This window comes from Agrobacterium sp. MCAB5, assembly GCF_052114365.1.
Taxonomy (GTDB): domain Bacteria; phylum Pseudomonadota; class Alphaproteobacteria; order Rhizobiales; family Rhizobiaceae; genus Agrobacterium; species Agrobacterium tumefaciens.
Genome location: NZ_JBFREP010000018.1, coordinates 1 through 57,671 on the forward strand (window position 1 = coordinate 1; position 57,671 = coordinate 57,671).

43 protein-coding genes and 3 pseudogenes (1 of these 46 running past the window's edge) are annotated in these 57,671 nt (G+C 57.0%); 17 read left to right on the top strand and 29 right to left on the bottom strand.

Annotated elements, in window-relative coordinates; translation table 11 throughout:
* Positions 1-339: 339 nt before the first annotated feature.
* A complete protein-coding gene (locus AB4Z23_RS25780; RefSeq protein ID WP_013637035.1) occupies positions 340-516 on the top strand; it encodes a hypothetical protein in 177 nt (58 codons plus the stop codon).
* Positions 517-554: 38 nt separating this feature from the next.
* Here AB4Z23_RS25780 and AB4Z23_RS25785 read toward each other — a convergent pair whose 3' ends face one another.
* The 5 genes from AB4Z23_RS25785 to AB4Z23_RS25805 form a co-directional block, all read right to left on the bottom strand.
* On the bottom strand, positions 555-1,661 hold the full coding sequence (locus AB4Z23_RS25785; protein ID WP_333711655.1) for a Fic family protein: 1,107 nt from the start codon (positions 1,659-1,661) through the stop codon (positions 555-557).
* Positions 1,662-2,254: 593 nt separating this feature from the next.
* Positions 2,255-2,395, bottom strand: coding sequence for a hypothetical protein (locus tag AB4Z23_RS25790; protein WP_003518781.1), 141 nt, complete (start codon positions 2,393-2,395; stop codon positions 2,255-2,257).
* A gap of 370 nt (positions 2,396-2,765) precedes the next feature.
* The gene (gene hpaI, locus AB4Z23_RS25795; protein ID WP_013637039.1) at positions 2,766-3,536 is read right to left on the bottom strand and encodes a 4-hydroxy-2-oxoheptanedioate aldolase; all 771 of its coding nucleotides are present in this window, start codon (positions 3,534-3,536) and stop codon (positions 2,766-2,768) included.
* A gap of 7 nt (positions 3,537-3,543) precedes the next feature.
* Entirely contained in the window at positions 3,544-4,326 is a 783-nt protein-coding gene (hpaH, locus tag AB4Z23_RS25800) for a 2-oxo-hept-4-ene-1,7-dioate hydratase (RefSeq protein ID WP_441360999.1), read from the bottom strand.
* Positions 4,327-4,345: 19 nt separating this feature from the next.
* The gene (locus tag AB4Z23_RS25805; protein ID WP_013637041.1) at positions 4,346-5,239 is read right to left on the bottom strand and encodes an intradiol ring-cleavage dioxygenase; all 894 of its coding nucleotides are present in this window, start codon (positions 5,237-5,239) and stop codon (positions 4,346-4,348) included.
* Positions 5,240-5,484: 245 nt separating this feature from the next.
* On the opposite strand from AB4Z23_RS25805, the gene AB4Z23_RS25810 reads away from it, so the two are divergent.
* Positions 5,485-6,219, top strand: a complete 735-nt coding sequence (locus AB4Z23_RS25810; protein WP_013637042.1) for a GntR family transcriptional regulator — start codon at positions 5,485-5,487, stop codon at positions 6,217-6,219.
* On the top strand, positions 6,216-7,034 hold the full coding sequence (locus AB4Z23_RS25815; RefSeq protein ID WP_333711656.1) for a sugar phosphate isomerase/epimerase family protein: 819 nt from the start codon (positions 6,216-6,218) through the stop codon (positions 7,032-7,034). Before AB4Z23_RS25810 ends, AB4Z23_RS25815 begins: the two co-directional genes overlap by 4 nt.
* Before the next feature lie 2,293 nt (positions 7,035-9,327).
* On the opposite strand, the pseudogene AB4Z23_RS25820 reads toward AB4Z23_RS25815, so the two are convergent.
* The 3 genes and pseudogenes from AB4Z23_RS25820 to AB4Z23_RS25830 all read right to left on the bottom strand — a co-directional run.
* A pseudogene (locus AB4Z23_RS25820) lies at positions 9,328-9,731 on the bottom strand (VapC toxin family PIN domain ribonuclease); the annotation flags it as partial.
* Positions 9,728-9,962, bottom strand: a pseudogene (locus tag AB4Z23_RS25825) (type II toxin-antitoxin system prevent-host-death family antitoxin). The pseudogenes AB4Z23_RS25825 and AB4Z23_RS25820, both read right to left, overlap by 4 nt.
* Before the next feature lie 145 nt (positions 9,963-10,107).
* Positions 10,108-11,256 carry a site-specific integrase gene (locus AB4Z23_RS25830; RefSeq protein WP_441361000.1) on the bottom strand — a complete coding sequence of 383 codons (1,149 nt, stop codon included), beginning with the start codon at positions 11,254-11,256 and terminating at the stop codon, positions 10,108-10,110.
* A gap of 190 nt (positions 11,257-11,446) precedes the next feature.
* On the opposite strand from AB4Z23_RS25830, the gene AB4Z23_RS25835 reads away from it, so the two are divergent.
* Positions 11,447-12,586 (top strand): RHE_PE00001 family protein, encoded by a 1,140-nt coding sequence (locus AB4Z23_RS25835; RefSeq protein WP_441361001.1) that lies wholly within the window; start codon positions 11,447-11,449, stop codon positions 12,584-12,586.
* Between the two features lie 344 nt (positions 12,587-12,930).
* Positions 12,931-17,637, top strand: coding sequence for a hypothetical protein (locus AB4Z23_RS25840; protein WP_441361002.1), 4,707 nt, complete (start codon positions 12,931-12,933; stop codon positions 17,635-17,637).
* A gap of 88 nt (positions 17,638-17,725) precedes the next feature.
* Here AB4Z23_RS25840 and AB4Z23_RS25845 read toward each other — a convergent pair whose 3' ends face one another.
* The 9 genes from AB4Z23_RS25845 to AB4Z23_RS25885 all read right to left on the bottom strand — a co-directional run bounded on the left by AB4Z23_RS25845 (position 17,726) and on the right by AB4Z23_RS25885 (position 34,807).
* Positions 17,726-18,799 carry a hypothetical protein gene (locus AB4Z23_RS25845; RefSeq protein WP_441361003.1) on the bottom strand — a complete coding sequence of 358 codons (1,074 nt, stop codon included), beginning with the start codon at positions 18,797-18,799 and terminating at the stop codon, positions 17,726-17,728.
* Between the two features lie 97 nt (positions 18,800-18,896).
* Entirely contained in the window at positions 18,897-23,948 is a 5,052-nt protein-coding gene (locus AB4Z23_RS25850; protein ID WP_441361004.1) for a hypothetical protein, read from the bottom strand.
* A 457-nt stretch (positions 23,949-24,405) separates the two neighbouring features.
* Entirely contained in the window at positions 24,406-25,326 is a 921-nt protein-coding gene (locus AB4Z23_RS25855) for a hypothetical protein (RefSeq protein WP_441361005.1), read from the bottom strand.
* Positions 25,327-25,464: 138 nt separating this feature from the next.
* Positions 25,465-28,632, bottom strand: coding sequence for a UvrD-helicase domain-containing protein (locus AB4Z23_RS25860; protein WP_441361006.1), 3,168 nt, complete (start codon positions 28,630-28,632; stop codon positions 25,465-25,467).
* Positions 28,629-31,214, bottom strand: a complete 2,586-nt coding sequence (locus tag AB4Z23_RS25865; protein ID WP_441361007.1) for a RecB family exonuclease — start codon at positions 31,212-31,214, stop codon at positions 28,629-28,631. Before AB4Z23_RS25865 ends, AB4Z23_RS25860 begins: the two co-directional genes overlap by 4 nt.
* A gap of 422 nt (positions 31,215-31,636) precedes the next feature.
* A complete protein-coding gene (locus tag AB4Z23_RS25870) occupies positions 31,637-32,371 on the bottom strand; it encodes a DUF6602 domain-containing protein (protein ID WP_441361008.1) in 735 nt (244 codons plus the stop codon).
* Positions 32,368-33,321 (bottom strand): AAA family ATPase, encoded by a 954-nt coding sequence (locus tag AB4Z23_RS25875; RefSeq protein ID WP_441361009.1) that lies wholly within the window; start codon positions 33,319-33,321, stop codon positions 32,368-32,370. Before AB4Z23_RS25875 ends, AB4Z23_RS25870 begins: the two co-directional genes overlap by 4 nt.
* The gene (locus AB4Z23_RS25880) at positions 33,321-33,833 is read right to left on the bottom strand and encodes an HORMA-1 domain-containing protein (RefSeq protein ID WP_210349139.1); all 513 of its coding nucleotides are present in this window, start codon (positions 33,831-33,833) and stop codon (positions 33,321-33,323) included. Before AB4Z23_RS25880 ends, AB4Z23_RS25875 begins: the two co-directional genes overlap by 1 nt.
* Positions 33,834-33,841: 8 nt before the next feature.
* A complete protein-coding gene (locus tag AB4Z23_RS25885; protein ID WP_441361010.1) occupies positions 33,842-34,807 on the bottom strand; it encodes a CBASS oligonucleotide cyclase in 966 nt (321 codons plus the stop codon).
* 116 nt (positions 34,808-34,923) lie between these two features.
* Here AB4Z23_RS25885 and AB4Z23_RS25890 point away from each other — a divergent pair, with 116 nt between their 5' ends.
* A complete protein-coding gene (locus AB4Z23_RS25890; RefSeq protein WP_441361011.1) occupies positions 34,924-35,817 on the top strand; it encodes a helix-turn-helix transcriptional regulator in 894 nt (297 codons plus the stop codon).
* 111 nt (positions 35,818-35,928) lie between these two features.
* Here the strand turns inward: AB4Z23_RS25890 and AB4Z23_RS25895 are convergent, their stop codons facing one another.
* Both AB4Z23_RS25895 and AB4Z23_RS25900 read right to left on the bottom strand, forming a co-directional pair.
* Positions 35,929-36,816: a hypothetical protein gene (locus AB4Z23_RS25895; protein ID WP_441361012.1), complete on the bottom strand. Its 888-nt coding sequence runs from the start codon at positions 36,814-36,816 to the stop codon at positions 35,929-35,931.
* Positions 36,813-38,084: an AAA family ATPase gene (locus AB4Z23_RS25900; protein WP_441361013.1), complete on the bottom strand. Its 1,272-nt coding sequence runs from the start codon at positions 38,082-38,084 to the stop codon at positions 36,813-36,815. Before AB4Z23_RS25900 ends, AB4Z23_RS25895 begins: the two co-directional genes overlap by 4 nt.
* A gap of 116 nt (positions 38,085-38,200) precedes the next feature.
* Between AB4Z23_RS25900 and AB4Z23_RS25905 the strand changes: the two genes are divergently transcribed.
* Positions 38,201-39,304, top strand: coding sequence for a DUF2235 domain-containing protein (locus tag AB4Z23_RS25905; RefSeq protein ID WP_441361014.1), 1,104 nt, complete (start codon positions 38,201-38,203; stop codon positions 39,302-39,304).
* A 259-nt stretch (positions 39,305-39,563) separates the two neighbouring features.
* On the opposite strand, the gene AB4Z23_RS25910 is transcribed toward AB4Z23_RS25905, so the two are convergent.
* The 5 genes from AB4Z23_RS25910 to AB4Z23_RS25930 all read right to left on the bottom strand — a co-directional run bounded on the left by AB4Z23_RS25910 (position 39,564) and on the right by AB4Z23_RS25930 (position 45,936).
* Positions 39,564-39,887 (bottom strand): DCL family protein, encoded by a 324-nt coding sequence (locus AB4Z23_RS25910; RefSeq protein ID WP_441361015.1) that lies wholly within the window; start codon positions 39,885-39,887, stop codon positions 39,564-39,566.
* An 84-nt stretch (positions 39,888-39,971) separates the two neighbouring features.
* A complete protein-coding gene (locus AB4Z23_RS25915) occupies positions 39,972-42,608 on the bottom strand; it encodes a DEAD/DEAH box helicase (protein ID WP_441361016.1) in 2,637 nt (878 codons plus the stop codon).
* Positions 42,605-43,570, bottom strand: coding sequence for a HamA C-terminal domain-containing protein (locus tag AB4Z23_RS25920; RefSeq protein WP_441361017.1), 966 nt, complete (start codon positions 43,568-43,570; stop codon positions 42,605-42,607). The genes AB4Z23_RS25915 and AB4Z23_RS25920 overlap by 4 nt, the downstream gene beginning before the upstream one ends.
* Positions 43,571-44,086: 516 nt before the next feature.
* On the bottom strand, positions 44,087-44,491 hold the full coding sequence (locus AB4Z23_RS25925) for a RidA family protein (protein WP_441361018.1): 405 nt from the start codon (positions 44,489-44,491) through the stop codon (positions 44,087-44,089).
* An 11-nt stretch (positions 44,492-44,502) separates the two neighbouring features.
* Positions 44,503-45,936, bottom strand: coding sequence for an FAD-dependent oxidoreductase (locus AB4Z23_RS25930; protein WP_441361019.1), 1,434 nt, complete (start codon positions 45,934-45,936; stop codon positions 44,503-44,505).
* A gap of 75 nt (positions 45,937-46,011) precedes the next feature.
* On the opposite strand from AB4Z23_RS25930, the gene AB4Z23_RS25935 reads away from it, so the two are divergent.
* Positions 46,012-46,626, top strand: coding sequence for a TetR/AcrR family transcriptional regulator C-terminal domain-containing protein (locus AB4Z23_RS25935; protein WP_441361020.1), 615 nt, complete (start codon positions 46,012-46,014; stop codon positions 46,624-46,626).
* 39 nt (positions 46,627-46,665) lie between these two features.
* On the opposite strand, the gene AB4Z23_RS25940 is transcribed toward AB4Z23_RS25935, so the two are convergent.
* Complete coding sequence (locus AB4Z23_RS25940) at positions 46,666-47,523, bottom strand: LysR substrate-binding domain-containing protein (RefSeq protein WP_441361021.1); 858 nt, start codon at positions 47,521-47,523, stop codon at positions 46,666-46,668.
* 88 nt (positions 47,524-47,611) lie between these two features.
* On the opposite strand from AB4Z23_RS25940, the gene AB4Z23_RS25945 reads away from it, so the two are divergent.
* A complete protein-coding gene (locus AB4Z23_RS25945; RefSeq protein ID WP_441361022.1) occupies positions 47,612-48,313 on the top strand; it encodes a haloacid dehalogenase type II in 702 nt (233 codons plus the stop codon).
* Between the two features lie 13 nt (positions 48,314-48,326).
* The gene (locus tag AB4Z23_RS25950; RefSeq protein WP_441361023.1) at positions 48,327-49,118 is read left to right on the top strand and encodes an aldolase; all 792 of its coding nucleotides are present in this window, start codon (positions 48,327-48,329) and stop codon (positions 49,116-49,118) included.
* 53 nt (positions 49,119-49,171) lie between these two features.
* Here AB4Z23_RS25950 and AB4Z23_RS25955 read toward each other — a convergent pair whose 3' ends face one another.
* Positions 49,172-50,092 carry a LysR substrate-binding domain-containing protein gene (locus tag AB4Z23_RS25955; RefSeq protein ID WP_441361024.1) on the bottom strand — a complete coding sequence of 307 codons (921 nt, stop codon included), beginning with the start codon at positions 50,090-50,092 and terminating at the stop codon, positions 49,172-49,174.
* A gap of 97 nt (positions 50,093-50,189) precedes the next feature.
* On the opposite strand from AB4Z23_RS25955, the gene AB4Z23_RS25960 reads away from it, so the two are divergent.
* From AB4Z23_RS25960 to AB4Z23_RS25975, 4 genes and pseudogenes are all read left to right on the top strand, one after another.
* A complete protein-coding gene (locus tag AB4Z23_RS25960; RefSeq protein WP_441361025.1) occupies positions 50,190-50,981 on the top strand; it encodes an SDR family NAD(P)-dependent oxidoreductase in 792 nt (263 codons plus the stop codon).
* 13 nt (positions 50,982-50,994) lie between these two features.
* Entirely contained in the window at positions 50,995-51,297 is a 303-nt protein-coding gene (locus AB4Z23_RS25965; protein ID WP_441361026.1) for a putative quinol monooxygenase, read from the top strand.
* A gap of 56 nt (positions 51,298-51,353) precedes the next feature.
* A complete protein-coding gene (locus AB4Z23_RS25970) occupies positions 51,354-52,196 on the top strand; it encodes a type 1 glutamine amidotransferase domain-containing protein (protein WP_441361027.1) in 843 nt (280 codons plus the stop codon).
* A gap of 134 nt (positions 52,197-52,330) precedes the next feature.
* A pseudogene (locus AB4Z23_RS25975) lies at positions 52,331-52,459 on the top strand (TetR/AcrR family transcriptional regulator); the annotation flags it as partial.
* A gap of 12 nt (positions 52,460-52,471) precedes the next feature.
* Here the strand turns inward: AB4Z23_RS25975 and AB4Z23_RS25980 are convergent.
* The gene (locus tag AB4Z23_RS25980; protein WP_441361028.1) at positions 52,472-53,662 is read right to left on the bottom strand and encodes a M20 aminoacylase family protein; all 1,191 of its coding nucleotides are present in this window, start codon (positions 53,660-53,662) and stop codon (positions 52,472-52,474) included.
* On the bottom strand, positions 53,659-54,867 hold the full coding sequence (locus AB4Z23_RS25985) for a diaminopropionate ammonia-lyase (RefSeq protein WP_441361029.1): 1,209 nt from the start codon (positions 54,865-54,867) through the stop codon (positions 53,659-53,661). The genes AB4Z23_RS25980 and AB4Z23_RS25985 overlap by 4 nt, the downstream gene beginning before the upstream one ends.
* Before the next feature lie 117 nt (positions 54,868-54,984).
* On the opposite strand from AB4Z23_RS25985, the gene AB4Z23_RS25990 reads away from it, so the two are divergent.
* Entirely contained in the window at positions 54,985-55,455 is a 471-nt protein-coding gene (locus tag AB4Z23_RS25990) for an Lrp/AsnC family transcriptional regulator (RefSeq protein WP_441361030.1), read from the top strand.
* A gap of 16 nt (positions 55,456-55,471) precedes the next feature.
* Here AB4Z23_RS25990 and AB4Z23_RS25995 read toward each other — a convergent pair whose 3' ends face one another.
* Positions 55,472-55,975, bottom strand: coding sequence for a MarR family winged helix-turn-helix transcriptional regulator (locus AB4Z23_RS25995; RefSeq protein ID WP_441361031.1), 504 nt, complete (start codon positions 55,973-55,975; stop codon positions 55,472-55,474).
* Positions 55,976-55,989: 14 nt separating this feature from the next.
* On the opposite strand from AB4Z23_RS25995, the gene AB4Z23_RS26000 reads away from it, so the two are divergent.
* Together AB4Z23_RS26000 and AB4Z23_RS26005 are read left to right on the top strand one after the other, a co-directional pair.
* Complete coding sequence (locus AB4Z23_RS26000; protein ID WP_441361032.1) at positions 55,990-56,904, top strand: SDR family NAD(P)-dependent oxidoreductase; 915 nt, start codon at positions 55,990-55,992, stop codon at positions 56,902-56,904.
* A gap of 226 nt (positions 56,905-57,130) precedes the next feature.
* Positions 57,131-57,671: the 5' portion of an NADP-dependent oxidoreductase gene (locus AB4Z23_RS26005; protein WP_441361033.1), read on the top strand. The gene runs 473 nt beyond the window's last position; 541 of the gene's 1,014 nt are visible here — the first part of the coding sequence; its start codon is at positions 57,131-57,133; the stop codon falls past the right edge of the window.

The following is a 57,671-nucleotide window of genomic DNA, read 5'->3' on the forward strand; positions in this document are numbered from 1 at the left end:
TGCAGCCGCGTGAGAGCGGCGACCGGATGTGAGGTTGTATAGGCCCGAGAACCGGGCCGGTAATTGCTATGGGCTCAGACCGTGGATCCGCCTACGAAGGAGAAATTCGATGCCACTCGAATGAACAATTGACAAAAATCCTGATGTGAGGGGATACGAACTGACGACCCCAATATTCTAATCAAACTAGCTCTCTAGCTGCGCCAATATCATTCCTCCTGACGACTGGTCGAAACCTCGATATCCAGCTTTATTACTGGAAATATCTGGAGGATCAGATGGCTAGCTCTCAGACACGCGCAATTCAGAAATATAGAAGCCGCCTGGGCGACCGCTACCGTGGTGCTAGACCTTGAGAAGGCGAAGGTGGTGGGCGGCACCTGTCGCGACAGCACCGCTCTTTTCGAGGCCGTTGAGAATGTGATCGCCCCGCGCATCTCCGGTGAGAAGGATATTACCGGCCGGCGTCCTTCCGAAAAACCTGATGAGAGCGGAATCGAACAATCGGTTACCTAGATAATGACTTTGGTTGAGTTCACTGGACTAGCGGCAATTTATTTCTGCAATGACAGCGAGTACCGGGTATGCCTGCGTTCACCCGTACGCGTCAGTGCGCCAATCTCCACGAGCTGCTGAAGGTCGCGTGTTGCTGTAGCGCGGGAGGTGTCTGTGATCGAAATGTAGTTTTCGGCACTTAGCCCCCCCTTGAAGCCTGCCGTGCCTTCCTTGAAGATGCGCGCGACTACTTTTTCCTGCCGATCGTTTAGCTGGCCGCGAAAACGATCATAGAACTTTGCTTTCTGAATGAAGAAATCTATGCGCTCAAGCGTCGCCCGTTGAGCATCCAGGATAGTTTCTGAAAAGAAAATGACCCAGTCGGTGATATCGAGCGTGCGCTGATGCCGCTCAAGCTCTGAGTAATAGGCCTTCCGGTGTTTCTCGATTGTGAAGGCGAGTGAAATGAGGCTTGGCTGCCCTATGTTTTGCGCTAGGGATTTCTCGGCGAGCGCGCGTCCAATTCGCCCGTTGCCATCCTCAAACGGATGTATGCTTTCAAAGTAAAGATGGCCTACTGCGGCACGCGTCAAAGCTTGAAGCGAGCATTGGCCATCTGGCCCTGATTGATTGAACCATGTGATGAAGGTCTCCATCTCAGCGGCAACCCGGCGCGACGGGGGAGCCTCGAAGTGGATGGTGGGCTTGTCCAATCGACCTGACACGATCTGCATGGCGTCTTCATGCGTGCGGTAAGCCCCAACCGTTTCAATATATTGGTTTCCCGCCATCAGCATTGAATGCCAGTGGAACAGTCCCTCATGACGCAGCGGCCCATGCCAATTTCGATAGACATCTGCCATCATCTCGGCGATCCCCCGCTCTTGGGGGCGGATCTGTCTATCATCAGTGTTTAGCCCGAACTGTCTGCGGAGTGACGACTGGACACTCACGCGGTCCAGAAATTCCCCCTCAATCTCTGAGGTCTTGACCGCTTCGTCGCTCAGCAACTCAATGCGAAGTTGGTTGCTGTCGTCCTCGTTGAAATGCCGGACAGCACCGATAACCTCTCCGGCTGATTGCAGGAATTTCTGCTCCAGCGGTACCAGGCTTGCGGTGTCGCACCTGAAGTTTGGCCAATCAGTGTTTCGCCAGTTCCATTCCATGAGTTATAGAATCCCTCTCTATAACTCATAATTATTGCCATAAATGAGCTATTGCAAGCCCGTCTATCGCTCAGCACCACAATCTGCAGCTCTCCGTTCAAGAGGCAGCGATCGACAGCTAACCACTTGCCCTAAACATATTTTGTTAACGGGCGCTCAAGCGAAGAGCTGCAAAAACGATCCGTTCGTCGACCATGATGGCAGCTGACGGATTATCCGATTCAATAAGTGCGAAGATGGCGTCTCGATCTTATCGCGCAAACGCTGAGCAAGTAAGCTTCACGACTTGCGTGCCACTGCTTTAAGCCGCGCTTACCTGCTACGTTTCTCAAACTGTGCCTCGACTTTACCGTCCGAGACGCCCGGTCGAGAGAAATTAGTTCAGCCCCAACCTTGTTACGGGCGGGGCTGGTCAAACAAATGCATTGATAAGGGCTTGCGGATAATCTATTGGGCCAGGTGCGTGAGGCGAGGTCTATGCTCGATCTCCTGCTACGCAAATCGCCCCCTACGTTTCGTCGAGGCGGGTTTGAAGAAGGTCCATTCTGCTTCCAAACCAATGTGGATTGAAGCAAGTTGACACCTGTCGGCGCTCAGTTTCCTTTGGCCTCGTTATCTTTCTTAGCCTGATCGTGATGCCACTTGATGGCGTAATACATGCCAATGCCCAGTACGATAATTTTGAACGGCAAGAAAACTATTGGGAAAAAGTCTACCCATTCCAGGTCAGCCATTTCGAGTACTTCCAGTCTGTTGCTTGGAATTGTCTATGCTTTTGCATAGGACACACCCGAAATGCTCCTTTAACAACTCAATTACAAGATCGACAGGCATGGTCTTTTTGACGCAGCCTCGCCTCCTTTGTGCCGGCTGCTAACGTGATACAGGGCTCCTCAATCAGGAGCGACACGCCGCCGCGCGCAGGTGCATGCTGGCTATCAGGCCGGATGGAAAGACTGTTGACACCGATACGGTCGGACCGGTCTCGGCCTCGAATGCGAGTTGGCACGCGTTTGGATCGGATGGCCGCATCGCTCTCACATGCCAATCGGTTCACGCCCATAGGCGCAAGTTCGGTGACGACGTGCCCGGAAGCTCGCATGTCTACAACTTTTTCGAGAACCTGGCCGCCAGTGCTTCTGATCCGCGCGCCAGCAATGCGACATCGACACCGACGGCAGTGAACAGCGTTCCCAATTCCATGCAACGTGCCGCGAATTTCTCGTCAGGCGTGAGTATTCCTGCCGGCTTTCCGAGCCGTTTGAGTAATGCGATCGTATTTTCAATTGCCTCGACCACTTCCGGGTGGCCTGGTTGTCCCGGATAGCCGAAACTGGCTGCGAGATCCGCCGGGCCGATAAATATCCCGTCCACCCCTTCGACCGATGCCATGGCCTCGATATGAGTAATAGCTTCCCGCGTTTCGACTTGAACGAGAACACAGATCTCCCCCTCCGCCTGCTGGGCATAATTCTTTACCCTGCCGAAACGTGTGGCACGCGTAAGGGCCGAAACGCCTCGAATTCCTTTCGGTGGATAGCGGGTTGCTTCCACCGCGGCTTTCGCTTCGTCTGCATTTTGAACAAAGGGGATTAGAAGAGATTGTACACCAATATCTAGGAATCGCTTGATCAGCACTGGATCGTTGACAGCTGGGCGCACCACCGGGGCGACATCGTAAGCGGCGATCGCCTGCAATTGTGGCAGCACGGTCAGCACGTCGCTGGGGGAATGTTCGGTATCAAACAACAGCCAATCGAACCCGGCTGGCGCCACGATTTCGGCAGCGTAGCTCCCTGGAAGCCCGCACCAAAGTCCTATCTGGCTTTGCCCGGCCTGCAGTTTTGCTTTAAATTTATTGACTGGAAGATCCATCTCAACCTCACGTAAAAGAGACGCCGATTGAGCCAACTGGCCCATAATCAGCCTGAATGACATCGCCCTTTATGATGTCGACCRGTCTCGTAAATGAGCCCGCAAGGACGATCTGACCTTTTTTCAAGCCGCCGCCGACGGCATGAAGTTTGTTGACCAGCCATGCAACGCCGGCGGCCGGATGACCCATGATCGCGGCTGAAACCCCGGACTCTTCGATAATGCCGTTTTTCGACAGAGTTGCTCCGACCCAGCGTATGTCGATATCAAACGGGCGGATCACCCGCCCACCCACGACGATTGCTCCGAAGGCTGCATTGTCGGCGATTGTGTCGGTAATCGCACGCGGAACTTCGGTTCTGTAATCGATGATCTCGAGCGCAGGCAGAATGAACTCCGTCGCGCGCATGACGTCATAGATACGGGTGCCCGCTCCTTCCAGGTCTTCACCCATTACGAACGCCAACTCGACTTCCAGGCGCGGCTTGATGAACAAATCCGCATTAATCTGCGCGCCATCATTGTAGAGCGCATCATCCAGGATCACCCCATAATCCGGCTCGGTCATCTTGGATGCCATTTGCATGGCGCGAGACGTCAGACCTATTTTGTGGCCGACAATCCGCGCGCCGCGCGACACACGCAACTCGGCCCAAAGCGCCTGAATGCGATACGCATCCTCAATTTCGAGCTCGGGATAAGTTTTGCTGGGTTGGACAATGGGAGTCCGCGTGGTTTCGGCCTCCAGGATGGCCCTGGCTGCTGACTGGCGTTGTTCCTCGGTAATCATTATCCGGCTCCAAATAACGTTACTTGATTGGCGGGCGCGGCAAAAGAGCCTCGCCTGCTTCCATGACATAAGTGTAGTCGAGCGAGAACCACGGCGCCTGAATGTCTCGGTTGGTTGGATGCGGTTCGTCGTGGCGAATGAAATCGCCGGTGAGTGCCGCAGTCACGCCAAACTGAACGTCGGATTCGATATTCGGATCGCTCGGATCGAAAACCTGCGAAATCAGCGTCTTGTAGCCCCGCTTGAAGATCAGCGCGTGCAAATGTGCTGGTCGATAAGGATGACGGCCCTGAGCCTTGAGCATGCGTCCGACGACTCCATCGACGGGGATGGGATAACCAACCATCTTGACTGTCTGGAACCAGAAACGTCCCTCCCCGTCCGTCGTGAATTTGCCGCGCAAGTTCATCTCCGCCTGATCTGGGTCCTGGTTCTCATAAAGACCGACAGGGGATGCGTGCCAGACGTCGACTTCGGCACCTGATATCGGATTGCCTTCGCGATCGATTACACGAGCATGGACGAAAAGCGGGGTACCAGGCGTGTAGGACCGGATGATCGTGCCGCCGTTTTCAACTCTCGGAGAATTCAGGCGCCAAAATGGTCCAAGAAGCGACTGTGAAGTCTCTGTTTGCCCCTTGTCACCGTTATTGAGCAGGCAGACAAGGGACGAAACGCCAAGTGAGCCGGACATGAGGACAAATTCGTTATGACTGTCGGTTTGCATTTGGCCGATCTCGTTGAGAATAGCAGTCGCTTCACGGAATTCCACCTCGGTCAGCCGCACTTCGCGAACGAAAGCATGGAGATGTTTCACAAGCGCCATCAGGATGTCCCGCATCCTCGGATCAGAGGTCTGGCCCATGGCCGCAATCACGGCGGGCGTTAAGTCTCTTTCAGATTTAATCACCATCGTTACCTCCCAACGCTCGAGTGATACGTAAATAATCGATTATCTGTCAAGCGCTCATCAACGCCTCCAGCGTCAGGATTGGTGAAATTACAAAATTGTGAGATAAACAGCCGATATCGGCGTTTTTTTCTCGATATTCTGAATTGTCCTGTCAAACGATGATGGAAAACTCCAAATTCGTTGACAAGAATAATCGTTTATAATATCGCCCATCAACCAAGCGCGACATTCGCGTGGGAGGTTTTATGAAGCGACAGAGTGCCTCACCCGACGCACCCAGCGAGCAAGCTGGAAATGGTGACTTTGCCGATGACGGCAAGAATACGATTGGAAGCCAATTGGCATTCCGGCTGCGCGAAGCAATTATTTCCGGAGGGCTGGAGGCTGGCAGCAAGATCAATCTCGACAAGGCGCGACAGTCATTCAATGTGAGCCTCAGCCCCTTGCGCGAAGGGCTTGCGCGCTTGATTTCCGACGGGCTGGTAGAGTTTGAAGACAATCGCGGCTACCGGGTCGCGCCAGTATCACTGGCAAATCTGGAAGAGATCACGAGTCTTCGCGAGGAGTTGGAGGTTTTCGCGTTGAAAGAGTCGATTAGGCTCGGTGACGCGGAGTGGGAAAGCAATGTCATGCGCGCGCTTCACAAGCTCAACCGTGCCGACCGCGATGCGAACAAGCCGGAAACTCTCGAATATTGGGAGATGGCGCATCGCGACTTCCATCTAACCCTTATTTCGGGCTGCGGAAAGCCGCTTCTCCTGCAGTTCTGCAAGACCCTACTCAATCTAAATGATCGATATCGCAGAAAATTCCTGACCCAGACTTCAGGCGATCGAAATGTCAGCCAGGAGCATAGTGAAATCGCTCAGGGCGCTGTGGCGAGAGACAGCGATTACGCGACTGACAAGCTTCGTCAGCACATCCATCGCACCGGCGCTAACCTGCTTGATCATTTGGCTCGTACCGGAGTTGTGCGATGACCGATGCGGTGAAGGAGTCGCTCGTCGGCATCGCCCATTTCTCTGCGATCCAACTGCCGCCCCAGCAGTTCGTCAGGCATGCTGCAGTCGCAGGCTTCAATTCCGTAGGGCTTCGGCTGCATCCCGCTTTCCCTGGGGCACCCTATTACAAGCTGCCGCAGGGCAGCAGGGATGCAATGGAGTTTCGAACTCTACTCGACAGCGAAGGCATCAACGTTTTTGATATCGAGTTTTTCATTATCGACCCGGATTTTAACGCTGCCCTCGTCGAACACATCGTTGCCGCCGCCGCCGATATTGGAGCCAAGCGCCTGTCCGCATGCGGCGACGATGGCGACTTGCAACGGCTAATCGGCAATTTGACGGAGTTCTGCCAGCTTGCCGCACGATATGGGCTGGCTGTCGACGTTGAGAACATGGGTTGGCGCACTATCAACACCTACAGCAAGGCTGGCGCGCTGGTCACGGCGTCCGGCCAAGACAATGCAGGTGTCTTGGTCGACGCCATTCACTTTTTTCGAAATGGCGGAAACATTGACGAGATCAAAACTGATATCGTACGGCACGTGCAACTCTGTGACGTAGTGGGGCCGGCACCCAAGCGTCCAGAAAAGATGATGACCGAGGCCCGGGCAGGACGGTTGGCGCCAGGTGATGGCATATTGGGGTTGAGCCAATTGCTAAACAAAGTTGCTGGCCATGCCACGATATCGGTAGAGGTTCCATTGGTTGGCGACATCGATCCGCTGGTTCATCTGACAACGCTCAATATGAAGTCCCGGAAAATTCTTCAGCGGGTAGCCGAACAGTTTTAAAGAAGCCTTTGTCGGGCTTCCCCTGCCCCGCTCAGGGGCGCCGTTAATGGGGCTGTGCGGCACGAAAGTTTCTGTAGCGAGCCACAGGGCCCTGTGGCTCGCCGTACGATTGCCACGACAGATCACCAGTATTTGTTTTGGTTCAGGGTTTGGGCAATCGAACTAAGCGGCCCTTGGGTGGGAAACTAAACGAACAACGGAACCAGGTTTGTGGCCTGAAGAATATGGTTGTCGCAGCCTGTTCGCCTTCTCGCCGTACTCATGTCGAGTTTGCCTCGGCGGTCAGATTTCATAGTTTCCGCCCCCCTCGCGCGCCGTTGGTGGCCTTGGGTCGACGGATCGAGCAGCAGAAGTTATCCTCACACTGAAGTGCACATTCTGTTACAGCATAGTTCAATCCGTCTGTTGCAGCAGCTTACGGGCTCGGATGTAAATGCATCAGGAATGCCGGTTGTCCACGTCCCTACCCTGCTCAAGTGGATATTGTCGCTTGGTGTAGGTCGTCGGGGTTACGGTGACGGTTTTGCATGAGATCAACCTGCCCCCTGCCCCTGCCCCCTGCCCCCTGCCCCGGCGTCGGTATGACTGTTGAGCGTTGAAGTTGATGCAGGACTGCAAACCTTGTCAGCTGACAAGGTTTTCGATAGCGAGCGTCGTAAACCGCTGACGCTGGTAGCTGGGCGAACTTTAGCGGTCGCGACAACTGATGATCTGGTATCTGGGCTTCCTCAAGAGATGAGCTGATCCGTAGCCAGAGCCGCGTCTCCAAAACCTTGTCAGCTGACAAGGTTTTCCGATTGGGCCTGGGACGTCAACTGTCGCAAAACCATCGATGATGCGCTCACGCCTTCGCTGCTTGTACCGTACGAATCAATTCTGCCCGTTCACAGATATCAGCGGAAAAAAGTCGCCTCTTGTCGGGTCAGTCCTTCGGGCTGCGGCTTCAAGCCGGCGGTGCGGTTCAGGGCGCGTGAAAGCCTTTGTCGCCCGTCACGGCCCCAGGGAACGAGCCTGGCAGGGTATTAAATCASTTTTGACCCGGGCAAAATTGTTAAAGGCCGGGCACCGGGGTCTAGCCGAGGAAAACGTCCGACGAAGTATAGCCTTTTCCGGAGCCGTCTACACCGCGTTGATTGCGTCCTGGCGCTTCTCTTGAAAAGGCTGCATTTTTCTCAGGTTGATGCGGCTTTTGCCGCCATGAAAGCGACCTGGGTTCGCTCAACAAYCAGCTTTCGCGCCAACTACACGACGGCGCAAAAGAACAGTCGAAAAAACACACTTGTCTAGCGAACGTATCGATCGGATTGCCGATGGACTGAAAATKGACACYGCCCTTCGACGGTCTGTGTCGTTTGAAAGACTTATCGGCCAGCCAAGGCAGCTCATCAGAATATTCCAAGCACATGGCAAGTGAGGAATTTGACTACCAGAGCCACYAGAACGATCGAATCCTCGCTGCGCCCGTTACGTGCTTTCGAAATATTCCAATTGGTAGCSGGGCATCTGCAGCGGAAATACCTACTAAAATTGGAATGGGGAGAACTTCAGAAAGCCTGCTTATCTGGAGGGACAGCAGAGAGATTTCTGCCTGTCGGCAGAGGAGGGCGGTCACGAGGGTAGAGATCGTTTGTAGGATCCCGCTCCTGATTTTTTCCAGGCGGCGAATTTTCCTGAAGATAGCAGGTTCTTTTCGCTGTTCTTAAATGGAAGTGGGTAGAAGCGGTCACAGATCTGATCGAAACTCGAAATGAGCAGCGCAAAGCCGGCCTTCCGTTGCCCTTTCGTCCACGAAGTAAATATCCCCTTGGGCGGTCGATCATCTCAAATACTGCAGGCTGTGCTGGACTAAGGTGCTGTCAGAGACCGATGATATACCTGCCTGCGCGCCAAAATCCTCGCGCAATGCATCGTCCATGACGGCCTCCAACGCATAAGTGATAGCTTAGCTCTATCGTCGAGAAACGCGAGAGATCGCTTCAACAGCCTATGCTGCAGCCAAAGGACAGGCCAGAGGATCCGAACGCCATATCGGACGCCGATTTCTTCAAAAATGTTTAGGCGGCTGAATAATTTGACGCTGCCGCTCATATGCTCGGCGCACATCGTGGGCCAACCCAAGGAACGAGGCGTCCTTGTCTTTCACAATCGGCGAGTCCTCAATCACGTGATGGATGACTTCATGCAGCCAGACCAAGGGCGTGCAGTGAGCAATAAGAAGATTACGGCGTGATTCCTGAGCATTTTGTAGGAGAGCGTTCAGTCCAGCCCTTTCAATCGAAAAGCAACGGCCAGATCAGTCCACCCACTGATCACTGATTTTTATTCCGAAGCCTTCTAAATCCTTGATGTTGCGCGTCGCAAGGGTCAATGGGTGAGTGACGGCTGTAGCAACCATCGAGCCGAGCCGGCGACCATTTCGCTTGGCAAGCGCCATCAGATAGGCCCAGGCGAAGGCGGCATGACCTGCCACCGGAATAATCCTGTTTTCTTAAGCGTTGAGGCAGATCATGCGTGAGCCGTTCCTCCAAGGCACCAGCCGCTATCCATCRGCGCGACACCGCGGCGAATTTCAGCAATAGAGACGATGCTGATTAAGGTTCRATCCACGTSCAGCCCTTGAAGGCACTTCAGRCACCCTTCATCAGGGCGAGRCTTTGTAGCTTCCGACTGAACATTCGTATCGAGTAGAAGTCTTACAAGGACAGGCCACGGCGCTCGTCGTGTTGCATCTCACTATCCAATTCGGCGCCGCGCCGACAGAAATTCCGCAARCGATCCSCTGCGAGTAATTTTCTTCAGCCACTCTTCTGCAGAAACAACAACCACGCTCGGTTTTCCWKTGCGGGTAATCGTCTGAGGCGMMAASTGGGCGCWCTCTCTTTGATCGTCTCTGGTGAAGCCTGCCTTGCTTCTGCACGTATCGATCATCGRCTTAGGCAGAGGRGRSCATGCCAGCYYGTGGAGAACGTCAGAGAAGCGGGMTTTCCGACCYTGCCTAGGTCGTCAGGGAGMCCGATTGACTGTGCAACCAGTTCCCACAAGCCGGGGCGTCTGATGCTACGCRTGAGCGCCATTACAGAATGCRTGCCGCACGCCCGCTTCGCCKTGTAGCGTTGTTATARTAGCTGGAAGCCTGCTGCATCGACCGRTGTCTGGACTGCTCCATCGCCTCGAGAAGGGGAATTCCGCGATTGGCGGCCTCCGTCAAATATCCCGATCGTAGCCCGTGCGCTGAAAACTCTCCACTGTCTAGCCCGGCCATCTGTGCCCGCTGCTTCAGGATCGCATTGACCGACTGCGGATCGAGCGCACGCCGCGAGACGGTGCCCCATCGCCCAATTCCCCGAAACATGCTGCCCTTTTCGATCTTTGCGGCCGCCAGCCAGGCGTTCAGCGCCTCGACAGGTCGGCCTGTGAGATAGACGACATCGTCCTGCTCGCCTGTCGTCGTTTTGGTTCGACCAAGATGGATGGCAAGTGAGGGGAGGGGAGGACCGTCGTTCACYTCGATCGGTGGCTCGACTGTCAGCTGCTCGACGCGTAGCCTGGCGATCTCGCTGCGTCGACGGCCGCCGGAAGCAAAGGCGACCATCAGGATTGCYTTGTCGCGTAGATCGCGCAGGCTGTCTGACTCGCACGTCGCCAGYAGCTTTGCCAGAACGTCGCCAGTGACGGCCTTTGCGCTCTTGCGCGCACGGGTTCGCGGAACKGCGCGCACGGCCAGACGAATGGCTGACTTAAGAGCAGGGGAGGCGAAGGCACCCGTAAGGCCGCGCCACTTACTCAATGTCGACCAGCTGGCCAGCCGGCGCCGTACCGTGTCAGGCGCGTGCGGGCCAACGGATTTCAGGAAACCCTGACGCCTTAGATTTTTGTCGACATCATCGGGCATGCCGTGGTTGGGGTCACTTGCGCGCTTTTCCGGATCCCACAGATGATGGGCTACGAATTTGAGCAGCAACGCCTCGGGCGCCGGCCAGGGCAGGGACTGTCCGGTGGCAGCGAGACCCCAGGCCTCCATGTAGGCAAGATCGGACGTCAGGGCCCTCAGCGTATTGTCGCCCATKCCCTGATTAACGAGATGCCGCAGCGTCTCGATGTCATCATCGGTCAACAGCTCGGCAAGCTCGTCGCGGCGTTCGAGCGGCAAAACGGACGCGATGGTATCGAGCTCCTCGGCGCGCCGCTCGACGGACGTGTGTGATGTCTTCGCTTTAGGCACGATAGGCTCCAGAATCGCGGGTTTCGGCGGCCGCTGGCACCGTGATTTGCCCCGATTTTCCTCGATTTGCGCCGCGAAATCAACTACCATCGATAATTGTTACTTATCGATGGTTAAAACGCCAACCCTCAATCATACCATGTGAGGAACCTTAATATTTAGATAGAGTTCTTTTAAGAAGTCATTTATCATGATTTCAATGACTTACGATCTCGCGAAAAACAGCATGACAGCGCTGATGCGGCCGGCTTTCGACGCCGGTGTCGCGTTCACGCGTCTTGATGAGCGGATCGCCCGCTCGCCGGTCGGTCAAGGCTGGATCGAGCGTCAAAATTTCGCCGACGCCTGCGCCTCGCTTTGGATCGATGGCGAACTCGTTCATCTTGAAGACCTCGTCCTCCACGACGCCTTTCGCGATACCCGCACGCCCACGCATGAACTCACCATTGCCCGCGACGTGTTGCGAACCCGCCGGCGCATTGCCGCGCAGTCGTCAGATTGGGCGTTGTCGTCAGAGGGTATCCGAACTTTGCGACAGACGTCGGAAATCACGTCGGCTGGGACCAACGAGACGGGCACGGCCGACGCCGTCCGACCCGCGGCCGCCCTCGATACGGAGGGGGAGGGGGACGATGGTGACGATGTCGAAATTCTGCCCGGCGTTGATTTTGCCGCCATTGATGCGGTGCTCGCGCGATCGGAGGCCGCAATCGAGCAGGCCAAGCGGCCCGGGCGCGCTGAGGTCGGCGAGAGAGATCCTCTCGTCTATGATCTCGACTGGGACGAGGATGCTCGGCTCGACGAGTGGCGTGGCGTACTGCGGCAAGCCGAACACCTGCCGGTCGTGCTGCAGGCCATTGTTGCGCTCGATGCCTGGAACGAACTGTCCGTGCTGCAACATGCCCCCTGGCTCGGCCGGCTGTTGGCCCCCGCGATCCTGCGTCAGTCCGGCATTACCACCGGGGCTCATCTGGCCGCCATCAACCTTGGCCTCAAAACCATTCCCGTCGGTCGGCGCCGGCATCGCGATCGCGAGACGAGGCTGCTCGCCATCGCTCATGGGATGTTGGCTGCCGCCGAGATCGGCATGAAGGAACATGACCGGTTGACGCTGGCGAAAGCGATGATGGATCGAAAGCTGGAAGGACGGCGCACCTCCTCGAGGTTGCCGGGACTGATTGAACTGGTGATGGCCAAGCCATTGGTGTCCGCTGGCATGGTGGCGAAGACGCTCGAGGTGACGCCGCAGGCGGCGCGGCGGATCGTGACGGAGCTGGGATTGCGGGAGATGACGGGACGGGGGAGGTTTCGGGCGTGGGGTGTGGCTTAGAATTCTGTATCTTCCCCATGGAGCTACCCGAACATCTCGCCCTTCGCCCTTCGCCCTTCGCCCCATTACTCATTGCCCGTTGCGCAGTTCGACGTCGCCGATGCGCCTATTCTGAGGGACAGGGGCTTGGCCCGGCTGCTCCGATCTTATCACCCTAGTTGGCACCACAGTCTCGTTGTTATGGCAGTCCACTACGTCGATATGTTAAGTCAGATCATCGGTTGGTATCAAATCGTTGGCTGGAGGCGTGTTGGTCTGGAAGGCTTCGGCCGTGAATGACATGCTCGTGCGAGGTGGTCACGTAGCCGGCGACGTTTGGGATGTATTGCGAGAAGGGTAGGCGGATGAGTCTGGTTTTGTCCGAGAGGGATATCGAGGCCAAGCTGAAGGCCATAATCCATGGTGAACCAGACGACAAGAAACTGGAACGTCTCTCTGCCGCATTGATTGGAAAATTGCTGGACGTCCGTATTTATGTCGCGAGTTCTGGTTTTCAGTTTGGGGCCGACAATGGCACCGCCGGCGAGCGCGGACGTGACCTTCGCATCGAGTGCAAAAAGTACAAGGACACCACGAATCTGCGCCCACGTGATGTGCTGGGCGCTTTCGATCAAGCTCGAATGTATGATGGCGCTCTGGAAGCCTGGATCTTTGTTGTTACGCGAGATGTGACGCAACAGATCGCAGACAGCTTGAAATCTGCGAGCGAGGAAAGCGGGGTACCCGTCGTCATCCTCGATTGGCCAGAAGACCAGCTAGGTCGTGTAGCGGCGCTCTGTGCGTTCAACCCAGATATCGTATCCGAATTTTTCGGTTCGGAAGCAGGGGCCTTAGCGCGTGATCTTCAGCCTTTCTGCGGCTCAGCCATAGAGGAACTGCGCAGGTCGCTTGAACCCTGGCACATTGGCTTCAAATCGTTGCGGGAAAAGTCTCATGCCAAGCTGGAAGACCTTTGGTACAAGCCAAAGGAGTGCAACTTTATTTTGGGCCAGGACGCAGCCGCAGGTGCACGCGAGAAGAAAATCAAGCGCGCCTCTGCCAGTGCGGCTTTCGATCGCTGGTGGAAAAATCCGTCGGCTATAGACTCGCCGTTGGCGATTGTCGGCTGGGAAGGTGTTGGAAAAACCTGGGCGGCACTCGACTGGCTGATGGACAGCCTTGATGATCAGCCGATCATCCTCACCGTCGGCTCTTCAACAGTTGCGGGATTGCGAGCCGTATCAGAGGTCGTCGTGAAGGATTTCCTTGCGGAGCGTCTTTACGAGCTTACCCAAACGGGTGACCACAGACGCTGGCGCCTTCGGCTTGACCGCCTTCTCCTCCGGCCATCGGCAGACGGCCCGGCTCTTACTCTTTTTCTAGATGGCTTGAACCAGGAGCAATCCGTACCATGGATATCCCTGCTGAAGGCGTTACAAGCCCCTGTCTTCGAGGGGCGTGTACGCGTGATGGTCAGTACGAGGAAGCATCATTTCAATGAAGGCCTTAGTCAGCTAAAATCGTTGATCAGCAAATCAACGCCGGTTGAGGTCGAGAAATACGATTCTAGGGTCGGTGGCGAGCTCGACCAGATGCTTGCCCTCGAAGGCCTGACACGCAACAAGTTGCAGGATGATCTCCTTGAACTTGCGCGCGTGCCGCGTCTTTTTGAGCTCGTAGTCCGCTTCCGTGACCGCGTCCGGGGGACTGGCGAAGTCACAATTCACCGTCTTTTGTGGGAATACGGCCGCGATACCTTGAACGTGCGTGCAGGCCATTCGTTTACTGAGATGGAATGGCGAGCATGGTTGCGAACGATCGCCCAGCGCTATCGCGATGGACATCGGAGCTACACCAAGAAAGAACTCGGAGAGACGACAAGCCGCCCCGACCTCAACGAGGATCATATCTTCAACAGGCTCAGCGATATCATCGATGGGCCTTTTGCGTCGAGCACGGCGACGGACCAGCTCGAGCTCACCGCGATGATGGTCTCGCATGCGTTGGGTGCTGCGCTCCTTTCAGTTCTCGACGATATAGATCCACCGGCCTTCGACAAATTGGAGACCGAACTGAACCATTGGCTCGATCCGATTGGGGGCTTGGACCAGCGCGCCGAAATCCTGCGCGCCGCGGTTTCAATTGTACTTGAACGTGATGGTGGCGATCGTCCGCCAACAGGTGGGGTGCTCGTGACAGCATGGCTCCAGACTCAGAACGTCAGTGATCAACATCGACATGAGCTTGCGGGCCTCGCAACCCGGATTCCTGGGCCATTGCTTGACGCCGTCGAACACTCGCCAGGCAGCGGGCACGCGTCCGCACGCCTTTGGGCACTTGATGCGCTGCGATCACTTCCCAAGAGTGACGGTAATGCCGCTGGCATTATCGTCGACCGTCTTGAGACATGGTTTTCGACCATCTCGCGCAATCTTTATTCAGGCCGCGCCAATGCCGACGATTTGCGGCGCGATCGCTTCATCGGGCGCCTAGGGGTTGATGCGGAAGGTGAGCTGACCGTTCTGGGTCGGAATTTGCTTTTCGTCGAATCGAAGGATGACGCGCTTTACAAGGAAGCGGCCGGGATACTGGAGGGTTTCCCTTTGGCGCCTGCGTCGAAGGCCCTCGGCGCCGCCGCGCTTTCAGCGGCCGTCACCGGCCAGCACGATGTCTTGGATCGCCTGAAATGGCTATGTCTGTTCAACGAAGTCGATGCGCTGGATACAGCTGCGATGCTGAGAAAGGTTGCAGCCGATATTGGCTCTCGGCATCCGGAGGAGGGAGTGAAAAAGGAACTGCCGGCGCGTGTTGCGGCCCTTGTATTGAGGTTGACGGGGTTCGAAGACGACGACGAGCGGGCAGAGCAAATTGATCCTCGTATCGATTATTGGGTTACGTACGAAGCTGATTACTTGCCGAATCCGGCCACGAGCAGGTTTTTCCCGCTCGAGCGACGACACGTGAACGAAGTACTCACGGACACAACCCTAGACGTCTTCCAGCGGCTACGACGGGCGAAGGAATGGCTGATCGATCCGTCGGTCGAATTCCCCGAAGAATTTGTGACTGCAGTTCTGGAAGAGACCTCTAAGGTCGATGCGCAAAAGCTCTCCGCCTCTCACTTTGGGACGACCTCGGAAAAGCTTGATTTTGAGGATCTCGCCCCAGCGCTCGCCCGCTGTGCGCCCGAATGCCTTGCCAAGATCGCTCGGGATGCCATTGGGCATCTTGGCTTACATACCGCCGAAAGCCGCTATTCGGCGGCCATGGGTTCAACGGACGCGTTTGTATTATCAGACGACAACGACGCAGTGGCGGCGAACACCTTGCGGCACAGCGCGAAAAATCACGACGCGAATGAGGAAACCTTCGCTGCTACGCAAATGCTGATGCTTGAGCTACGGAATCAAACGCCTCGCCAGAAATTCAAAACTGTCGTTGAGGCCGACCTCGAATTCATTCTCACTGACCTTTTTTATGTCCTCGAACAGCCGGGAGTCGAAGACACAGATGATCTCGTAGAGCGTTTCGAGCTCGGCACACCCATGCAAAAGCGGAATCTGCTTATTCTTTTCTCGATGTTTCCGACGCAGCTTGGTGGAAGAACATGGCATTGGATCGAATCCGTCGCCTTTGGCGGCGATTCGGAAGACCGTGGCGTTGCATTCAAGACGCTTGCAACCGCGGACGCAGTCCGGTTTGGCAAATCGCTGTTTGATCGAGATTGGTCTTGGAACGTTGCTGAGGCCAATCTATGGGTGAACCACTATGGATCGGCAGCCCTGATGACGGCATCACTCGGAGTTCCTTTTGAGCAGTTTGCACCGCGTGTTGCCCCTTGGCGGTTGATCGAAGCAGCCCGTCATCGAGGAGAGGAGCCATCGGATGTTCGACTAGCTGCTGAGATCTTCGGACATGCTCTGGAGACGACCGGCTTGGAGGAACCTGATCCCGGGACGCAGATTTTTGTCGATCGCGTAAAGCAGCAGGAAAACCCGTTGTCTTTCGAAATCGGTGAAACCGCGAGCAGCGGTAGCGCGGAAGACATAAAGCGAGGAATGCAATTCCTGATGGACCCGAAATTGCGAATGGACCTTCGCAAGAAAACCCGTGAGACGGCGGGGGCATGCATTGCAGAAGCAAGAAAGCTGGGTGCGAAACTCTATCTCGTGGAGGTCGCCGTGGAGGACATGAAATCAGCTCAGCGGCACGCTCCCGATCGCGTTGCGTCTTGGTTGGTTGGCATGGACGAGCTTTCTTCGGACTTTTCGAGGCGGGTCCGCTTGGCCGAAGGAGTCTATCTGTCGCTCTGCGAAGCACTTCTCTCCAGCGACCCGGACCAGGGTGCGGCACTGTGGCGGGCTCTTCGACGGACGATGTCAACACGCTATGTCGGGCTGGGAGGCATCGATGAGATGGTCCACGTAGCGTTCCGCTCACCGGATTCACCAGCTGTCTTTGCCATCAGGGAAGAGGCTCTTGATCTCGCTCACAGCAACACTGACCTAGACCTGCTTAATGTCGTGATGGCTGCGCAGTTTCAAGGCAAGATCGATTGGCTGGACCACCACATCTCACAAGAGTACAACTCGGCAATACCATGGCGGCGCAAACGGGCAATCGCTCTGTCGGGCTTTATTTCTTTGCCCTCCCAACCGACTCGTGGAGAGCCAGCGACTACTGGGAACACGCCCCCGCTTACCGGGCTTGAAGAGCGCACAGCTCATTTTCGCTATCTCGAATCTTGCGCGCACTATTGGTGGTCAGCATTTTGCGCCGCCGAGGATGCTGAGCGCGCATACGCGGCGTGGACGCTTTTCACGCATGCTGCTGACCGACGCGCGGCAGTCTGGATGAGGAAAGAGCTCGCTTCAACCAGAGACGACAGTGATCTGTTTCACCGCAAAATCGGGCAAATGGAATTGAACCGACACGAGCTCAAGCGGCGGATGGAGACAAGGCTCGGAAAGGTTGAAACGGAGTTCCTCGGCCGGAAAACGATCAAGGGCATTGGGCCGTGGAATAAGCCGCGTCAGGAGAGGATCCACGAGGCGGATTCGTTTCCCGGATGAAGCTATGACCGCACACGGTCCTGTCTCATTGGCGCGCGATCCTATCCGTCTTTTTTGGGCATAGTCTTCCTCCACCGATCACCGCCATCTAGGAATGTTTATTGGTGCCACTCGGGTCGAAGAAATTTGCTGCGAAGTAGTCGATCATTTGCGAAGATTGAGACCCCCGCCGAAAGCGCCGCTGCTCCTCAAAGTCTGTCGAAGGCAACATATGGGCTATCTGGCCATCGCCATAGAGGCTTAGGACATCGTCAGCATTTAGGCCGCCAACACGCAGACCATGCTTGTTATTCGCCATCTCCAGCGCCGCGCCAATCATAACGTCCGCCAACTGCACCGCTGGGCTTTTCTTTGAATCGACCTGGGCCGCCTCCGTAAGCTTCAGTGGAAATTTCATGGTCGTGATTTCCGTAGGATGGAACTCGATAGCCACGTCGTGGTCGATGAATCTCTGGATCAACGGGTGGTAGGTCAGAAGATTTTTTGATTGGTCATGCTCCACGCGATACGGTCCAGCGGCCATCACCTCCATGCGCGAGATCAATGATTGCAGCACGACCAATGCTGCGTCCGTTGTGACATCTGGGTTAGAAATCGCATCCCAACATTCCGGGGACGCATATTGCGCGAGAGGGCCAAGAATTTCGGGGACTTCGGTCCAGCGGACATTCCTTGCGGCCGAGGTCAGCCGGACTCTCGACAACGGACTTTTGTCTTTCACCGCAAGCTGGAATGCCGTCATAAGCTCGTTGAAACCGGCCTCTCCTAAAAGAGTCGGGCCGATGGTATAGAGCAGCGACGCCATGGCATAGTTCTGGCCATCCGCGTAGAGATCGAACCCTCGCTCGAAATAGTAAGGCTCGACGGCGTAGTCCACGAAAAAGAGGGTCAGCAGATAGCGCTTGTCGCAGACATAGGTGATGCACTTGTGAAGTGTGTGGACATCCTGCAGCAGCCCCAAAAGACGTGGGTGATTTGCCGGGCGCCGGGAAAGGGCGCGATACTTCAGCTCTGCGGCCTGGAGTTTGGGGAAATGCGTTCGGATAAGCCTTCCAGCCTCTTCATCTTCGATAGCGATCGCAGACGCACCTTGGAAACGCTGATCGGCATTGAGTAAGTCAAAGCCTGTGTACCCGCTTTCATCGATCCTGAAGCATTCCATTCCGATGTCCTGTTGCCGGCGCTATATACTTGCCATAGCAAGCTATGTTCATACTGCGCCGCTCTTCCTCTGGAGCAGGGGCAGCAAACTTGTCTGCCTATTGGCGGGTTTGCCGAAACAGTCGTTCGGCGGCCTCGTCCAGTCTGTCAATCTCACACTGATAGAAATGAACCCAGTTTTCCTCTCGCGATAGCCGGTTCTCGATCGTCACATAAGAGGCGGCATCGGTTTCGAGTACCCGCACAATGTCCTGTTTGTGAAACCAGCGCATCGTTGCCGATAAAACGTTCTCCAAGATCCTGCGCCATCCAGCAATATCGTGGAAGCGTGGGTGCTCCTTGAGTCTCGCAAAACCACGCCATAGCTCGATGTTTTCTGCCTGGCAGTCGGGCGATGTCAATTCAAATCGCGAAGCCCATCTGCTGAGCAGTCCGGACAGGAGCGGAATGGCCGCTTGCGGCGATACCCGCTGCACCAAGTTGCAGAGGCATTCGAAAAATGCATCGTCGCCGAGAGAGATACAGCGATTGATGATAGGAGCTAGCCGGTCATCGAGAAGGGGTTCCACCGCCGTAGTCCCGCCGAACTTTCCCAGGACGGGCAGCAGGATGTCAGGATCGGATTCGAGCGCTTGGTAGAGGCGGTCGGCGTCGGCCTGCGCGCCGAGGCTGGTAATGAAGTGACCGATATAAGTGCCGTTCCAAGATGATCGAAGGCGTTGTTCGTGCCAGGGCATGGGCAAGCCAAATCGATTGGCAGCAGCAATGGCGGAGCGAAGGCGTTCGGAAACGCTGGTGCCGCCAGTTGACGTCCAGCTTTCCTGGCCGACAACATGACCCTCGTCCGTGAAGGTCATTGCCGGCGTGAACCGTGTAACTCCAGTTGGGGGATCATTCGCCGGATCAGCCAGAGCGACAAGCCTTACCACTTCCTCCCGGTCCAGCGGCACAATCGCCACAGGCTGCCCATCGTCGAGACCCAAGTCTGAGGCGCCCCGCAGAGCGCGAACTGTCTCAGCGTAATCAAGGCTGCGAGGTCTCGGCTCCACAGGCACGATAGGTGGTGCTGGTTTGGCTCCCGCAGCCGACTTACCTAGACTGTCTTCGATGTCATCGACAACCCGGCTCAATAAAGATGTGTCGCTACAGGTCGAATTGGACAGGAGGCGGCGCAAGCGCTGGCCAAGGTCCGGATCGTTGTCCACGACCCTGCGCCGTTCTGCGAGGCATTTGACCGCCAACCAGATTGAAGACGTGGTTGCCAGGACGTCTTCGATTTCTTGAGCGCGCCCACATATGCGAAATGCCCGAACCACTGACGCGTGAAGGAGGGGTATGTGGAGTGCATTCAGCAAATCTTGAGCGCCGGCCGTCGACGGATTCTTCTTCAGGCTCGTATACAACCAGCGGGCGGCCTCCGACGGCTCAGGAAGAATGCCCCTTGGCATAAGGTCACTCCACTCGTGCTCCAAGATCGAACCAACGGTCTGGACGAATTTTGCCTCGCCCCAACTCACGAGATCCGCGACACCACTTTCCAGCATACTCCCGAGCGAGGAATGACAATGCAGGTTATCGTCATGATCGATCGTCAGAGGCGTGCTCTCCGCCAAAACGAGTGGCGCGATTTTCTGAAGAGCGCCGGCATAGTTGAGGCGGCCTGACGCCCAGATCGCCGCTCGCCGGACCACCCAATGAACGGATGGATCTGTTGCAAGCCTGATGAGTTCCGGCGCAAAACTCTCGTCGCGTGTCCGTGTCGCGACGATACATTGCCAGAGATTGCGTTCTCCTGTCGCGAGACCCGACGACAAATCACCGGCCGACGTGGGACCGGATGCGGCAAGGGCCTGCGCAAGCATCAAGCCTACCACCGGATCCAGCTCGATAACCATCCTGTGTCGAAGAGTATCGAACGCGCGGGCGGAACGGCGGCGGCCAAGTCCTACGGCGGAGGCGAGCCGGATAACCCTATCCTTATGTCCGACGCCCTCTAATAGAAGGTCAGTCACTTCGGCCCAAGCTGTCTCTGCCACTGTATCGAGACACGTAGCAAAGAAGGGGGGCGGCAACTGATCTCCGGACGGTGATACGAGCATGGTTTTTAGCGATGCGACACCGGCGGGGAAGGGCTGTTTTGCGAAAAGCAGCACAAAGAACCAGTCCCAAAGCGAAGAGAGTGGATCATGGGCCAAGGCAGAAAGCCGGCTGCGCAGCGATCCCAGATCTTCATTGAGGAATAGCAAGACCGCCAGAGCAGTCTGTCGATGGGTCATCGCTGCGGATGGATCGAGCAAAATCGTCGAATAACGATCGGCATCATATGCAGCGGGCGCGAAGGCCGGGCCGAGGAGAGTATAGTCTTCGAGACCTGTCCCCGGCGCCAGCGGGTCCAGCAGCGACTGAGGAGCTGGATATCCGATAAAGAGCAGAACCCGCCAGGCGTTGACTCTCACCTCGGGCTCGTTGCCATCGGCGCGGAGGATGTCAACGCAGAAGGGGCGTAGCGCCTGTCGTGCCGTCCAGATCAGCGATCCAAGGGTGCCAAATCCCAACGATCGCCTTGCGATCATCGCCGATGCGGAAACGGCCGGCAGGGCTGCTAGAATTTCTACCGCGTCGTCGCGTTTATCGATCGTCAGACCCACCGAATGCGGGTACGTGCGGCGGTGGAGCTCGTCGTGAACAGGGCGAGCAAAGATCTCGAACGCCAATCTCAGGGCGGCGCGCCGGCCGTCGTGCAGCAGGACTGGTAACAGCATTCGCTGAATATCGGCAGGTTGCGAACTCGCGAATGGAACAAGTTCGTCATTTGGGACATAGCGCCCTCCACGGGTGGCAATCAGTAGCCAAGTGAGGCCATGCTCGCGTTCCACGGCATTTGCTGCATGAATGACGGTAAACTCGAGTAAGTCCTGAAAACGGGAGGGACGGAGGACAAGAATTGTTTCGACGATCGGCCGCGCCCACTCATAGTCGGCGAAATATCGGGAACGCTGTTGGGCCAGTAAGCCCATGAGGGTCTCGTCGACTCCGTCCGAAGCCAGCTCTGACACCAGGTCGCGAAAAAGATAGAAGTCGGCGATGCGCCCGGGTCGCGCGGCAACGTCGATGACGTCTTGCGCGGTGACGAGTGCTCGGCGCTTCACATAGCCTTCGATGCTGCGCCACGCGTCACCACGAAGAAACGTGTCTTTGGCAAGACTGTCGGCTTCGCCAGACCGATTGGCCCTTTCGAGATGGAAAATTTGAGAGGCGATGTCTCCCTTCTGTTCGCACCATGCCGCCAATGCGCTGTGGGCACTCTGGCGGACTTTTGGCGCGATTCCGGATTCAAGCCCTGCGCGGACTGTTTCATGCATTTCAAGCAGACCCTCGGCTTCGTGGCGAAGCAGCCCGAGCGAAACTAGGGCGCCAATGGCAGCGCCAACATTTTCATCCGGGAACGCTGCCTCGGCATCCTGCCTTCGAAACGGCAGGGCAAAGCATACAAGACGTTCCGCCGCTGGCCTGACCGCCGGCGCAAGCTGATCGAAGCGCCTTTGCTCCGCAGCGGAAACCATATCCTCAGCCGGTCGCTGTGCGATATCGAGCATTGCCGCCAGCGAGGTTTGGCGGGCCAGGGCCTCGGCCAGCTGTGCGTAAAGCCCGGCCGGCCGACCTGCGGTGACGCGATTGAAGATTCCGAAAAGCACGCTCCTATCAGCGCCGGGATGGAAACGATCGACGAGGCTCACGAACTCCTCCCGGTGGAAACCGCGCATATCGATCGTTTGAACGCCAGAAGAGCGGGCCACAGCGCGACTTAGCGTGCCAAATGTGCTCTGGTGACCAAAGACGACAAGACGGCAGGCCCCCGGCGTCAGGGCGCGGGCAAATTGCCCAAGATCCCGGCCAAACTGGGTGCTGCAGGATCCGTCTGCCAAGTCTAGCAGCAACTGTACTGGCCTGGAGAGACCGCTGCAGATCTCCGCCAGGCGGTCGATGACCGTCTCGTCGGCAGGTTTGCTCTCGACGGCAAGTCCAAACAGGTCAGGCGTCCCGCGGCGCAACAAGTGGAAAGCAATTCCCGACATGACGTCGCGAAAGGCCGCATCCGCCCGCACGCGAACGTAGATGGGAAGGCGGGCAGGGTCATGGTCTCTCAACGCAGATGCTGCCTGGGCGGCGAGGGTCGTCTTGCCAGATCCCGAAATACCGATGACCTCGACGACCGTTGCGGCTGTGGGCGTGATGAGGGGATCAACCAGATCGCGCCGCGATATTGCTTCTGCTGGCGCGATCGGAGGTTCTGTCGCGCTGCTCATCTGCGGCCATGCGCTACGCAGCTGTATTTCGAAGCTTTGCCGGTCAATCATTTGTCCCGGCTGTTTGGCAACATCGTTGATGAACGATCTCAAATTGCCAAACAGACTGTCCGCGACCACTTCTGCCGGCAGGCGATATTCACGCCGCAATCGATCCTGGAACCGCTGACCCACTTCTGCTCCCGTTCCATAGTTTTCCAGGATTTTGACCCGAGCAATCACTCCAGCGAAACGCTGGTCGATCCAGGAGACGCGCTCCTGATAGAGGCGGACGACGTCGGAGCCGGCCTTTGCGTCGGTCAACAACTGACCGAACGTGGCAACGAGTTGATTTCGTGCGTCAGCGGCGACGCTCGTCGGGTTCCCAAATCGCCATTGCAACAAGGATTTGCGATGGTCCCCTGGGAGCTCGTCCATCACAGCGGCCCGAGCCATCAAATGCACCACAGACCAGTAGAGGCCAGCCTCAACGCTAGCCGCAGATGTGCCCGCAGCCACTAGGCGCCTCACATCGGGCTGCACCGCGTCACCTAGGATCCAGACCTGTTGGCTGTCCCCGGCGCTGAGTTGACGAAGAGTGTTCGGCAACAGCTCATCAGCGACTTCAGAGAGCCTCCAAGGCTGTTTCTTGAGGACGCCCTGATCTGATTCACGAGGCTTTTTCACCTGTATGTGGCGAAAGTGGTCGCGACCGCCCTCCTTCCAAACCAAATCCAGATCGTCGGTGCCTTCAGGCCGCGCCCAGGCGTTTCCCGGGTGCTCATCGAAATGATCGAACAGCTGGTCCAGAATCACGATCGTTTGGTAGTCGAAGCCACTCAGTGCGATCCGTCCGCCAGACATTCTCTTATCCCTAGTTGCAGGACGATCGTTTGCGGAAAATTTTCATAATGGCAACATCTATTGCGTTCGATGCCAGAGAGCGGAGGGCTCCGCCATCTTTAGATCGACGGACTTGGTAGTTAACGCAGGAGTTTCGGTAGATCATAATGAAGCTTGAGGGCGCCATGCCAGCCTATATCTGAGAACCCCGGCAGGTTTGGCATGGGCAGAGCGGCGGGTTGTAGTGCTTGCATGAAGCGTATCGAACTGAGAGTGCCGCGTGTAGCGTCGAGAGAAAAGAGGCAGGCAGGTCTCGGTTGAGGGCAGAGGGCCAGCCCATTCGGTGAGCTATTTCAGCGCTCTTGGACGTTCCAGCCTGAGACAAAGTATTTCTCAACGCGAAACGAGAAATCATGGTCAGATTTCAAGGTCGCTCCGTCTCGACGGCGAGTGTGCGGGCGATTGAAAGCCCTGCTGGTTAGAGTGGAGTAACGCCCGCGTCAGCGAGCAGTTCGTTGAGCTGCTCAATGCACGATTGCCGCCCGACCTCCAACCGCTGTTGCAACTGCGACTCTCTGATATACAGAAAGCCCTGATAGTGAAACGCTGCTTTTGAGCGTAGGGCCGCAGACAGGGCGGAGCGGAGCATACGGGTCTCCGTATCGAGTGAAACCAATGCCCGACTCCAGTCCTCGTTAGAGATTTCGCGCATCCCGCCGATAGCTTTGCGGATCACGTTGCGGCTTTGCCGATCGACAAGTTCGCCGGTTCTCAGAGCCTGCTGAGTGTCTTTCAAGGCCTGAAGAAAATCACCTGCTTGTTCATCCTGCATGGGATTTTCAAACGCCGGTCGGTGGAACGCCGCGGCAATCAGTTCCAGAAACAGCCGGTCCTGGTCGTCTACGCCACGAATATGTATGACGGTCTCATAGTACCACTCCTGAAGTTTAGGGAAGAGATTGAGATAAGAAACGAAATCGTCCCAAAACCAAACGATAATATGTTTTGGTGAACTGGCCCGGCCGCCTGCGTCGTTCAAAAGGCGTGCCGCGAGTTGTGCTTTCGCATCGCGCTTCGCCGTGGTCGCCAGTATGAAGGTTTTTAGATTTGGATGAAACCCGCTCGCTGCGCGTACCTCATCTTCTAGAATCTTTGAGGTAATCGGTCCTCCAGGTAACGGAAAGTTATTAGGATCCAGATCAGTTAATCTCTTGCACTGGATGCCAAGGTGTCCGTGCGATTTGGTTTTCGCGTAAACATCGACGCCATTCTGTGCTTGGCCCGGTCTGCCAACTCTGGTCGGCACCGAGCGAAACACCTCCGCAACAACGCTTTCCGTCAGTTCCTCGAACTGTTGCCAGTAAAGTGGCGGCTGAAAAAACTGATTTACTTGCGGCATATATTTTCCCGTCCCGTGGTTGCCATTTTTGGTCCGCACCAATTTGCAAAGCTGGTCAAGTCCTCACCGGAGCCAAACCGCGTTGGTCAATCGTTGAGGGGCAGGCCAACGCCTAAGCCTTTTTAACTATAGCTGTCGCTACGGTAGCTCTATTTTTGTCATCACCGCTGCGATCGGTTGATGAATCCAATATTCGAAGCGGCTTTTGCCAGTTATCCTCTGAATTGCGCGGGCGTAGAGGCGGACCTGACCTGCGAATTCCCGCAACCGTTTTTCGTCGATTGCAACGGAGCCCGGGAAGCTCTTGTGATCGATGATCGCAAATCCGTCGCCAAGGTCGATCAGAAGATCGAGGCGACCGCTGACGATTTGGAGGCCATCCTCGGCATGGATAGGCCATTCCTTCAATCGAGTGGCGCTACCGAACCGTCGTGTGATGAAACTCTGCAATCGGTCCGAGATCGCGACGACGTCAGCGGCATTTAATTGTGGAACGCCCCAACGGGCAAGAGTGGCGGCAGCGCACTGCGTACGCTTTGTCCCGTCCGCGTCTGGATCGTCTGCGGCGAGAAACCGATGAACTGCTTCGCCCAGCATCTGAAGATCCGGGCTTCCCACTAAGGGGATGCGCTCGCCAATGGTTTCTGTGTCTGCAATCGTGACCTGCGCGTCGACCACGATGGCGTCGCTGGGCCGGATCCTGAGCGGGGAGTATGCGATGGGTGCCGCAGCCAGTCTCACATATTCCTGAGGCGGCTTGCTGGGTGATTGCGGCGTTGGCAGGGCTTCGGGAGAGGGGCGGCTAGTAAACCTTTCTACCCCCACGCTGATGGTATCTCCGGCATCCTTTACGAGCGGCACGCCTTCATCGCTTTGCAGTTCATCAAGCCAAGGCTGGGCACCGCCGGTACTCGTCAAAACCAGATAGTCGCGGGCGCGAGTGAGTCCGACATAGAGAAGGCGTGTCCGCTCCCGGCGCTCTTCTGCGAGCGCCGATATACCTTCAGGGCTCACTGGCGCCCACACGTCCAGACCAACGTCCTTCTGTTGCTCCCCGTATGGCCAAGGCCAGAACCGCAAGACGCGCGTTGCAAGAGGGGAACTCCAGTCCGGCGCGCCTTCGTTCTCGGCAACCATGCCGAACGGAGAACCCTTGGCCAATGCATCGAGCTCGGTCAATAAGACGATCGGCCATTCAAGACCTTTGGCCGCATGATAGGTCATGATGTTCACGGCATCTGGATGCCGGCTTTGCGGCTGGCGAGCGTCGTCGCGCGACATGATCCACGCGCAGGCGCCAGTTAAGGTTGACGCCTGTCGCTCAGCACGCTGTTCGTCCTGATAGGCCTCGACCAAGCCGCGGAGAGCTTCCAAGTTCTGAAGCCGCTGCTCGGCACTACCCCAACTGAGGAGCGTGTCAATGATTGTCGGCGCATGGAGTAGTGCATCAAAAACCTCCACTGGCGTGAGCTGAAGCGCTCGGTCGCGGATCTCGATCAGCGCGTCGACAAACGGAACCCGCGCGATCAGCCCGGCTTTTGCGTCGTTATCAAAAATAGCGGCGAACCAATCATTGTTGTCAGTCGCAAGCCTGGCAAGTTCGGCGAGTGCGAGTGTATCGCTACCGTCGGCGATCCATCGGAACGCGGCGAGCGCGAGTTCGATCTCGGGCTGAGCAAGGAGTCCCGATCGCTCCACCGCGACCCGGACGCCATGTTCTGTTAAAGCCAAAGCGAGCTCGCCGACCTGTTGATTTCCGCGACACAGGACCGCGATGTCGCCACCACGGGCTTTTCGCGGCCAGCCATCTTTTCCCGAGACGGGCCACTCAGCGGGTTTGGCAAGTAGACCGGCGATCTGGGCCGCTAGCATTGCGGTGCGGTCATCCTTTTTCTTGCCCGTCATTGGCCAGAATGACAGGCCAGGTGGTGTGTCCGTATTCTCGGTCCGCTCGCATCCGTCGAACCTGATTTCTTCATCCTTCATGCCGACCCGCGCCATATTTGGCGTGATCGCCGCGTTGACGAAGTCGGCAAGCTGTGGGCGGGTGCGGTAGGAGCGACGTAGATAGCCCGTGATGCCGCCTGTGGCTTGGGTGATGGCAGCGGAGGCGGCAATAGTTAGCGCGGGGTCGGCGTCGCGGAAGCCGTAGATCGATTGCTTGGGATCGCCGACCCACAGATTGCGTTTGGCGATTTGCGATAAGGCGGTGAAGATTGCGATTTGGATCGGGCTCGAATCCTGAAACTCGTCAACAAAGACCGCGCCGATTAGTTCGCGAAGGCGCTCCTCGTTTGCCGGATTGGTGATGATGTCCAGCGTAAGCATTTCCTGATCGACGAAGTCGAGGAGACCACGTTCGCGTTTATAATTGGCATACGCGCTGATGCATTTGGCTGCGCAATCGAAGATCAACGCGATATAACGCTCGATATCAGCCCTCAGGCCCGGATGTTTTGGATGGGCGGATGCAGCCGCGATCACATCCGCAAAGAGCGATGCATCCGTTTTGGTCGCTCCGAGTTTGGCGAGTTTCGCCCATTCAGGCCAAGATATCCGCTCTCCGCCATGCAGGGTGCGGACAGCCTTCTCAACAGTCGGGACATCCTTTGTTAGTGTCCCGCTTTTCAAGCTGGCCCGGTTCTTCTCGATATTGAACATACAGGCCTCAATAGCTGATGCGAGCGCAGCGTCTGTAGCCTCCGTTGTCTGACCGGATGTCTCGAGTGGCAGGAGCGCGATCAGGCCGGCGCTTGACCGGGCTGCACAATGGGTGAGGCGTTCTTTCGGAATACCGTTTGAACGCGCCAGATCAACTGCACGCCGAACGTCGTCCTGCCAGCCACGGATTGTTCGGCCATGTGCCGAATAGCTTCGTGCTTGAATACCAAAACGTTCCGCAATCTCTGAGATCGCAGGGCCACATTCCTCCATCACCAACCCGGATGCCCTTCCGAAAATCGAAGACTGTCGGTCCTCAGCTATGACCTCCGAGATTGGCGATCGTCCGAGCTCGAAAGCGAATTCCGAGATCAACGCGCCGCAAACTGAGTTCACCGTGCCTATCCGGGCAGACAGCATCGCGGAGGCAAGCTCTGGCCGACCCCTGTCGATCAATGTGGCTCGAATGCGACCTGCAAGTTCGGCAGCTGCTTTCTTAGTAAAAGTGGTCGCGAGAATCCTGTGCGGAGCTGTGCCAGCACAAACCTCCGTGACAATGTCCTGCACGAGCCGGTACGTTTTGCCGGTGCCAGCACTGGCAATCGTTGTGTCAACTCGGTTTTGTGACGTCGTATCTTCTGTCATGCGATAGCCCTAACCCGACAGAGCGTTGAATAGTCGCAACGCTCGCAGTGCACCTCACGCGCTATGGTAAGATCGCTTGGGAGCAAGTTCGCCACCCCTTCCACACCCGTTGCGAGAATCTGCCCGCCTTCGGTCACAGATCGCCAGCTCCTCCAGGCGGCGATGATCGCCGTCCAGGTATCCGGCAACGACCTGTTGCCCTGAACAAGGCGGCCAATAAGACCGCTCCCCTCCAGTGTCGCAAACTGGCGCTGGTTCAGAAGGAAGTAGCCGGCGCGATAGGGCTGATCTCCGGCAACGAGTGCTCCATAACTGGCCAACTGGACGGCGCCGCCATTGGCGAGTTCATCGACGCGTGTCCGATCGCTGCGGGTCCATTTGAGATCGACGATCACGGCTTGTCCCATTTGGTCACGGGTAATGAGATCAACTGCACCTCGCATGGAAAGCACGGCTTCAAATGTCCCGCTGACCTGTTGTTCCGTTGCCTCGACGGTTAGATGATTGTCAACCAGGCATCGTGCCAGGCTAGCCATCGCAGCTGGCAGCCGCCTGCGCGCGAAATTGAGCTCCTCGGCAAATTCTGGATGCCGTAGCGGGGCCGCGAGCTGATCAATCTTACTTTCAAGGAGTGAGGTTGTTTGTTGCGCGGCGGAAGTGGGATCGGGCGGGACACCAGGCACGAAGATATCGCGGGCGATAGCATGCGCGAGATTACCAAGAAGCTGATTTGCGTCGGGGATTGAGCGAACTCGACCTGCCCTAAGCCTTGCGACGTGTCGGAGGGCCCACATAAGCTGGCAGGATAACAGGCTTTCCAGCGAGGTTGCCGATTGAGTAGCTTCCGCTAGGCGCGTGTTGAAGTTTGCCGGGGTTGGCCAGGAAAATTTTGCTTGCGGGAGAAGCGCCGGGGCAATCGCATGCCTTCCAATCACCGTATCGCCGATACTGATCTCGGAAGCGCGCAGCGCTGTTTCAAGCTGGAGAACCGTGCCGACCTTATCGAGCGCCGGCTTCAGGCGGTGTGCCAGCGGATGTAAACTGTCTTCGGCATCGCTGTCGAGCCCGGCAGCGATCAGGAGAACGGAGCGGCGCGCGTTCAAGATAGCGCGCTCCCAAGCGGCGCTCGCTGCGCGTGCCCCCATCGCCATATCGTCGGCGGGACAGTCCGCGGACGCAAGTTCCTGTCTTTCGCGCTCGCTCCACGGTGAACGTAAGGACCCTTCCCGCGTAGCGCCAAAATTCCACCAGACCACCGTGGAAACAGGTGCCCAGATGGAGCCTGGATGCGGTACGCTCCGCCAGCTAGCTGCTTCTGCCCGCGCGTTCGGATTGGCTTCGCCGAGATCGAGGGCCTGGTCAATGATGCGTTCGACAAGAAGCCGGGGCAACCGGTCTCGACCCAGCGCCGCTAGCGCTGCCCGGACCTCACCTGCAAGGATGGAGGTCGCGGAGTACAGAAAATCATTGGTCATGGCGTATCTGCGTGAAGCCCAGACCGCAACCCGGTCACAGATCGCCAATGCCTGTTGGAGAGGGATGCCAAGAATTGGGTCGGCTGTCTGAGGTTCGGCCCATTCCCGCCAGCGTGAAAGCCGCCGTTTGGCAGCCTCAAGCTCGCCGGTCTCGCCCCGTGCCCTGAGACGTTCGTTCTGGTCAATCTTGGTCCAGGCTTCTTCCCATTCGATCCCTCCTCGGCCTGGAGCCTGTTCAAGCGCTGCGGCCAAATGCCAAGCCGCGCGCGGAGAGACGGGCGAATTGGGGAAAACCAGGAGCTCCATCAGCGCGCGCGGGTCAAATGGTGCCCAGACGATCTTGAAAGCAAGTAGCAGAAGTTGCAGCGATCCCCGATGGATCGAGGACCGGCTGCGGCCTGCGCGCGGCGCACCGGCGCCGGCCAGTCCATGGTCGAGAAGATCCGTGTCGCCGTCCTGTGAGACGAGCGCAATCGTGGTGTTCCCCGTCTGGTTGGCAAACCATTGCCCGACAATTTCGGCGGCGAGCGGCTTGCTGGCCGACGATGCCACCGTCACGCTACCGTCTGCCCCTTCCAACGTTCCGCTTGAGTTGAGCATCCATCGCTGTAGCTTTCCAAGCGACGTCTCTACCGGGGCCGCGGCGGTCGACTTGATCGACTCCATCACACAACCGAGATTGCTAAGTCGTTCAAGGAGACGGCGAAGTGGCGACGGACATAAATCGATTGGATCGATTAGTCTTATTCGGGTAAGCGGACGCATGCTGGATGCCGCCAGTTCGTTCATGATGGCGGCGATCCGATCGGACAGACCGGACGGCAGCTCGATGGCTGCCCGAGACGCGGCAGCGAGGTTGCTTAGCCGTGGCTCTCGCCAGGTCTGGTCATGCTGCCATCCAAACCCGATCAGTTCGTCGCGCCATCCAAGTAGTGTTTGCGCGGTAGACCACGGATCCATTTGAAGGGACGAGGTCCAGAAGTAGTCTCCATCGAGGCTCTCTAAGGTCGCTTGGAACGATGCGATTCTGACGACCTGCGGCTTACGCGGACCCCCGATGCCCAGTATCGTCTCCAGCGTATCGACCAGACCGGCCGGTCCAAGCACAGGTTGTCCCATAGAGCCGCCGCCATCACCACCATGATCCGGGACGGAGCCAGCGTCAGCCCAAAGTCCAAATACGATGTCCATGAAATTCGTTCCCCCAGAGGCAACATGTCATATTAAGCGATGGTATTTCAATAGAATACAATCAAAGGTCGTCGCTTTTTAGCCAATCTGGATCCGTCCAGGTCCGAAGTTTAGATTATCCCTAGAACGAGCGTGGCAGCTTACCCCCAAGACATCGGACACCAGACTTACGCCACCCAGCAATGAGAGCACGCTCCCTTCTAGCCGCAATGCCGGAGCCGTGAAAAATCAGCGCATCTTCTGCAAATTTATCGCCCTTAGGTCTAATCGTTGAAGTCTTTCCTCTCCAAGTAAAAATGGGTGACCGAAGTGCCAGATGATGTCTATTGGCTACGGCCTTAGGTAGGTAAATCAACATCAAGCCAACGCGCATATGCCCGGATGTCAATCATAGGAACTGTGGCTTTTTCCTGCAGTCGAGCAATCAGCTCAAAGAGGAATGCAGTTGCGGGCTTTCGCATAGGGGTGAGCATGTCGGCCCCTTCCAGATCGCGAGCAAAGATGCCGTGCGCTGCCACGCAGCCTAGATCGAGCCGGTCAGCTTCGCTGCCGTCAGTCAGCGCACTGGAGAGCGCTTCGCCGAGTCCGGGTGACCAGTCGCTCTCCAGCGTCAACAAACCTCCGATAATATTCTGCAGCGGCTTGGCTGGGTATGTGCCACCCGCATGAGGAATAGGAAGGCTCGTGCGATGCAGAGATCGGACACTCGCAACTTTCTTGCGGGCATATGCGACTTGTTCTGCATTGATAGATTGCTTGGCCTCAAAGACCGCATACACGCTCTCCGCGGGAATGACGGTTTGCCCCTGAAAAGAGAAGATAAAGGGCGAATATTGGCGATCGAAGACGACCACGTCGATTTGGTCGCTGAATGCTCCGGTGCTGTCGACGACATGGGCAGATGCTGCCTGATAACGCATAGGCAGATAAGTTTGCATCATCTCAAGCCAGACAGCTTCACTGGCGTCGCCCTTCGTTCCTGGATGGCCGAAAGCCTTTCGGGCACGCCCTAGTCGCTCCTGAATGTCGTCATGCAGCTCTGAAAGGAGCGTTTGGATAGACCAAGTGCTCATCGGGTAACCTCTGTTGCTACGACCTCATCGCGAAAAGCTGGCGTCGGCTGCATCGCCTTTGCGATCTGCAGTGCGCGTCCTCCCTCAACCGGCTTGTGCGGGTAAGCATCAAGCGCGATTGCCGGCAGGAGGCGTTGGGTTAGGTCTGAAAACGTGAAACCGGGAGCATCTCCCGTTGCCCCAGTCGCCGACACCAGCATCTGCAACTGGCTTGCGGTGATTCCAAGCGGGCCGAGACGAAGCGAAAGGATGTGCTGTCGCTGCTCGTTGCTCGGACGAGCAAAAGCTAATATGTCCGCAGCTCGGCGACGTACCGCAGGATCGAGGGCATTGAGGCGATTCGTACACATGATCACCGCTGCAGGAAGCCGAAGATTCGCAAGGCGGTCGATACCCCGGATGAATGCGTTGACGCCAGCGCGATCCTCATGGTGCATCTGCGAGGATTCACGTGACTGTGCAAGGGCGTCGGCTTCGTCGACTAGAAGGATGATGCCGCCTTTGGCTTTTCGATCTCCCCTGAGCTTGCTTGCCGCCTGAACCGTGTGCTCGAATGCCGCGGAAAGCAGCTGTGTCATTTCACCGACACGGCCCTGGCCGCGTGTGGCCAGACTGAGTGGAAACAAGGTGATCTCAATGTCTTCCTGGCGCGCTACCGCGTCTCCGATAGTCTCGGCGAGCTCGGTCTTGCCCGAGCCCACGTCCCCTGCGAGGACAACAAGTGGCGGGCGACGTAAGATGACATCAAGCAAGGCACGCGCTTCAGCTGCATGAAAACGGGCAGCCCACTTTTCGAGCCCCTGCGGATTGACCATGAGGCCAAGGATTTTGGCCAGGCGAGATTTTTGGTCATCGAGACCGACTAGTCGCGCGAGCCGCTCCTGAGGCTCGAAATCAGGGTAAGTTTGACGTCGCTCAAAAAGCTCGTCCAGTCCGGGCATGTTTTGCATCAGTAGCTCCTTACGCATGAGCGATCGAGTGCCCGACCGCCAGCAGAATAGGTGTGATCGGAGGCGAGATATCCATTTACCGGCGGCTCAGTTCCGGTGGAGCGCTGAAAGGGAAGCGAGCTTTTAAAGGCATCGCGATCCCCTTGAGGCAGAGCAAAAAACGCGTCGGTGTAATTCATGAAGCTGGTGAATGAGGCGTTTGATACATCTTTCCCGGGGCGAATCTTGCCGGGATCATCATCATTCGCCATTCCGTTAGCGAGATCGCGCGCCGTGTACTTAAGCGTCGGTTCAATCCATGAACCGTCGCGCTTGAAACCATAGGTGACAGACGACAGATAGCCCGCCTTCATCATAGCGACGGCTTCAGCCTCATAGTCGGCAATGGTCTGGTCAGTTGGCTTACCGTAGAGGCGTTGAATGCGTTTTAGGTCCGTCGCGATCTTAGCCGCCATATGACGAGCATGGGTAACGGTGAATGTCGCACTTTCTGTGTAACTATAGCTGGACATCACCGCCCTCAAAACTGAAACGTGGAACCAAAGACCTTCTGCCAGTAGCCGAGGGTCAGTTGCTTGTTAGGAGCCGCTAACGCGGCGTCGATTGCATCGCCTGCGTCCAGTGCGGCATCCACGATGTCTTCCATGTTGCCGCTGGTATAGAGTCGCGAAACGTTATTTAGTGCGTTCACGGGATCGATAATCCGCATAGGTTCGGGAAATGAACCGATGGTGGAGAGCGGATAGTAGTCAGAAAAGGCGATCCGATCTTTAAGGCCGCTCGTCGCGATGTAGGTGAAGAAGTGCTGCAGCGCTTCGGGATAGTCGGACAAATCAAGACCGTCATCGCAAAGCTTGGCCAGGATCAGCTCGATCATGAACGACTTGAAACGGAAACCATCGCGCTCCTGCTTTTGGCGGCGAGCCCAGAATTTGACGAGTCTGACGACCTGGGCAAAATGCTTCTCCTGAGCTTTCTTGCGCTTACCTGCGAATTCGAGGTGAAGGGGAATACTGGTCTTCAGGAATGATCCGTCATCTTGGCTCACAAGGTTTCCGAACCACTGTGCATCCCCATCATAAAGAATAGGCACAACATCGACGTCTAACCCGGACCCTCGAAAGGAGACGGTTACGGAGTAGGTCTGGGGGGTTACCTGGTCGGCCGTGAAGTTCGGGAATGCCTTGCGCAACCGCTCCGCAAGATATGTGAGCAAGGTGCTGACTGACTGCGGCGCATCAGCGCCGCTGATGTAACAAGCCACGTCAATGTCATTCAGCGATCGCAGGGCAGTACCCTTTGCCAAGCTTCCTGAGAGCATCATCTTGCGAAGAGTAAAATCGGGATGTTCGTCGAGATAGGATTCGAGCTTTTCGCGCAACCGTCGCGCTTGTGCTCGATACTCATGCGCTTTGTCCTGAGGAAGGTTCACACGATCCTCCGCGAAACTCAAGATCTCCCGATGCCCCACATGCTCACGGCTCATGAATTCTCTCCAACAACCACGTGTTTGTTGACTTCGCAGCCAAGATGCGAGACTCCTAGGAAACCCGCTAAAAACTATATGGGTATAAAAATGATACCCGTCAAGGAATTATATGCATGACTGATGAAAAACGTCCGTGGATGCAAAATCGCCGTTTCGAGTTCATCGAATGGAAGCTTTTTTGGGAAGGTGCACTCAACAGAAGTGACCTTGAAGAGACGTTTGAAATTTCCACCCCACAAACATCTATCGACCTTAGGCGCTACAGAGAACTCGCCGGTGACAACATCGAATACGATGCAACTGATAAGACCTTCAAACCCACGAAAGGGATGAAACCGTCATTCCTAAAGATCTCGGCTGATCGGCTGTTGCTCCAATTGCGTGCTTTGCTGACGGGTGCGCTTCCCCGGAAAGAGATATGGTTTCGTGAGATGCCGCCGATGGATATGGCGCCCGATATTGTGAGGAATGTGGATCCAGAATGCCTTCGACTGGTTCTTGAGGCGATCCGGCTAAAGCGTTCGGTCGAGGTGCGCTACCAATCCCTGACAAACTCGCGTGTTCGTGAAATTGCCCCCCACGCTCTGGCGTTCGATGGCTATCGCTGGCACGTTCGAGCGTGGGCGTGTGATCGTGATGATTTTCGCGATTTTGTTTTAACGCGTATCGATGACATCAAACCCGGCTCTTTGGCAAACTATGATCCGGAAGACGATGTGGAGTGGACGACTGTCGTAACCCTTGATCTTCGGCCACATCCTGGCCTTACTGAGGAGCAGGCTCTCGCTATTCAGCGAGACTATTCCATGAGCGACGGCATGCGAAAAATCGACGTGCGATTGTCGATGGCATACTATTTTATCATGCGGATGAACCTAGACCTGGAGGACCTCCCTCCTGCACGCGCTCAACTTTCCCTGCACAATATCAGCGATATTCGGAAGAGTATTGCTGAAGCAAAGTCAGAGTCAAAACGTAGGATAATTGCGCGCCAAAACAAGGATTAAACGATAAGTTTCAAGTTTTTCTCGCGGCATGAAAACCGTGATGAAGGAGCGAGGTTTCGATGGTAGTTAGGTGATCTGCTCCTGAAGACCGCTTAGCATTTCAATTGCCTTTTAAAGATCGGGAGGCCCGGAGCTATCACCACCAAGAGCGTATGCCCTGCATTTTTCGTAAATCTGCCGGGCAAGCTCTTTGTCCGTAGCCCATGACCGCTTGAATGCCCGCAAGCAATTGGAATGCGGTAAGACGGGCGAATCCATGCGCGCTATTACCAGTTGATCTTGATCCGTCGCTTCTCCTTCAGCATCTGCCATGAGGGCGCTACCGCACATTGCGATCATCCGGGCCCTTTCCCGATGCAATTGCTCGCGCCCATTCAAATCGAAAAAGTCGATAATCGTCTGCCCACGTCGCTTCTTAAATTCATCTGATGCAGTTGGAACCGCCGTTGTGGCAACAAACGTCATCAACGTCTCAGGATCATCGTCAAGGTCGCCAAATGGGTAGCAGAGATAAGGTTGCTCATTTGAAAGATCATCGACAGTCGCTAAAATGCTCCCCCGGTCGCCTGCTATGGGGAAATAATTGAGTTTGAGCGACGTATTGCAAACCTTGCACGACGCCGCATAGTTTTCCAATTCATAGGCAAGCCAGTAGTACCCAGTCGCATATGGGGCGCCGGTTCCAAAGTTGTATTTCAGCTTTGAATGACGCACTGGATCTGGCCAAGTCACCACTGATGACTTCGGGCGAAAATGCTCAACGTCGAACTCGATCGTACCGTAGTCTGGGTTCTCGAATTGCCGCTCGCAGAAAACACATTTATTCTTTTGCAGCCTCATAAAAGTGGGCTTTATCTTGCTCCAAACGGATGTCTTCTCGGCGAAAGAACCGAGCTTAACGATAATTTTCGTGCGTTTTTCGGCCTTGTTGAACCATCTCGGATCCACGGCGCGAATGTCGGCTTCGACAACAGTTCTATCGAAGTCGTACCTGATCATTTGGCGCCATTCCGTTTAGTCGGTGTCGCTGGTGCCGAATCTGAGGGCACCGTCAGTTGGTCCAGATATGTAAGCGCCGCTGATGCGTCACCCTTCGCTGCTTTCTCGAACAAGGTCTCCGCCTGGCGATTGAAAGACTCTGGTCGTGTCGACTGAAGACCGAAATACGAGGAGAGCAGAAGCTGTTCAGCGCCAAGCCCATATACCCGCTCTAAGAGCTGCTTGATGGTGGCCGTGCCGTCCTCTGCGACGTCGGTGACAAATACGTTTTCGCGACGAACCGTACTGGCTACGAGCGGGCTGTGTGATGTGAATACAAACTGGATCTTTGGAAAAGCACCCGCAAGTGCCGGCACAACGCTGCGTTGCCATTCCGGATGCAGGTGAAGATCGATTTCATCAACAAGCACAATACCGGGCAACTCGGCAATACTACGCCCGTCTGTCGCAACATCGGCCATGTGACCAATGAGGTCACACACCCACCCCACGAATGCTTTGTATCCGTCCGATAGTGCAGAGAAGGGCGTTGGAACGCCCTCAAACTCAAACAAATATTGCTCTTCTTCATCGTCCCGCGCTCCAGAAAATCTTATGTTGGAGGGCAGAACTTTATTGATATGAGATAAAACGAGTTCGTATTGTTTAGGATCCTTCGATAGTAAACGAGGCAGCCACGCCTGCATCGGGCGCAGCGCTACATGATCTTCAAACAAACCCGCGATCCGCTGATATCTAAGCGCACGGGATCGTTGCGCACTGCTTGGTGAAAATTCACCGTTTTCCACCCGGCGCGTCGCACCATAGCCGACGACAAAATAGGCCGGTGAGTAATCGTCAAACAAAATCTCGGAAATTGGAGAGTCGGGTGTGCTTTCCAGATGCAGCCGATCGAGATTGCCGCGGCCCCTCGTCTGGATTCGCGCGATGAGCTCGAGCTTCTTCCTTCGAGAGACATTGGGGAGGATTTCATTTTTTTCCGGCATTCCTTCCACCTTGAGGAATGCTTTTTCGACCTGAGTGTCGCCTGGCTTTACACGCCGCACAAGACGATAGGGCACAAAACCAGAGTCAAGAAGCGCGGGCGCCAGAACCGCGATGGCGAGGGCACGAAGTACCGAGGATTTGCCACCGCCATTGTCACCGAGAATGAGATTGACGTTTCCGAGCTCAGATACCCCTTCACCCGACCGGCCGGGATACTGCAGGCGCAGCTCTGCTTTTCTGAAGCATTTGAAATCGTAAATATGAAGGGACTTTGCGTACAACTCTTCACCCTCATATGGTGCGGCTCGAAAAGTGCAAACGCACCGATAAATTGAAGTCCGATACTACCCAGTTTTGCTGCTTTCGGCTAGCCTATTGGGAAAACTAGGGGCTGAGTATGGGAAAGAACATAGTCGTGCTGTTCGACGGCACTGGCAATGAAATCGCAACTGATGAAACGAACATTCTTCATCTAGCTCGCGCCATCCTAAACGACGGCGAGAAGCAGATTTTTTTTTACGATCCAGGGGTTGGAACACAGGGGGCACCATCTGCCGATTTCATGAGTCGTCAGGAATTAATCAAGTTGCTAGGTCTGGGCATCGGGCTCGGCGTCTATGACAAAATTGGTTCTGCTTATAGATTTCTGATGAAGACGTTTGAGCCAGGCGACAAACTCTTTTTCTTCGGTTTTAGTCGGGGTGCTTACATCGCTCGGGCGCTTGCCGGTATGGTGGGCAAGCTTGGCATTATGGAGAGCGGCCGGGACAACCTCGTCCCCTATGCCGTCAAGCTCTACGCAGATCCGCGCAACCTGGAGCTTGCTAGGCGATTCAGCGACACGTTCTGCAAACGGGAAGCCGACATAGAATTCCTTGGCCTTTTCGATACCGTAAAGTCGGTCTTCCGTTTTGAGCCAGGGGTGCCACAATTCACGTCTGTCGTGCTGCCTCGAACCTACAGCAATCCTGCTGTTCGCAAGGTCCGCCACGCGTTGGCGATTGACGAAAAGCGGCGCTTTTTCAGAACTAATCTGTGGAACGTAGAGAATGGCAGCAGTCGGACAATTGACGTTAAGCAGGTGTGGTTTGCCGGTGTTCACAGTGACGTTGGCGGTGGCTATCCGAAAGCGGAGTCAGGCCTCTCACTGATCGCCCTGGAATGGATGGTGAAGGAGGCGGCCCACGCGGGACTGCTTCTGAATTCAGACCAACCACAATCCCAAGCGATCTCAATCAGTCACTATATAGGCCCTTTCGATGGACCAAATTGGCAGGTTCACAAGTCACTTGGGGGATGGTGGAAGCTCGCGGAATGGTTCCCCAAGATCGCAAAGCGAGGGCCATTGGGGAAAACGCAAACCCGTCCATATCTGCCGCGCGGGGAGAGACGGTACATCCCTGAAGGATCGACGATACATAAAAGTGTCATCGATAGACGCGATGCGGGAATAGGCTATAATCCTCCTAACCTGCCACAAAAGTTCAATGTTGAACCCTAGAATCTTCCGAAGAATTCTAGGTGAGGACAACTGATATCGACGTAAGGTGAACTGCTGCACGTGGGGCACAGAAAGGACTATGTAGTCTACATAGTGACCGATGCTTTGGAGAAGAAACCCACTGCGCACATCTTCCGCTTCGACGCAAAGCGCAGCAAGAAGGCTAAAGCTGGAGTTTGGGTGACGGACGCGTTTTGAAATTGCAGTCGCTTACGGCCGCCCGTATCAGTTGCTGACCCGTTATGCCCTGCGCCGCCCATCAGTCGTATGGTTTTGCCTCGAGGCAGTGGCCGATCGAAAAGTCGATTTTGCTGCCATCGCTTCTGACTATCCAAAAGCATCTCTTTGAAAATTGTGGGACGTCTTTTGGCGGGGTGTCTACCTCAAAGCCCGCAATGCCAGTTCCAACTTTCTCTTCAAGCTCATCGTGGCGATCAAGTAGTGCAGACAAATCAGCTGCGTCTTCGGCGCTGACTCGTTCGCCGATTTCATAGCGCTTTAGTATGCCTGTGAAGAACACCGTGGCGTCTCCAACCTTATCAAACGATCGCGTAGCGATCGTAATCCGCCGTGCCTTACCCATAGCCGACCTCCTTTCCCGTGAGAGTAGCACACTTGTTGTCCGAACCTACACGCCGCCCAGTCAGTTTTCATCAGGGGTCGACCGCTAAACATTTTGTTCCGGCGGGCGAACTGAGGGGGGCTCGCCTAGCAACTTCTCGCGCAACTCCCGCACAATGATGGAAGGGATCCCGGCACCTTCCAGAGCGTCCGCGTTGGCACGCATCCAGTCGCGACACCCATCCTGGTCCAAGTCGTCCATCGCGACCACCTCGTATAACGCGACGGCGCTCATCCTCGAAAGGCCTAGCTCCATCAACGATAGCAGTGTCGTGGTCGAGATGCCGAACTCTAGAGCCAGTCCGATGTCGAAACTGTCCCGCAGAAGATCGGCTCGTCCGGCTCCATTCAAGTGGACCTTCAAGACATCCATGTAAGCGGCGATGTACTTCGGAGCGGCAAACCGTGCAGTCTGCTCGACCATCTCCATCGTCTGGCGGCAAATCTTCGGGACGTTGACAGCCTTTGCGTTCCGTCGAAGGTTCTCGATACGTGCCTTGATCATACGGGCAAGCGACCAACCCTGAAGCCACCGCTGAACGGTCACCGCATGACCGTAAATCAGCTCATCCGGCTTGAAAGCCGGGTAGAGGTGATCGTTGATTGCTTTCATGATCAACATCATGGAAGCGATAGCCTCGTCGTCCTCGGTGGCCGCCAGGATCAAATCCTCGGGTTCGCCGGGATGCCGGTCGAAAAACTCGAGAAGGGATTGCATTCCGATTGCACTGACGCCCGGATGCCGTGCGACCAGTGCCGGAGGCAATCGAATAGCCTCACACAGCTTAGCGAGCACTACCTCCAGTTCCGCAACAAATTTCGGATCATGTCGCTTTGCGAATGCGGCGTCGGAGATGGAGCCGGAACGCAGAAATGTCGAAATGAGATACGAAGAGACCTGTTCGAGCTTGGAGTCGCGGCCTACCTCCTCCATGGACAGGCTCGGACGCTCTCTCAAAAAGCCGAGAATCTCTTCCGGCGCCTCCATCACCGCATCTGTCTCGCGCTTGATTTCGTAACGCGCGCGCTTGGGCACCCCTATCGGCCACGCTTGTTCGTCGTGCGGATCGATGCAAACGATCTTGCCCTGGAACTCGTCACCCCATCGACCCGCACGACCGGCCAAATTCCAGAAGTCATGAGCCAACATGTGCCTGCCGCTTCCCTTCCTTGGGCCGCGGAGCACGATCATTCGGCACGAGAGATTGACGCCCTCGATGAGGGTCGATGTGCACACCAGGAAGCGGATCTTACCGGACTTGAAAAGCCGCTCGATCTCCGAACGCAATAAGGACGGCATGTTGCCGTAGTGAAATGCGACACCGCGCTCAACGAGCGGCGCGAGCAGGTAGTCTTGATGCACCCCCTTTCGCGAAAGATCGGCGAGGGCCGCCAACTCCGGGTCGACAGCGCCCCTACGCGAACCTTGGTTCAGCAAAAAGGCGATCTTCTCCGCCTCGTCTGCACCGTTGGCGTAAATCAGGGTGCCTGACCGCTGACCTGTCAGAGCCTCGGCAATGAACGCCACCCTCTTCCGAAGACCGATCGGACGGTCCGGCAGGTTCAGGATGCCGACGTCGTCAAGGTCGTCGCCGCGCCGGACCGCCAGTTCGTACTTGGTCGTTTGGCGCTTGACCTGTCGGGCGAACAGAACGTTCTGCAACACCGTTGGGGCATCGCTTTCGACAACGCGGCGGTCGGCGGACGCCGGAGCATCTTCCAGCAAGGTCTGCGGGTTCTGCGTCGCAGGACTGATGAAGACTGCCCGAACCTTCGGGCTGGCCCGCGCTACGCGCTCGATCGCGTCCTGCAAGATCACGCCTCGTTTGGTGTCACCGATCTTATGGGCTTCGTCGACCACCATGAGGTCTATTTCCATCTCGTCGGTCAGCGCATTGGCAAAGAGGTGTAGTCGCTCTTGGGTGAAGACAGCGATCAGCGGGGGACCGCCGTCCCGCATAGCCAAATACTCGTCGGTCAGTGGCAGCGAGCTGACCCGTATTTTGTCCGCGCCGATTCCTGCGCTTGCCAACATGCTGCGGAGGTTCGTTTCGGTTTCGCTCACAAGCGCTCGTGTCGGAGCGAGGTATACCACCATTCGGGCTCGCGTCGCCCGCACCTGGTCCAACAGCCACTGCAGCACCAGATATGTCTTCCCGCATGCGGTCGGTGCCGAGGCTGACACCCAGCTCCCATCGTCACCCGCACCGGTCCAGAAGGACCGCTGGAAGGCGTTGACCTCCATGAGCTCCCCGTTTGTCTCAAGTACCACGGAGTTCTTGAGGCGGTTTCGCGTCAATTCCAGCCGGGCACTGACACCTAGGCGTGCATCTAGACCTGAGGCGACCTCATTCCGCCGCTGCGCAAGCACAACCGCCAATTTGTTCGACAGCTGCTCGAACAGCAATGCCGCCGCATCTCGCGTCGGACCTCGCTCCGCCAACGTCATTGCGGAAGTCGCGATCAAAAGCGCTGCTTCGCACGGACGCCGATTGTCCGAGCGGGCCAGGATGCTTCCGGCGAGCAGCAGCCGTTTCCAATCTATGGCGGTCAACGTCTTGCCGATGGGCTCCACCGGCTCCACGTTTTCGAGCTCCTGGAGCGCATTGACCCGCGACAACAGGCCAAGATCGGCGGCCACACCTTCGGCCAGTAGCCAGTCTATGAGCTCCTCCTCGCTCACTTGGCCAATCCTAAAGATGCCAGCACGGCCGTGCGGAACGCCTCAGCGTCAGGAAGCGGCAGACAGAGGAATTCTATCTGGCAATCGGTCAGCTTTTCGATGGCAAGCCGGTTCCCGACATTTTTGGACCACTTGTTTAGCGCCTCCCTCGACGCGTCCACGATGTCGTTCGCGCCACATTTCCCGCCAGCGGCGGGATAATCATCGCTGTCGAAGCCGACCAGCGCGACCGCGCGATATCGCTTCCTCTTCACGAGTGGGTCCGTCTGGTCGAAGAACCGGCGCAACGAAGCGTTGAGTTCGGGTTTTCCGAGATCGGCTCGCTCACTGAGCAGCACGAGATCACGTTCGCGGCTTGCCGCTTCCCCCTCTTCCTCGTCGAGAAACGGTTTCAACGAGCTAAGGCATTCGCGGATCGCCTTGGTCGCATCCGAATGGATCTTCGACTCGCCCCAGTACATATTAAGCACGCCATCCTCGTCGACGTTTGCATATACGCCATCGGCGCCATGGTAATGCACTTGTGCACTGGTCTTGAGCGACATCTTGCAAAGAATCTGCGGAAGGCCTAGGAAACGCTCGGCAAGCAGGTAAAGAAGAAGCTCGCCTCCCTCGCCGGACGTTTTCAGATCGGTAAACGTACCAACCGCGCGATGATAGAGTTCAATCGTGGCTGCGAAGCCACCTTCTCGATCGTCCCTCTCCTTCGCGCGCTGACGGGCCTCATGCGGGATTGCATAGTCGATAACCGCCGTTCGGATGAACTCCGCCAGCCGCGCGACGCTCACGCGACCGTTGGCGTCAACCTTGAGGCAATGGCAGTGGATGCGAACCTTACAGCCCGCGATCTCGACATTACGCTCCACCAAGTCGAGGTGAACCTCGAGAGTGTTGGGCTTTGACTCGATCGCCTGCTTAAAGTCTGCTAAGGACAGCGGTGACAATGCTTTCGTTTCGATCAAGCCTATTCCTCTGTTCAACAAGTGTTTAGCGTTACTATTACGTGCGAATAGCCCCGATAACTAGCCTTCTCAACATCAGGAATGCCGAATCTGGGCAACAATCCAGTTCAACTGTAACGATTATTGGACAGACGAATAAGATCCATCAAGGCAATCTGCCGCGCAGTCACGAGCTATGGTTTAGCGCCAGTATGAATTTAAGCTCGTCGGCATTTGGCGGCAAGAGCAGGCACCGCTCAAGCCCTAGGTGATACTTAGGGTGGGTGGCACGCCGAACGTTTGCTTTCCTTTATTCGGTGCCAAAAGCGGCCCAATCGCTGACGGCTCCATTCGAGCCATTTGGGAGCTAAGTGTCGCCCAACTCAACGAAAAAAATGTTCCAAATCTAGTTAACTGCAGGGTAGCAGGTTCGATTCCTTTCAAGGCGTGATGGTCGCATCATCTGCCCGGCGTTCATGGAATGAGACGCAGGCGTCCGGCGTCCCGGACGCTCCGCGTCTCAGAATGCCTTATGCGTTATGGCAGGGCGACCAGAACCTCTATCTCGACAAGCCATTGAGGCCTGGCAAGTGCTTCAACGCCGATCCAGGTACTTGCGCAGACCGGCCAATTGTCGCCGAATACGTCAGCACCCGCGCCGAAGATTACCGGGACAAGGTCTGGAGTATGCCGGACCACGTAGATCTTCATTTGCAGGATGTCTTTAGGATCCGCCTTTATGGCCACGAGGGAGTCGAGGACATTGCCGAAGCATTGCCTCGCCTGAGCCGCGTGATTGTCGCCACCAACGAGTTGACCTGACCTGTCGATGGCGACCTGGCCCGAGATGGCGGCAAGACGCGCGCCGGGCGGGCTGATCGCAATTTGTGCAATCAAGTGCGAGAAGGCATCGGTCAAGGACGAGGGGTTCAGAGTTTCCATTGATGCTCTCCTTATTCCTGATCGACAGCGGCGACATAACCGTCGGGCCTGACCAGCAATGCCCGAACGCCGCGAAGGGCGGCATGGTCGGAAGGGCCCGCCATCAGGGATTTGACATTGCCGGATCGCAACCATGCCGGGCCGGCAACCGATGCGCCTGGTTTGAAGGAAATGTGAAGCCACCGACCTTCGACCAGAAGGCTGTACAGCGACATCGGTCCGCCGTCTCTACCGACAAGTTCGATGTCGGGAACGCGTACCCCTGCCGCCAACTGCCCGGCAGTAAGGGCCGCCTTCGCATCGGCGCCATAGGCGACGTCGAAACCGGAAAGCTCACCGGCAAGACGATGATTGACTGCCGGAATTTTCAGGAGCTCGTTCAGCGTCTCGCGCAAGGCAAGGGTCGCCGGATCGAACCGGGTGACCAGCCCGACCTGCGCCAGGGTATTGGTGTAGAGGATTTGTCCTATCGGACGCCGTTCCTCGTCATAGGTATCAAGCAGTTTGTCGGGCGCCGCGCCCTTCACGACCGCGGCCAGTTTCCAGCCGAGATTCAAGGCGTCCTGCAGTCCGACATTCATGCCCTGTCCGCCCATGGGAGCGTGGATATGGGCTGCATCACCGGCGAGCAGGATGCGGCCCTTGCGATAGGYTCCGGCAAGACGCGTCTCATCGGYGAAACGCGAAAGCCAGATCGGGTCGCGAGGCTGGTAGTCCTCGCCGATAATGCGTGCGGTCGGTCCCGCTACCTCTTCCAGAGTGACCGGTTCGGTGCGTGGCACATGGGTTCGTCGGGGATCCACGAGCACGATGCGGTGGTGCTCGCCATCACCGAGAGGCGCGATCATCACCGAACCATGTTCATTGGTGACCGACACGACGGGTTTCGTCGGTGGTGAGGCAAGAACCACGTCTGCAAGCATAAGCGAATTTCGGGCTTCTGTTCCTTGATATGAGATGCCAGCCTGTTCCCGCACGATGCTGCGAGCGCCATCCGCTCCCACCACATATGAGCCCGAAAACTCTCCGGCGTCGGTCGAGATGTGCACCCGCCTTCCGTGGTCCAGAATTCCGGTTGCTGTCACGCCCCGCACGATGACGACACCGAGTTCAATCGCACGTTCTTCCAGACGCTCCTCGGTCACGGCCTGCGGAATAAACAGCGTGTAAGGGAAGCGGGTGTCGAAGGCCGAGAAATCCAGCCGCGTATCGAGGACCGCGTAGTGGCCGGTCGGGATCGGTTTGCCGGTGCTGAGGAAGCGATCGACGAGACCTCGCAGGGCAAATACTTCCAGCGAACGTCCATGGATGGTGAGCGCACGCGACTGTGCCGTCTGCTCCGTTCGTCGCTCGAGAACGGCGACATCCACACCGGCAAGCTTCAGTTCGCATGCCAGCCACAGTCCCACAGGCCCGGCGCCGACAACAATAACATCATAGTTCATGAGGAGTGCTCCAATCTAACGTTGTTAGATTTGCCTAACGGTGTTAGAGAGTCAACAGTAAAACCGGAGATGGACATGCGTATTGTGAAAACCGAGGTCATCTCGACGGCGCTGAAGCTGCTTGATGAGGTCGGCATGGAGGGGTTGACGATGCGTAAGCTGGCGGACGCCCTGAACATCCAGGCGCCGTCGCTTTACTGGCATTTCGCCAATAAGGACGACTTGCTCGAGGGGATGGCGGATGCGCTGATGGAGCCGGTCGCCGCAAGCAATCCGGAAAGCGAGGCGTGGGACGCGAGGCTTGGTCGCGTGGCCTCCGAAGTGCGCAACGCCCTGCTGTCGCGCCGCGATGCGGCACGCGTTTTCGCCGGCACCTATCCCTTATCCGATAACGTGCTGCGCGTCGGCTCGTTGCTCATCGACGCTCTCAAGCAAGCCGGAGCTGACGACCGTGTCGCGACTTGGGGTGCGTTCACGGTCGTCTATTTCGTGATCGGCTTCGTTATCGAGGAGCAGGGTCTTGTGCGCGGAACAGAACCAGCAGGTCAGGAGGAGAACCCCCTGGCAGCAAAATTTCCTATGGCGGCAATCGCGATGCGTGAGATTGCCGGAGCCAATGCCGATCAACGTTTTACGTTTGGGCTCGATCTGCAGATTGCAGGCTTGAAGGCGGCGCTTCGCCTTTCCTGAAACAATGGGAAGGTCACCCGCATATCTTTGTTCAGGACATTACGGCCCCAGACTATCCGTTAGGAAGCTGCCGACAAACTTTGCCTCATTGGACAGACTTGTCCGTCCTTTTACCAGTACAATCTCGGACGCGGGCTGCTCGTCGAAGCCGTCGGATGGCCCCAGTCGCCGGTGTTCGGAAAGCACGGCGTCTGATGGGAGGAGGCTGATCCCCAGGCCGGAGGCGACCGCCGCCTGTACACCCATCAGGCCCTGGCTGGTATAGGCGATCCGCCAGCGGCGACCGCTGCGCTCGATCGCACGGATGGCACGATCCCGGTAGATGCAGCCGACGGGAAACACCGCAAGTGGTACCGGATCCGTCTCGACTGGACGGGCGGCACTTTCCACCCAGATCAGCTCTTCTTTCCAACTCGCAAGACATGCCCCATCGCCAGGCTCGCGCTTGATCAGCGCGAGATCGATCTCGCCTGCGTCCAACAAGCGGCGAAGTTCGGTGCTCCAGCCGCTGACCGTGTCGAGCCTGATATGTGGAGACGCTGCAGAAAATCCCGACAGCAGATCGATAAGCCGCCGCCCGGCAAAATCTTCCGGTACTCCAAGACGGACCGTGCGCGGCGCCGAAGGCCTCCGCATGACCTCGGCGGCCTCATCTGCGATGGCGAGTATTCTGCGCGCATAGCTCAGCAGCAACTCGCCGGCTTCCGTGGTTTCAACGGTCCCGGTCGACTTGTCCCGACGCAGCAACGAGGTGCCCAAATTGACCTCCAGCTTCTTGATCTGCTGGCTCACCGTCGATTGCGTCAGGTGTACCCGTTCGGCCGCCTTGGTAAAGCCGCTGCAATCGACGACTGCAGCAAAGGTTTTCAGAAGATCCAGATCGAAGCCGAAGCTCATTTGATTTCTCGATGACAATTATGATGAGATTTAATTTCTCAATCAATGTGGGTTTTGTCAATCTCGGGGAAATCCAAGGAGAAGATACATGACCCTGATTGGACCCAAGCCGACCTGGCTAACCTTTGATTGCTATGGAACCCTGATTCAGTGGGACGAAGGGCTGCTTGCTGCAATGGACAGAATACTGTCCGCAAAAGGTGGCGATATCGACCAGAAGGCCTTCATCTCGATCTACGACCAACATGAACATTCGCTGGAGGAGGAGCGTCCGCACCGYACGTTTGCCGAGGTCAGCGCGCTTGCGCTGGAACGAGCCATGGGCGAATTCGGCCTTCCGTTTGAGGTCTCGGATGCGGAAATCCTGACCTCGTCGATCGGCAAGATGCCGCCGTTTCCGGAGGTGGTTGCAACACTGGAAAAGCTGAAGGCAGCCGGCTTTCGTCTGGCAATCATCTCCAATACTGATGATGCCATCATTGCTGGAAACGTAGCCCAACTTGGTAGCCACATCGACCGCGTCATCACGGCTGARCAGGCSGGTGCCTACAAGCCATCCAGCSAGATCTTCCATCAYGCCTGGAAAAGCYTCGGCAYCAGCATGGAKGAWCTGGTGCATATCTGCGCCAGCCCGCATCTTGATCTCGCCGCGGCCCGTGAGCTTGGCTTTCGTACTGTCTGGATCGATCGTGGCACGGGCCGCAAACCACTCGCTGACTACCACCCGAATGAAATCGTTCCGACGCTCGACAAGCTCCCCGCAGTGATTGCCGCGGCTGGCTGGATGTAACAAGGAGACAAGCATGGCTCACGAACTCAATATCTCGAATGCAAATGCCGCTGTTCGCCGCAATGTCTCGTTGGATACCGATGAGATATGGCAGGCACGGGTCGATCTGGCCGCCTGTCTGCGGATGGCGGCGCGGCTGGGGCTGGAAGAGGGTATCTGCAACCATTTCTCCGCCATCGTGCCCGGCCATCCCGACCTCTTCATCGTCAACCGTCTGGGTTGGGCCTTTCAGGAGGCGACGGCATCCTCTTTGCTGATCTGTGATTTCGAAGGCAATGTGGTCGCAGGCGATGGGGTGCCCGAGGCGACGGCCTTCTTCATCCATGCACGACTGCACAAGATGGCGCCGCGGGTTGGAGCCGCCTTCCACACCCATATGCCAAATGCGACTGCGCTCAGCATGGTGGAAGGCGAGCCCTTGGTCTGGGCTGGCCAAACGGCGCTGAAATTCTACGGCCGCGTGGCAGTCGACGAAAATTACAATGGTCTGGCGCTGGACGAAAGCGAAGGCGACAGGATCGCCTCGGTCCTCGGGGACAAGGACATCCTGTTCATGAAAAACCATGGTGTGATGGTCTGCGCGCCGAACATCGCCGAAGCCTGGGACGATCTCTACTATCTCGAACGTGCTGCCGAAGTTCAGTTGAAGGCAATGGGCTCCGGCCGCAAACTCCTGCCGGTCGTGGCTGCTGTCGCGGCTGAAGCGGCGCGGCAGATGCGCGAAGGGGACCCGGAAAGTGCCAGGATGCATCTGGAGAGCATCCGGCGGGTCCTCGACCGGCAGGCGCCAGACTATCGCGATTGATGGAACAGGAAAGGCGACGCGTTGGCATTCGCCTTTCCCATATTCCGTCCAGGTCAGGACGTCCCTTTCAGTTGCGGTGAATCACCCAGTGTCACGACCATATGTTCGATGAAGGCACGAGCGCGGTGGGGCAGGGGACCACCACCAACATAGACGGCATGCACCAGTTCAAGATCGCCTGGATTGAAGTCTTCGAGCAACGGGATCAACCGTCCCGCCACAATGTCGTCCGCGACGTGAAACAGGCCTACCCGGGCAATGCCGGCGCCCGCCAGCACCATTTGCTTCATCGTCTCGCCGTTGTTGACGACGATGCTGCCTTTGACCGGTTGTGCGATGTCCCGGTCATGGTCACGAAACGGCCAGGACGGTCTTGCTCGCCGGAAATTGAACGTCAGGCAGTCGTGATGCTCGAGATCTGACGGGTTTTCCGGAAAACCCCGGCGCGCCAGATAGTCGGGTGAAGCACAGACCACTCGCCGGCTTTGTCCCAGCTTGCGGGCGATCAGGCCGCTGTCCGGCAGGTTGCCCATGCGGATGGCGACATCGGTCTTTTCCGCCACCAGATCGACAATTCCGTCGGTGAAGGAGAGATCGACGATCAGATCGGGATTGCGCGCAATGAAGTCCGGCATGGCGGGTGCGACGAACATCGCACCGAACGGTATCGTTGTATTGATCCGCAGTCGCCCGCGCACCGCGCCACCCGCGGCCTCCTGATCCGCCTCGTTCAGTTCCTGCAAAATCCGAAGCGCCGCATGATGATAGGCCTCGCCTTCTTGCGTGAGTGTCAGGGCACGGGTGGTTCGCACCAGCAGGCGAGTCCCGAGCCTTGTTTCCAGGCGTGCGATCAGCTTGCTGACCGCCGATGGCGTGATGTCGAGGTTGCGAGCCGCGGCGGAGAATCCTCCGTCCTGAACGACGCGGGCAAACACTTCCATTTCTCCCGAACGTTCCATCAGGATGCGCGGCATTAATGATCCTCATTCACAAGTGCATGTCTCCTGTGGGCAATAGTACCTCCGCCTTTCAAATCATAAATAGTCCTCAGCATCAATCTGGAGACAAACAATGGACCTGCAACTGAACGGAAAGACCGCCCTCGTGACCGGCGCCACCGCCGGCATTGGCCTCGAAATCGCCCGTACGCTCGCCAAGGAGGGAGCGCGCGTCGTCATTTCGGGCCGCGGCCGCGCCAAGCTCGACAGCGCGATCGCTTCCGTCAAGGCATCGGGCGGATCGGAAATCTCTGGAGTTCTGGCAGACGCCGCCAGCGCCGAGGGTGCGGCGATCATCGCCAGCGCGGAATCTTCGATCGACATCCTCGTCAACAATCTCGGCATCTACGAGAGCAAGGACTTCGGCGACATCACCGACGCCGACTGGAGCCATATGTTCGACGTCAATGTCATGAGCGGCGTGCGCCTGTCGCGCACCTATCTGCCAGGCATGCTGGAGCGCAACTGGGGCCGGATCATCTTCATTTCCAGTGAGTCGGGCCTCGCCATCCCTGTGGACATGATCCATTACGCAACGAGCAAGACGGCGCAGCTGTCGATCTCGCGCGGATTGGCGCAGCTGACCCGCGGCACCAATGTCACGGTCAATTCCGTCCTGCCGGGCCCGACCCGCTCGGAAGGCATCGAAGCCTTCCTGCGCAGCCAGGCAAGCGATCCGTCCGCGCCGATCAAAGAGATCGAGGCCGAATTCTTCGCCACCGCCCGCGCGGCTTCGATCCTTCAGCGCATGGTGGAAGCGGAAGAGGTGGCAAATCTCGTTGCCTATCTCGCCAGCCCCCGTTCATCCGCCACGAACGGTGCAGCCCTTCGTGCCGAAGGCGGTCTCGTCAACACCATCGCCTGAGAAAGGCTTCCCCATGTCAAACACGCCTTTGACCATCATCGCCATCACCACCGCCAAGCCCGGCAAGGAGGCGGCGCTTGGCGCTGCCCAGGAAAAGCTGGTCGCCGAGACTTTGGCCGAAGACGGCTGCCTTCGGTACGAGTTGCACCAGTCGCTCGATGATGGACGCGTGCGCATCTTTGTCGAAACCTGGCAAAGTGAAGCCCAATGGCGCGCCCATATGCAGGGCGCCGCCCTGCAGCGCTTTCAGGCGAGCGGCGTCGGTGAATATTTCGCCGACTTCGCCCTGCACCGGCTGACTAAGGTCGCCGGCTGATCAGCATCCGTCTTCTGCATTCCCAAACAGATCTTCCCATTTTCGGAGATAAACCCATGAAACTTCTGCGCAGCCTCGCCATCATTCTTGCGCTCGGCGCCAGCACCTTCAGCGCTCATGCSGGAAACGTSCTGATCGTCCTGTCCGATTCCGATCGCCTCGATCTGAAGGACGGCAAGGTGTTCAAAACCGGATTCTAYCTCAATGAACTCATGCAGCCGGTTAAGGCACTGCTCGACGCCGGCCATGAGATCACCTTCGCCACACCCAAAGGTATGGCGCCTTCCGTCGACCGGACATCCATCGACAAGATGTATTTTGGCGGTGACGAAGCGGCCATGAAAGCCAGCGAGGCACAGCTTTCGGAACTGGGCCTGATGTCGAGCGACARGTCGCCGGTCATCAGCCTCGCGCGGGTCGRGCAGATYGGYTACGACMATTTYGACGCGGTGTACGTACCCGGCGGTCACGCACCGATGCAGGACCTGTTGGTGAGTTCCGAKCTCGGCAARCTGCTCAGCTATTTCCACGAAAAGGGCAAGACGACGGCGCTTGCCTGCCATGGTCCGATCGCGCTTCTCTCAACACTRCSRGACGCACAAGAGTTCGTGGCGAAGTTCGAGACGAGCGGAACCGCAAAGGCRCAAACGGACTGGATCTATGCCGGCTACAAGYTCACGGTCTTCAGCAACCGGGAGGARGARATGGCCAAAGGACTACTGGGTGGTGGCGAGATGAAGTTCTATCCGCAGGATGCGCTTACTAAGGCGGGTGGTGAGTTCAGCCAGGCCGACGCTCCCTTCGACGGTCACGTCGTCGTGGACCGGGAACTGATCACCGGCCAGAACCCGGCGTCGGCGCCGGCTGTTGCACAGGAGTTGCTGAGCAGACTGAAATAGAGAGGAGTGCTGATGGCGTCCCGGCGGGACGTCAGTCATGTCAGGTAAGAAGGTAAGACGATATTTTTTTCCGAAAAGCCAGGGGCACTGTAGAGGTCTCCGCGCTGTCACCTCCTTCATGAGCCGTTGACGGCGAGGAGCGTGCACGGGCTATTTTTGCAGCAATTGCCGGAGCCCAGCTTCTTGCACGAAGCCGCTCCGGCATTTCCATTTTCGACTTGAAGATCCAAAGCTATCGCGCGGCCGCGCTTCTTCCGGAGTGATAGATGTGATCGTCAAAGTCGGTGCGGCTGCAGACGGCGTCGCACTATCCCTACGTGAAACCGCAAGCCGTGAACCAGTCCATCGTCACTGAAGTCATAGTTCGGATTGTGCAGCGGCGAAGACTTCTCTCCRTTACCRARRAATRCGAAGCACCCCGGCACCCTGGTRAGGAACTGGGCRAAGTCTTCCGACGCCGTCATCGGYTTCGMGCTGACCCGAACWTTGGCGGCACCAAMGAGATCTCGCGCYACGTCAATCGCCTCGTTGGCCAGGGTGACATCGTTGACGAGCGGAATGAATTCCCGCGTATAGTCGACATGCGCTTCGACATTATAGGCAAGCGCGGTGCCTTGCGAGATGACGCGCATCTGCTTTTCGATGTCGGCGCTGACGTCACTCCGGAAGCTTCGGGCATCACCAAGGATGCGAGCAGTCCCGGGAAGCGCGTTCCTCGTCCCGTCAGTGATGAGTTCGGTGACGGACACCACCGCGATATCGGCCGGGTCGAGACGACGCGCGACGATCGTCTGAAGGTTGGTGACCAGTGCGCAGGCGGCAACAAGCACCTCGTTGCCGGAATGCGGCCGCGCCGCATGACCTCCGATGCCCGTGAGCGTGATCTCGAAATTGTCCTCGGCCGACATGATGGCATCGGGTTTCGTTTCGAACACGCCCACAGGCAGACCCGGCATGTTGTGGATGCCATAGATCTCGTCGAACGGGAACTTCTCGAAGAGGCCGTCCGACATCATCGCCAGCGCGCCTTTTCCCCATTCCTCCGCAGGCTGGAAGATGAAGCGGACGGTGCCATCGAAACCGCCTTCCTCGGCCAAAAGCCTCGCAGCGCCGAGGAGCATGGCCGTATGACCGTCGTGTCCGCAGGCGTGCATGATCCCCTCGTTTGTGGATTTGTAGTCCGCGCTGCCATTCTCGGTAATCCGTAGCGCATCCATATCGGCCCGCAGGGCGACGACACGATTACCGCTTCCCCGCTTCAAAGTGCCGACGACGCCGGTGCCACCAATGTTCTCCGTTACATCATCGAGGCCAAATTCCCGGAGCTTGGAAGCGACAAAGGCGGCCGTCGCGTGTTCCTTGAAACCGAACTCGGGGCGGGCATGAAGATGCCGACGCCACGCCGTCATTTCCGCGATCAACTGGCTGATCTCACTTACTGACACTGGCTTTGCTCCTTCAGTCATACGTTAACCTCCTCTGCCCTCGCCAGAACCGATGCTGGCGTCTCGCCAACGAGCTCTTTGTACCGGACAGGATCGGTTGCCCCTTCAGTGTTGATGAGCAGAATACGAGACCGGTCGCCGAGTTTGAGTGTCTGCTTGATATCCTGATCCGCAAGAGCCTTGATCAGTCCAGCCAAGCCAACACCGCCGCTTTCGCCTGCGACGATTGCACGGTCGCAAGAGGGGGGACKGGCCAATCTCCTCATGGCGTCGATCGCATCCTGCTCGTCCACCGTCATGAAGGCGTCAGCGGCACGCGAAAGAATGCGCCAGGCGACCAGCGATGGTTCGTAGCATTCGAGCATCGCCATCACGGTGGGCTCCCCATGCGGGACGACCACTGGATGTCCCGCCCGGGCGCTCTCGACAATGCACGCCGCTCTTTGCGGGTCGACAACGATGAACATCGGCCGGTTCTCACCCATGGCTATCGAAAGATAGCCAGCCACCGCAGCGGCAATGCCGCCGACGCCAGACTGCACGAAGACATGGGTCGGAGGTTCACTCAGCTCTCTGAGGGCCTCGCGGACAAGCGCGGTGTAACCTTGGATGACGAGGCCGGGTACACGCTCATAGCCGGGCCACGACGTATCCGATACGACGGTCCAATGCTGTTCGCCTGCAACCCTGGTCGCTTCCCTGACGGAGTCGTCGTACGACCCCTCGACACGGATCATGTCCGAGCCGAAGCGGGCGATCGCCGCGACCCGTTCGTCGCTGACGCCGGCGTGAACGAATATCGCTGCCCGRGCGCCAACGATTTTTGCACCCTGGGCCACGGATCGACCGTGATTGCCATCGGTGGCGCAGGCGAAAGTCATGGTGCTCGCGACCGCCCTGACGTCTGGCGCGTGAAGTTCGGATATATCGACGTGTCGAGACAGTCGTTTGGCCGCCTCTTCGAGAACAAGCCGTATAACGGCATAGGAACCACCAAGTGCCTTGAAACTGCCAAGGCCAAGACGGAAACCCTCATCCTTCACGTGGATGCTCGACACTCCACGCTCGGCGGCGAGACCTGGAAGCGTGACCAGCGGCGTGGGAGCATTGTGTTCGCGATATGTGAGGTATCGTTCGACCTCSCTGGCGGCGTCTTTGCCGAGCGTTTCGGCATCACGAGGATCGAGAGTAGATCTGTAGTCCGAAAGTGTGTTTGGCAAAAACATGATTGTCTCCGATATGCGTCACGAAACTATATTGCATTCAGCGCGCACTAGGCGCTGAATATCGMGKCYTRATTTGCAAGTTTGTTTCGTTKSCCCACTGCYGGAGTMGAMYRCCTCGTGACCCTTGATGACTTCGACCGCAAAATCCTCGGCMTCCTTCAGAAGAACAATCTKACGCCRCAAAGAACGATCGGGGAGGCGGTCAACCTTTCTGCTCCTGCCGTTCAGCGCCGGATCAAGAAAATGACTGAAGCCGGAATTATCACCGCCAATGTTGCCGTCGTTGATCCCGCAGCCTTAGGACATCCGATCACAATCTTCGTCGAAGTGGAGGTGATCAGCGAAACATCCGAGCAGATTGAAAGCGCCAAGCAGGCGTTCGCGGCTACGCCTGAGATCCAGCAATGCTTCTACGTGACTGGCGAGGCGGATTTTGTGCTGGTCGTTATCGTCCCGTCGATGGCGGATTATGAGGCGCTGACCCGCCGGCTGTTTTTCGGCAACAATAACGTCAAGCGCTTCCGGACATTCGTGGCAATGGACCGGATCAAGATCGGGCTCGAAGTGCCGCTACCTCGGTCCGTTTGACGTCCAGGTCGGTCGCTTATTCGTGCCGGTTGAACTTCCGAAGCAGTCCTGTGAATTGAATAAGCTCGGCTTCGCTCCAGCCATCAGTGCGTGAGTGGAACGCTCCGGCCTTCACCTCGATGGATGTGTCAAGCCTCAATCGTCCCTCCTGCGTCAACCGATAGATGGTCGAACGTCGGTCGTCGGGGCCGGTCGCCGATTCTGACAGCCCCAGATCGCATAGCGACTTCAACAGCCTGCTAACCGCGCTCTTGTCCATATCGAGCTGTTCCGAAAGCTGTCGGCCTGTTGCAGAATCTCGGGCCGACAGGATCGTAGCAATCTGGAAAGCAGCGGGCTGAAGCTTCGGGTGAAACCGTTCCGCCGATGCGGCGGTGAGGGCGCGTGAGGCGGCGAGCAGCGCATTGAGCTCTAGTCCAAGCTCCCTGAGATGTTCGGCACGCGCTTTTTCCATAATCACCTCGGCAAAAATATGGTGGACATATGTCAACCAAATGCACATAGTGGATATATCAACCAAATACGGTTCTGCAAATGCCTCAGCGTAAGAAAGTTCTCATAACAGGTGCCACTGACGGTATCGGTCAGCTCGCAGCAATCGAGCTGGCGCGCCGGGGTGCCGACCTCATCCTGACGGCGAGAAGCCAGTCGAAGGCAGCAACCACGAGAGCGCTAATCGATGCCGCCGCACCAGGTGCAGCCGTCGATGTATTCTACGTGGACTTCTCGGATCTTAGGGCGGTGGTCGCCGTTGGTAGAACTATCGCCGCCCGGCATCCGCATATCGACGTGCTGATCAACAATGCGGGTCTGCATGCGTTCAAGCAGCGCGTYACCAARGACGGTTTTGCGGAAATGATGGCCGTGAACTATTTCGCGCCATGGCTTCTGACATCGGTACTGCGYGACAMSCTGSTGCRGTCGGCTCCTGCCCGYATCGTCACYGTCGCATCCGAAGCATCCCGTCAGAGCGGCGGACTGAGTATCGACAAAGACCTTCTGGATACCGCATCCTTCACGGCCCGTGGGTCTTCAAAGATATACGGTCGCACCAAGCTGCTGGACATCATGTTCTCGATCGAGCTTGCGCGACAGCTCGATGGTACGGRGGTAACAGTCAATTGCCTTGACCCGGGCTTCAACGTCACAAGTCTGGGSCGCGAGCTCGGATTTTCCGGTCCGCTCGCCAGGGGCTTGAACTGGTTAGGAATCGGAGATCCGAACCGTGGTGCTGGGATCATCGCGCGGCTCGCGACCGATCCGGAATTCGAAGTGACGACTGGCCTCTACGTTTCTGTCAAAAATGCACGAACGCTAACGCCTATTGCACCCGCCAATAGCGAGGAGCAACGCCGCCGCCTGTGGGTTTCGACTGCTCAACTTCTCGGTCCTTTCCTGATGGACAAGGATGGTGTCGGCCTAAAGACTGTAGGAGAAACATGTTTTTGAGATCGTGAGCAGTAGATCCGGTCGAGTATTCGCGCGTGATGCTAATGCGGCGTTAGACATCGGTCGTGAGTTCGGAGCTCATTAGCGGCTCATGCCCTTAGCTCCAGCGCACGGCGAAACAACATAAGACGTCGGATTAGCGTATGCAGCTTCCTTTTGGGAGCTTGGAAAATCAGTGTCTTTAACTAAACTATCGGGGATCCGATAACGGCAGGGAACGAAAAGCATGACCTCTATTCGCCGCGTTGTGTTGGCAAGCCGACCGGCTGGTCAGCCGAAACCCGAGAATTTTCGTATCGAGGGCTTTGAGCTCCCGGAAGCTGCCGAGGGAGAGGTCACCGTACAATCCTTGTACCTTTCCCTGGACCCTTACATGCGCGGCCGTATGAGCGACGCCAAGTCTTATGCGGCGCCAGTCCCTGTTGACGGCGTCATGGAAGGCGAGACGGTTTCCGAAGTGGTGAAGTCACGTCATACCGGCTTCGCGCCAGGCGATATCGTTCGCGGACGCACCGGGTGGAGCACCCACGCAGTTGTTCGGGGAGAGACCTTGAGACGCGTCGAGACGTATGGCGCACCGCTCACGACTGCGCTTGGTGTCCTCGGAATGCCCGGCTCGACCGCCTGGAGCGGACTGAAGTTCATCGGACAGCCGAAGCAAGGAGAGACCGTCGTGGTAGCCGCCGCTTCGGGGCCTGTCGGCTCGCTGGTGGGACAGCTTGCCAAGCTCGCGGGAGCCAGGGCGGTCGGGATTGCCGGGGGACCGG

Bases quoted from the DNA above. Each gene is read 5' to 3' on its own strand.
- AB4Z23_RS25870 (WP_441361008.1), bottom strand. From the start codon at position 32,371: ATGAGCACTTGGTCTATCCAAACGCTCCTTTCAGAGCTGCATGACGAC.
- AB4Z23_RS25965 (WP_441361026.1), top strand. From the start codon at position 50,995: ATGTCAAACACGCCTTTGACCATCATCGCCATCACCACCGCCAAGCCC.
- AB4Z23_RS25940 (WP_441361021.1), bottom strand. From the start codon at position 47,523: ATGAGCTTCGGCTTCGATCTGGATCTTCTGAAAACCTTTGCTGCAGTC.
- AB4Z23_RS25925 (WP_441361018.1), bottom strand. From the start codon at position 44,491: ATGGAAACTCTGAACCCCTCGTCCTTGACCGATGCCTTCTCGCACTTG.
- AB4Z23_RS25850 (WP_441361004.1), bottom strand. From the start codon at position 23,948: ATGTCTGGCGGACGGATCGCACTGAGTGGCTTCGACTACCAAACGATC.
- AB4Z23_RS25845 (WP_441361003.1), bottom strand. From the start codon at position 18,799: ATGGAATGCTTCAGGATCGATGAAAGCGGGTACACAGGCTTTGACTTA.
- AB4Z23_RS25875 (WP_441361009.1), bottom strand. From the start codon at position 33,321: ATGCAAAACATGCCCGGACTGGACGAGCTTTTTGAGCGACGTCAAACT.
- AB4Z23_RS25840 (WP_441361002.1), top strand. From the start codon at position 12,931: ATGAGTCTGGTTTTGTCCGAGAGGGATATCGAGGCCAAGCTGAAGGCC.
- AB4Z23_RS25885 (WP_441361010.1), bottom strand. From the start codon at position 34,807: ATGAGCCGTGAGCATGTGGGGCATCGGGAGATCTTGAGTTTCGCGGAG.
- AB4Z23_RS25910 (WP_441361015.1), bottom strand. From the start codon at position 39,887: ATGGGTAAGGCACGGCGGATTACGATCGCTACGCGATCGTTTGATAAG.
- AB4Z23_RS25835 (WP_441361001.1), top strand. From the start codon at position 11,447: ATGATTTCAATGACTTACGATCTCGCGAAAAACAGCATGACAGCGCTG.
- AB4Z23_RS25905 (WP_441361014.1), top strand. From the start codon at position 38,201: ATGGGAAAGAACATAGTCGTGCTGTTCGACGGCACTGGCAATGAAATC.
- hpaI (WP_013637039.1), bottom strand. From the start codon at position 3,536: ATGGATCTTCCAGTCAATAAATTTAAAGCAAAACTGCAGGCCGGGCAA.
- AB4Z23_RS25950 (WP_441361023.1), top strand. From the start codon at position 48,327: ATGGCTCACGAACTCAATATCTCGAATGCAAATGCCGCTGTTCGCCGC.
- AB4Z23_RS25810 (WP_013637042.1), top strand. From the start codon at position 5,485: ATGAAGCGACAGAGTGCCTCACCCGACGCACCCAGCGAGCAAGCTGGA.
- AB4Z23_RS25890 (WP_441361011.1), top strand. From the start codon at position 34,924: ATGACTGATGAAAAACGTCCGTGGATGCAAAATCGCCGTTTCGAGTTC.
- AB4Z23_RS25785 (WP_333711655.1), bottom strand. From the start codon at position 1,661: ATGGAATGGAACTGGCGAAACACTGATTGGCCAAACTTCAGGTGCGAC.
- AB4Z23_RS25815 (WP_333711656.1), top strand. From the start codon at position 6,216: ATGACCGATGCGGTGAAGGAGTCGCTCGTCGGCATCGCCCATTTCTCT.
- AB4Z23_RS25805 (WP_013637041.1), bottom strand. From the start codon at position 5,239: ATGGTGATTAAATCTGAAAGAGACTTAACGCCCGCCGTGATTGCGGCC.
- AB4Z23_RS25790 (WP_003518781.1), bottom strand. From the start codon at position 2,395: ATGGCTGACCTGGAATGGGTAGACTTTTTCCCAATAGTTTTCTTGCCG.
- AB4Z23_RS25880 (WP_210349139.1), bottom strand. From the start codon at position 33,833: ATGTCCAGCTATAGTTACACAGAAAGTGCGACATTCACCGTTACCCAT.
- AB4Z23_RS25960 (WP_441361025.1), top strand. From the start codon at position 50,190: ATGGACCTGCAACTGAACGGAAAGACCGCCCTCGTGACCGGCGCCACC.
- AB4Z23_RS25935 (WP_441361020.1), top strand. From the start codon at position 46,012: ATGCGTATTGTGAAAACCGAGGTCATCTCGACGGCGCTGAAGCTGCTT.
- AB4Z23_RS25895 (WP_441361012.1), bottom strand. From the start codon at position 36,816: ATGATCAGGTACGACTTCGATAGAACTGTTGTCGAAGCCGACATTCGC.
- AB4Z23_RS25855 (WP_441361005.1), bottom strand. From the start codon at position 25,326: ATGCCGCAAGTAAATCAGTTTTTTCAGCCGCCACTTTACTGGCAACAG.
- AB4Z23_RS25860 (WP_441361006.1), bottom strand. From the start codon at position 28,632: ATGACAGAAGATACGACGTCACAAAACCGAGTTGACACAACGATTGCC.
- AB4Z23_RS25955 (WP_441361024.1), bottom strand. From the start codon at position 50,092: ATGCCGCGCATCCTGATGGAACGTTCGGGAGAAATGGAAGTGTTTGCC.